Annotated in this window: 47 protein-coding genes and 1 pseudogene (2 of these 48 only partly in view); 23 read left to right on the plus strand and 25 right to left on the minus strand. The window is 61.5% G+C overall.

The features are described 5' to 3' along the window. A protein-coding gene (locus BMZ70_RS24600; RefSeq protein ID WP_092280499.1) for a S41 family peptidase crosses the window boundary here: on the minus strand, positions 1 to 597 show its 5' portion. 477 nt of this gene lie to the left of the window's left edge; 597 of the gene's 1,074 nt are visible here — the first part of the coding sequence; it begins with the start codon at positions 595 to 597; the stop codon falls past the left edge of the window. A gap of 118 nt (positions 598 to 715) precedes the next feature. Next, positions 716 to 1,363 carry a chemotaxis protein CheB gene (locus BMZ70_RS24605; protein ID WP_229205578.1) on the minus strand — a complete coding sequence of 216 codons (648 nt, stop codon included), beginning with the start codon at positions 1,361 to 1,363 and terminating at the stop codon, positions 716 to 718. A 175-nt stretch (positions 1,364 to 1,538) separates the two neighbouring features. Between BMZ70_RS24605 and BMZ70_RS24610 the strand changes: the two genes are divergently transcribed. Together BMZ70_RS24610 and BMZ70_RS28175 are read left to right on the plus strand one after the other, a co-directional pair. After that, the gene (locus BMZ70_RS24610; protein WP_092280501.1) at positions 1,539 to 1,916 is read left to right on the plus strand and encodes a Gfo/Idh/MocA family oxidoreductase; all 378 of its coding nucleotides are present in this window, start codon (positions 1,539 to 1,541) and stop codon (positions 1,914 to 1,916) included. A gap of 28 nt (positions 1,917 to 1,944) precedes the next feature. Continuing rightward, entirely contained in the window at positions 1,945 to 2,316 is a 372-nt protein-coding gene (locus tag BMZ70_RS28175) for a hypothetical protein (RefSeq protein WP_130301022.1), read from the plus strand. Positions 2,317 to 2,416: 100 nt separating this feature from the next. Here BMZ70_RS28175 and BMZ70_RS24615 read toward each other — a convergent pair whose 3' ends face one another. From BMZ70_RS24615 to BMZ70_RS24635, 5 genes are all read right to left on the minus strand, one after another. Continuing rightward, positions 2,417 to 5,107 (minus strand): TonB-dependent receptor, encoded by a 2,691-nt coding sequence (locus BMZ70_RS24615; RefSeq protein ID WP_229205579.1) that lies wholly within the window; start codon positions 5,105 to 5,107, stop codon positions 2,417 to 2,419. A gap of 48 nt (positions 5,108 to 5,155) precedes the next feature. Then, complete coding sequence (locus BMZ70_RS24620; protein ID WP_229205580.1) at positions 5,156 to 6,487, minus strand: glycoside hydrolase family 5 protein; 1,332 nt, start codon at positions 6,485 to 6,487, stop codon at positions 5,156 to 5,158. Positions 6,488 to 6,587: 100 nt separating this feature from the next. Then, positions 6,588 to 8,045 carry a glycoside hydrolase family 30 protein gene (locus BMZ70_RS24625; protein ID WP_092280507.1) on the minus strand — a complete coding sequence of 486 codons (1,458 nt, stop codon included), beginning with the start codon at positions 8,043 to 8,045 and terminating at the stop codon, positions 6,588 to 6,590. 480 nt (positions 8,046 to 8,525) lie between these two features. After that, a complete protein-coding gene (locus BMZ70_RS24630; protein ID WP_229205581.1) occupies positions 8,526 to 10,409 on the minus strand; it encodes a glycoside hydrolase family 28 protein in 1,884 nt (627 codons plus the stop codon). Positions 10,410 to 10,417: 8 nt separating this feature from the next. Beyond that, a complete protein-coding gene (locus tag BMZ70_RS24635) occupies positions 10,418 to 12,520 on the minus strand; it encodes a hypothetical protein (RefSeq protein ID WP_229205582.1) in 2,103 nt (700 codons plus the stop codon). Between the two features lie 216 nt (positions 12,521 to 12,736). Between BMZ70_RS24635 and BMZ70_RS24640 the strand changes: the two genes are divergently transcribed. Together BMZ70_RS24640 and BMZ70_RS24645 are read left to right on the plus strand one after the other, a co-directional pair. After that, positions 12,737 to 15,805 carry a TonB-dependent receptor domain-containing protein gene (locus tag BMZ70_RS24640; protein WP_092280511.1) on the plus strand — a complete coding sequence of 1,023 codons (3,069 nt, stop codon included), beginning with the start codon at positions 12,737 to 12,739 and terminating at the stop codon, positions 15,803 to 15,805. Next, positions 15,802 to 17,295: a glycoside hydrolase family 28 protein gene (locus tag BMZ70_RS24645; RefSeq protein WP_092280513.1), complete on the plus strand. Its 1,494-nt coding sequence runs from the start codon at positions 15,802 to 15,804 to the stop codon at positions 17,293 to 17,295. Before BMZ70_RS24640 ends, BMZ70_RS24645 begins: the two co-directional genes overlap by 4 nt. A 1-nt stretch (position 17,296) precedes the next feature. On the opposite strand, the gene BMZ70_RS24650 is transcribed toward BMZ70_RS24645, so the two are convergent. Then, positions 17,297 to 18,847 carry a glycoside hydrolase family 43 protein gene (locus BMZ70_RS24650; protein WP_092280515.1) on the minus strand — a complete coding sequence of 517 codons (1,551 nt, stop codon included), beginning with the start codon at positions 18,845 to 18,847 and terminating at the stop codon, positions 17,297 to 17,299. 288 nt (positions 18,848 to 19,135) lie between these two features. Here BMZ70_RS24650 and BMZ70_RS24655 point away from each other — a divergent pair, with 288 nt between their 5' ends. After that, a complete protein-coding gene (locus tag BMZ70_RS24655; RefSeq protein WP_092280517.1) occupies positions 19,136 to 19,690 on the plus strand; it encodes a c-type cytochrome in 555 nt (184 codons plus the stop codon). 43 nt (positions 19,691 to 19,733) lie between these two features. Here BMZ70_RS24655 and BMZ70_RS24660 read toward each other — a convergent pair whose 3' ends face one another. The 6 genes from BMZ70_RS24660 to BMZ70_RS24685 all read right to left on the minus strand — a co-directional run bounded on the left by BMZ70_RS24660 (position 19,734) and on the right by BMZ70_RS24685 (position 29,510). Then, positions 19,734 to 20,291 carry a hypothetical protein gene (locus tag BMZ70_RS24660; protein WP_092280519.1) on the minus strand — a complete coding sequence of 186 codons (558 nt, stop codon included), beginning with the start codon at positions 20,289 to 20,291 and terminating at the stop codon, positions 19,734 to 19,736. A 45-nt stretch (positions 20,292 to 20,336) separates the two neighbouring features. Next, a complete protein-coding gene (locus BMZ70_RS24665) occupies positions 20,337 to 22,373 on the minus strand; it encodes a M13 family metallopeptidase (protein ID WP_175500825.1) in 2,037 nt (678 codons plus the stop codon). Between the two features lie 66 nt (positions 22,374 to 22,439). After that, positions 22,440 to 24,434: a M13 family metallopeptidase gene (locus tag BMZ70_RS24670; RefSeq protein ID WP_175500826.1), complete on the minus strand. Its 1,995-nt coding sequence runs from the start codon at positions 24,432 to 24,434 to the stop codon at positions 22,440 to 22,442. A gap of 91 nt (positions 24,435 to 24,525) precedes the next feature. Further along, positions 24,526 to 26,517 (minus strand): M13 family metallopeptidase, encoded by a 1,992-nt coding sequence (locus tag BMZ70_RS24675; protein WP_175500827.1) that lies wholly within the window; start codon positions 26,515 to 26,517, stop codon positions 24,526 to 24,528. A 54-nt stretch (positions 26,518 to 26,571) separates the two neighbouring features. Beyond that, complete coding sequence (locus BMZ70_RS24680) at positions 26,572 to 28,809, minus strand: TonB-dependent receptor plug domain-containing protein (RefSeq protein WP_092280527.1); 2,238 nt, start codon at positions 28,807 to 28,809, stop codon at positions 26,572 to 26,574. 107 nt (positions 28,810 to 28,916) lie between these two features. After that, positions 28,917 to 29,510, minus strand: a complete 594-nt coding sequence (locus BMZ70_RS24685) for a hypothetical protein (protein ID WP_092280529.1) — start codon at positions 29,508 to 29,510, stop codon at positions 28,917 to 28,919. Between the two features lie 344 nt (positions 29,511 to 29,854). Between BMZ70_RS24685 and BMZ70_RS24690 the strand changes: the two genes are divergently transcribed. Continuing rightward, positions 29,855 to 31,300, plus strand: coding sequence for a S41 family peptidase (locus tag BMZ70_RS24690; RefSeq protein WP_092280531.1), 1,446 nt, complete (start codon positions 29,855 to 29,857; stop codon positions 31,298 to 31,300). 126 nt (positions 31,301 to 31,426) lie between these two features. After that, positions 31,427 to 32,548, plus strand: coding sequence for a beta-ketoacyl-ACP synthase III (locus tag BMZ70_RS24695; RefSeq protein WP_092280533.1), 1,122 nt, complete (start codon positions 31,427 to 31,429; stop codon positions 32,546 to 32,548). Here BMZ70_RS24695 and BMZ70_RS24700 read toward each other — a convergent pair. Together BMZ70_RS24700 and BMZ70_RS24705 are read right to left on the minus strand one after the other, a co-directional pair. Further along, on the minus strand, positions 32,545 to 33,066 hold the full coding sequence (locus BMZ70_RS24700; protein ID WP_092280535.1) for an FMN-dependent NADH-azoreductase: 522 nt from the start codon (positions 33,064 to 33,066) through the stop codon (positions 32,545 to 32,547). The two genes, BMZ70_RS24695 and BMZ70_RS24700, sit on opposite strands and share 4 nt — an antisense overlap. Further along, positions 33,063 to 33,482 (minus strand): GNAT family N-acetyltransferase, encoded by a 420-nt coding sequence (locus BMZ70_RS24705; RefSeq protein WP_092280537.1) that lies wholly within the window; start codon positions 33,480 to 33,482, stop codon positions 33,063 to 33,065. The genes BMZ70_RS24700 and BMZ70_RS24705 overlap by 4 nt, the downstream gene beginning before the upstream one ends. Positions 33,483 to 33,561: 79 nt before the next feature. Between BMZ70_RS24705 and BMZ70_RS24710 the strand changes: the two genes are divergently transcribed. The 10 genes from BMZ70_RS24710 to BMZ70_RS24745 all read left to right on the plus strand — a co-directional run bounded on the left by BMZ70_RS24710 (position 33,562) and on the right by BMZ70_RS24745 (position 42,276). Next, positions 33,562 to 34,965, plus strand: coding sequence for a MocR-like pyridoxine biosynthesis transcription factor PdxR (locus BMZ70_RS24710; RefSeq protein WP_092280539.1), 1,404 nt, complete (start codon positions 33,562 to 33,564; stop codon positions 34,963 to 34,965). Positions 34,966 to 35,051: 86 nt separating this feature from the next. Continuing rightward, complete coding sequence (locus BMZ70_RS24715) at positions 35,052 to 35,498, plus strand: carboxymuconolactone decarboxylase family protein (protein WP_092280541.1); 447 nt, start codon at positions 35,052 to 35,054, stop codon at positions 35,496 to 35,498. A 53-nt stretch (positions 35,499 to 35,551) separates the two neighbouring features. Continuing rightward, a complete protein-coding gene (gene ybaL / locus BMZ70_RS24720; RefSeq protein WP_092280543.1) occupies positions 35,552 to 37,279 on the plus strand; it encodes a cation:proton antiporter domain-containing protein in 1,728 nt (575 codons plus the stop codon). Next, positions 37,279 to 38,049, plus strand: a complete 771-nt coding sequence (locus BMZ70_RS24725) for a substrate-binding periplasmic protein (RefSeq protein ID WP_092280545.1) — start codon at positions 37,279 to 37,281, stop codon at positions 38,047 to 38,049. The genes ybaL and BMZ70_RS24725 overlap by 1 nt, the downstream gene beginning before the upstream one ends. Before the next feature lie 151 nt (positions 38,050 to 38,200). Continuing rightward, entirely contained in the window at positions 38,201 to 38,458 is a 258-nt protein-coding gene (locus tag BMZ70_RS29360; RefSeq protein ID WP_373922566.1) for a DUF6966 domain-containing protein, read from the plus strand. 74 nt (positions 38,459 to 38,532) lie between these two features. Continuing rightward, a complete protein-coding gene (locus tag BMZ70_RS28180) occupies positions 38,533 to 38,901 on the plus strand; it encodes a hypothetical protein (RefSeq protein ID WP_130301020.1) in 369 nt (122 codons plus the stop codon). A gap of 67 nt (positions 38,902 to 38,968) precedes the next feature. Beyond that, positions 38,969 to 39,421 (plus strand): hypothetical protein, encoded by a 453-nt coding sequence (locus tag BMZ70_RS24730; RefSeq protein ID WP_130301018.1) that lies wholly within the window; start codon positions 38,969 to 38,971, stop codon positions 39,419 to 39,421. Between the two features lie 70 nt (positions 39,422 to 39,491). Beyond that, positions 39,492 to 39,761 (plus strand): hypothetical protein, encoded by a 270-nt coding sequence (locus BMZ70_RS24735; protein ID WP_130301016.1) that lies wholly within the window; start codon positions 39,492 to 39,494, stop codon positions 39,759 to 39,761. Between the two features lie 104 nt (positions 39,762 to 39,865). After that, positions 39,866 to 40,288 carry an Imm63 family immunity protein gene (locus BMZ70_RS29365; protein WP_092280551.1) on the plus strand — a complete coding sequence of 141 codons (423 nt, stop codon included), beginning with the start codon at positions 39,866 to 39,868 and terminating at the stop codon, positions 40,286 to 40,288. A gap of 557 nt (positions 40,289 to 40,845) precedes the next feature. Further along, on the plus strand, positions 40,846 to 42,276 hold the full coding sequence (locus tag BMZ70_RS24745; protein ID WP_165403577.1) for a caspase family protein: 1,431 nt from the start codon (positions 40,846 to 40,848) through the stop codon (positions 42,274 to 42,276). 81 nt (positions 42,277 to 42,357) lie between these two features. On the opposite strand, the pseudogene BMZ70_RS24750 reads toward BMZ70_RS24745, so the two are convergent. Together BMZ70_RS24750 and BMZ70_RS24755 are read right to left on the minus strand one after the other, a co-directional pair. Further along, positions 42,358 to 43,619 (minus strand): annotated as a pseudogene (locus tag BMZ70_RS24750) (IS110 family transposase). 390 nt (positions 43,620 to 44,009) lie between these two features. Next, entirely contained in the window at positions 44,010 to 46,055 is a 2,046-nt protein-coding gene (locus BMZ70_RS24755; protein ID WP_092280555.1) for an NADPH-dependent 2,4-dienoyl-CoA reductase, read from the minus strand. A 96-nt stretch (positions 46,056 to 46,151) separates the two neighbouring features. Here BMZ70_RS24755 and BMZ70_RS24760 point away from each other — a divergent pair, with 96 nt between their 5' ends. After that, complete coding sequence (locus tag BMZ70_RS24760; protein ID WP_373922556.1) at positions 46,152 to 46,751, plus strand: SRPBCC family protein; 600 nt, start codon at positions 46,152 to 46,154, stop codon at positions 46,749 to 46,751. A gap of 32 nt (positions 46,752 to 46,783) precedes the next feature. On the opposite strand, the gene BMZ70_RS24765 is transcribed toward BMZ70_RS24760, so the two are convergent. The 6 genes from BMZ70_RS24765 to BMZ70_RS24790 all read right to left on the minus strand — a co-directional run bounded on the left by BMZ70_RS24765 (position 46,784) and on the right by BMZ70_RS24790 (position 51,948). Further along, complete coding sequence (locus tag BMZ70_RS24765) at positions 46,784 to 47,236, minus strand: hypothetical protein (protein ID WP_092280557.1); 453 nt, start codon at positions 47,234 to 47,236, stop codon at positions 46,784 to 46,786. Positions 47,237 to 47,257: 21 nt separating this feature from the next. Then, a complete protein-coding gene (locus tag BMZ70_RS24770) occupies positions 47,258 to 47,698 on the minus strand; it encodes a DUF2721 domain-containing protein (protein ID WP_092281149.1) in 441 nt (146 codons plus the stop codon). 45 nt (positions 47,699 to 47,743) lie between these two features. Beyond that, the gene (gene pip / locus BMZ70_RS24775; RefSeq protein ID WP_092280559.1) at positions 47,744 to 48,703 is read right to left on the minus strand and encodes a prolyl aminopeptidase; all 960 of its coding nucleotides are present in this window, start codon (positions 48,701 to 48,703) and stop codon (positions 47,744 to 47,746) included. A gap of 91 nt (positions 48,704 to 48,794) precedes the next feature. Continuing rightward, positions 48,795 to 49,535, minus strand: coding sequence for an acetoacetyl-CoA reductase (phbB, locus tag BMZ70_RS24780; protein ID WP_092280561.1), 741 nt, complete (start codon positions 49,533 to 49,535; stop codon positions 48,795 to 48,797). Between the two features lie 75 nt (positions 49,536 to 49,610). Then, positions 49,611 to 50,789 (minus strand): acetyl-CoA C-acetyltransferase, encoded by a 1,179-nt coding sequence (locus tag BMZ70_RS24785; protein WP_092280563.1) that lies wholly within the window; start codon positions 50,787 to 50,789, stop codon positions 49,611 to 49,613. A gap of 250 nt (positions 50,790 to 51,039) precedes the next feature. Beyond that, on the minus strand, positions 51,040 to 51,948 hold the full coding sequence (locus BMZ70_RS24790; RefSeq protein WP_092280565.1) for a LysR family transcriptional regulator: 909 nt from the start codon (positions 51,946 to 51,948) through the stop codon (positions 51,040 to 51,042). Positions 51,949 to 52,054: 106 nt separating this feature from the next. Here BMZ70_RS24790 and metE point away from each other — a divergent pair, with 106 nt between their 5' ends. The 4 genes from metE (at position 52,055) to minE (ending at position 56,452) form a co-directional block, all read left to right on the plus strand. Continuing rightward, positions 52,055 to 54,427 carry a 5-methyltetrahydropteroyltriglutamate--homocysteine S-methyltransferase gene (gene metE, locus BMZ70_RS24795; protein ID WP_092280567.1) on the plus strand — a complete coding sequence of 791 codons (2,373 nt, stop codon included), beginning with the start codon at positions 52,055 to 52,057 and terminating at the stop codon, positions 54,425 to 54,427. A 155-nt stretch (positions 54,428 to 54,582) separates the two neighbouring features. Further along, on the plus strand, positions 54,583 to 55,356 hold the full coding sequence (minC, locus tag BMZ70_RS24800) for a septum site-determining protein MinC (RefSeq protein WP_092280569.1): 774 nt from the start codon (positions 54,583 to 54,585) through the stop codon (positions 55,354 to 55,356). Positions 55,357 to 55,382: 26 nt separating this feature from the next. Further along, positions 55,383 to 56,198, plus strand: coding sequence for a septum site-determining protein MinD (gene minD, locus BMZ70_RS24805; RefSeq protein ID WP_092280571.1), 816 nt, complete (start codon positions 55,383 to 55,385; stop codon positions 56,196 to 56,198). A gap of 2 nt (positions 56,199 to 56,200) precedes the next feature. Continuing rightward, positions 56,201 to 56,452, plus strand: coding sequence for a cell division topological specificity factor MinE (gene minE / locus BMZ70_RS24810; protein WP_072782712.1), 252 nt, complete (start codon positions 56,201 to 56,203; stop codon positions 56,450 to 56,452). A 3-nt stretch (positions 56,453 to 56,455) separates the two neighbouring features. Here minE and BMZ70_RS24815 read toward each other — a convergent pair whose 3' ends face one another. Continuing rightward, on the minus strand, positions 56,456 to 56,968 hold the full coding sequence (locus BMZ70_RS24815) for a hypothetical protein (RefSeq protein WP_092280573.1): 513 nt from the start codon (positions 56,966 to 56,968) through the stop codon (positions 56,456 to 56,458). A 237-nt stretch (positions 56,969 to 57,205) separates the two neighbouring features. On the opposite strand from BMZ70_RS24815, the gene BMZ70_RS24820 reads away from it, so the two are divergent. Beyond that, positions 57,206 to 57,671, plus strand: partial view of a response regulator transcription factor gene (locus BMZ70_RS24820; RefSeq protein WP_092280575.1) — the 5' portion only. 224 nt of this gene lie beyond the right edge of the window; 466 of the gene's 690 nt are visible here — the first part of the coding sequence; it begins with the start codon at positions 57,206 to 57,208; its stop codon lies beyond the right edge, outside the window.

Here is a 57,671-nt window from a genome sequence, read left to right on the forward strand (position 1 = left end):
GTAACTGGCCAGATGCGCCACCATGCGCGGATCGCCGCCGTGGTTGTCGCGCAGATCGATAATCATCGCGCTGCCGTTGGCGGCCAGATTCATGGCGGCCGTCCCGGCTGCCCTGGCGATATCGGCTTCAAAGAAGCCGTCGAGCTTGAGGTACATGATATTCCCCTGCAGGCGCTCCACCTTTTCAAACGAGAAGTTCAAGTACTTGCCCACTTCGGTCATACGCTGCCGCATCTCGGCAGGCATGCCCTGGCTGGCAGAAGGACGAGGCCGGTCCGGCAGCGCGTTGGGAACATGGCGGATGCTCAGGTGTTTGTCGGGGTGGGCGGCCTGGATATGCGCCGTCAACAAGTCTGCGAATTCTGCGTCCGTCGCCACCTTCTCGTAGTCGCCCTTGCGCAGATGGTCGCGGACAGCGGCAGCCATCTTGTTGCCTTCGTCAGCGTAAATGTATTTGCCGGACAGGCGTTGTGCCAACAGCTCGACGGCGGCGGCCTTGTCGGCTGCGCTTAACGGCCGCGCCGGTTCTTGCGCACGTGCGGTGGTGAAGGTGATCGCACTGAGGATCATGACTGCAACGGGAAGGAATTTACGCATGAGACCTGGACTCCATAAAAGTGATCGTGCTGGTAGCTTAGCCGTTGACTTGTTTGTCAGTTAGCCAATGCGACGAGCACGCCTTTTCGCGGCGTAAAACCCGTTTGGGCGAGACAGATCACGCCGGCGGCAGCATCAGCAGCAGGGCGTGGATGTCGGCCAGGGAGAGGATGAGGTCGGGGGCGCGGCGGGCGATCGCTTCAAGCGGCATGGCGGACTGCTCGGCTTCGTCCGGCTCCTGCACCACTGTCAGGCCGCCGGCTGCGCCAATCGCGGCCAGGCCGGTGGCGCCGTCGCGGTTGGCGCCGGTCAGGACGATCCCCAGCAGGGCCGGCCCGTAAGCGGCCGCTGCTGATAACATCAGGGAGTCAATCGAGGGCCGGGAAAAATGTACCGGGGCAGCACTGCTCAGGGAAAAATGACGGTCGCTGTCGACCAGGAGATGATGTCCCGAACCGGCAAAATACAATGTCCCGGACAGCACCTGCTCCTTGTCGCAGGCTTCGCGCACCGGAAATTGCATGCGGCGCTGGAAGACATCGGCCAACTGGCTCTTGCGGCCTGCCGGGATGTGCATCACCACCACGATGGCGTGCTGGTAATCCGCCGGCAAACCGGTCAGCACGTGCAACAGCGCAGCCACGCCGCCAGCCGAGGCGCCAATGACGACGACGTCGATCGCGCGGCCAGCCAGCGCCGCTATCATGCGGGCAGTCACCACGCCCACCACTGCGGGCGGCTTGCAGCTGGTCTCGCTTTTTTGCATGTCCAGCTCCATTTCGCTTAGGTGGAGATGCAGTGTAACGCGCCCCCGCCGAAACCGGGGCCGGTTTCAATCGCGCGCGGCGTGGTTCGAAGTGCGGAGCCGGGGTGAGAATTTGTGAGTTTTGCAGGTGGGCAAGCTGCTATCCTGAACCCACCCAAAGCTAACGAGGACGAAAATGGAAAATCAAAAAATCGCCGTTATCGGGCTGGGCCGCATAGGCTCGGCATTCCTGCGCAATATCCTGAAACGTCGCGAGCACGGCGTCACCCTGGTCGCCGTCGCGGAATCCGGCGACACACCGGGCCGGCAACTGGCCATCGATGCCGGCTTGCGGCTGTCGTCCCTCGACGAAATCGTGGCAATGGGCGACGGCGTGGACGTGCTGTTCGACCTGACCGGCATCCCCGCCGTGCGCCGTGAACTGCGCGAAAAGCTGCTGGCCAGGGAAAACCATCACACCGTGATCGCCTCCGAGACCATCGCGCGCCTGATCTGGGCCCTCACCACCGATGATGAATTGCCCGTGATTGCGGGCCGCAGCACCGGTTACTGACGGCATTTATTCGGTGAGGAGGCACGTTGTGAAACTACTCTTTCTGGGAATGTTGACGTTTTCTACAGCGGCCATTTCTGCCGAAAACGCGCGCGATCCATTGAGCGATGCCGTCACATCCGAAGTTCAATTGAAGCCGATGCTGGGGCATGTCGATGCATCGATAAGTAAAGCAGTCGCTGAGACGTTAAAAAACGAAACTCCATCGCTGCCATACTATCAAAGCGCCACCGCATTCAGTTCAGCCCATAAGGATATTATGACTGCGGCTTTTATTGAAGCGAAGGTGCCAGACTGTCTCCATTCAGAAGGACTAAAGCGCCAGCCTACGTTTCTCCTCACAGGATATCTGGCGCTGCCGTTCATCGCTGTCGCCAAAGTGCGAGGAAAGTGCATTTGACGTTTTTGCGCGCAACTACTTGGAATGGCGTAGAGCATGCCCGTAGTTCATAGGCTAAGGTCAAGAGCTGATTTAACCAGCCCTTGACCTCCTTCCCTCCTTACAGCTTGTAGTTCAAGCCCAGCAGCAGCTGGCGGCCATAGGTGGTGTAGCGTTCAGGCGCGTACGAGCCGCCGGAGAACGGGTCGCCCTGGCGCGTCTGGTACGGCGAGTTGTTCAGGTTGTTCACCTGGAACAGGAACGACAGGCCCTTGTACTTGCCCTCCTCGATCGCGTAGCCCAGCTGCAGGTCGATCTGGCGCTCGGCCAGGATCTCGCTGAAGGCGCGCTGCGCGAACAGGCCGGTCACCTCGCCGCGATACGCCGAACGGTAGCGGCGGCTGGCGCGTGCCGAGTAGCCGTCCTTCTCGTAGTACACGGTGAAGTTGGACACCACGCCGGACAGGCCCGGCAATTTCTCCTTGGTGCCCGGACCGTTCGGATGGATCGAGCTTTCGGTGCCGGACATGCTGCCCGTCACGCCAAAGCCTTCCAGCGGCGCCCACAGCAAGCCCGCATCCAGCGCGCCCGACAGTTCCACGCCTTTGACCATGCCGCCGGTGCCGTTGGCTGGACGGTTCAGCGTGCCAATCGAGTCAATCGCTTGCACGCCGGATGGGTTAGGGAAGCCGGTGAAATCAAACGCGGTCTGCTGGTTGTAGATATAGCTTTGCAGCTTTTTGTACCACAGCGCACCAGCGATGTAGCTGCGCTTGCCGATGTACTTTTCCATCGACAGGTCATACGAATTGGCGCGCCACGGTTCCAGGTTCGGATTGCCGCCGCTGCCGTTCCAGCGCAGGCTGGTCGTATCGATGCCGCCGGTGGCGCCGGCACGCATGTCCGACATTTGCGGACGCGCCACAGTCTTGGCCGCGCCGAAGCGCAGGTTGGTGGTCGACAGGTATTTGTCGAGATCGAAGTTCAGGTTCAGGCTCGGCAGGATGTCGGTGTAGTTGGAGCCGCCGCCGATGGTGCCCAGCTTGCCGCCAACCACGGTGGCTCCGCGCGATTTCTGGTCGACGTTCACCGCTTGCAGGCCCAGCGCACCGCGCACCGGAATCGGGCCGAGATCAGTATCGATGCCCAGCTTGGTGTAGGCGGTGACGATCTTCTCGGTCACGCCCCAATCCTGCAGCGCCTGGTCGTCAGGACGGTCCGGCTGTTTGTCGTAATACTTGTTGAGCACGCCCAGCACGTCGTAGCTCATCACCGCTGGAATGCCGGCAAACGACAGCGAGGTCGATGGCTGCAGCAGATCCGACGACACGGTGGCCGGCGCGCGGCCGTTTTTCAGGAACCAGTAGTTGTTGGTGTCGGCGTGGGTCTTCTCGCGCCGGCTGAAGTTGGCGCCGCCTTCAACAAAGCGGAAGAAGCCCTCCAGCTCTTTCTTGACCGAGAACTTGGCCGAGCTCAGTTCGTCTTCCACGATAGGGTGATGCATGTCCGCATCCTTGCCCCAGCCGCCGACGTCGGTCAGCTTGATAATCTTCGGATCGGTGTAGTTGAAGCTCGGCGTGAAGGTCGGCAAACCGCTGCCGGTCGGGATGCGGAACGCGAAGTTGTTGTCAGTGATGTGCGAACCGGCCGGGCCCAGGCCGGCGTAGGTTTCCAGCACTTCCTCACGGCGCTTGGCGGTCGAGTATGACAGGTCGCCGACCAGGGTCCAGCCGTCTTTCTTGAAGGTGTTGTTCCAGCCCAGCGCGCCCAGCTTGTCCTTGCGCTGGTTGTAGTCGTTGCGCACGATCGGCTCAAGGTTGACCAGCTTGCCGCCTACCAGCAGGCGCGTGCCGCCGATGGTTTCCACCACCGGATCCTTGTAGGTGACGTCGCTCCACTGGTGCGAGTTCCACATCATGCCGCGCATGGTGGTGTTCTGCTTGAACTCGGAGTAGTACATGTCCAGCGTGGTGCGGAATTCCTTCGATGGACGGTATTCGATCACGCCCATCAGGCCGTCGCGCTTTTGCTCGCGCGACGAGGCGGTGACTTCCGCGCCCTTCAGCGCCACCACGTCTTCCATGCCGGCCGGCAGCTTGTTGTCGCGGCCCCACCACCACGATTTGTATTCCTTTTGCTGGCCCGGCGAATCGAGGTGCGCGTAGCCGACTGCAATGCCCAGCGTGTTGTTGAGGAACTGATCCACGTACGAGGCACTCAGGCGGTTACCGTTGGCCGAGGTGTTGGAGTTGAGCTTGCCGTTGGAATTGTGCTCGCCGCGCACATTCAGCACGACGGTGCGCTGGCGGATGTCCAGCGGACGCACGGTCTGCAAATCGACCGTGCCCGACAGGCCGCCCGACACCAGCGAGGCATCCGGCGTCTTGTACACGGTGACGCCGTTGATCAGCTCGGACGGATACTGGTCGTATTCCGCGCCACGGTTGTTGCTGGTCGAGACTTGCTCGCGGCCGTTCAGCAGCGTGGTGGAAAAGTCCGGCGCCAGGCCGCGGATCGAAATCACCTGGGCGCGGCCTTCGACCCGCTGCGCGGTCAGGCCGGCCAGGCGGGCGATCGATTCGGCGATCGACACGTCCGGCAGCTTGCCGATGTCTTCGGCGGTGACGGCTTCCACGATGGCGTCGGCGTCGCGCTTGATCGCCATCGAGGTTTCGATGCTGCGGCGGATACCGGTCACCACCACCTCTTGCACCGTGCCGTCTTCGGCCTTGGGTGCGGCGGCCTGCTGGGCGTGGGCCGGGCTGCTGGCGCCAAACGCCAGGGCGGCGCAGGCGGCAGCGATAGGAGTCATCCTGATTGCATAGCTTTGCTTAGTCATAGTCATCTCACTCTTATAGTTTTAACGGAAAGGCTGTGGTGCGGTGCTGCTGGTCATCCAGTCCTGCAACGGCTGGTGGACTTCGTACTGCTGGCTGCCGAAGGACTTGAAAAGGGTTTCGATATCGCCCAGTGAGGCGGTGGTGAAATCGGTCTTGGGCACCGGCGCGCTGGCGGCGTTGGTGACCATGCCCCAGGTGCCGTTGCCCTGGCCGCCGCTATTGGTCACCACCTTCCAGCTCCACGCGGTGGCGGCCCAGCCGTACTTGGCGTAGGTATCGAAGGAAGCGCGGGCGATCTGCGCGCCGAGGTCCAGGCCCTGCCCGGTCCACGGCTGCATCTCGCCAATGAAGAAAGCGGTGTCGACGTTGCGGATGCGGGCGTCCCACTCGCACACGCCGCTGTTGCTGCCGGTGGCGCAGGTCAGCCAATCCTTGTGCACTTGCAGGCCGATCTGGCCCCAGCCGAACAGGCCGGGATAGAAGTGCATCTCGAAGGCGACGTTCGTCATCCCCTGCTCGGACGGCTTGCCGTAGGCGTTGATGCCGCTGTTGTGGCCGGGCAGGATCACCACGTGGTTCGGGTCGACCGCGCGGATGGCGGTGTACAGCGTCTTCACCACGGCGGCGAGGTTGGCGGCGTCGGTGCCCCACGGTTCGTTGAGCACGCTGTAGCCGGCCACGCTGACGCGATCCTTGTAGCGTGCGGCGACCTGCTGCCACAGCCACACGGTGCGCAGCTGGTACTCGGGCGTGCTCCAGTACAGGTTCTTGCCGGCGCAGCCGCTGTGCTGCTCCCAGCCTTGCGCGCCGACCGCGCCGTGCAGATCGAGGATGACGTAGATGCCGCGCTTCTCGGCCTGGGCGATGGCGTCGTCCAGATAGCGCCAGGCGTCGGCGCGCAGCGTGCGCGGATTCTTCTCGTCCTCCACCACGCTGTGGATGAACGGCAGGCGCACCACGTTGAGGCCGAACTTCTGCATCTGGTCCCAGTCGCGGGTAGTGATCCAGTTGTCGCGGAACAGCTGCATCAGGCGCTGGCGCTCGGCATAGCCGAAGCGTTCGTCGAGCTTGGCTTCGAGCTTGCACTGATCGTCGATGCCGGCGCTGCCCTGCCCCATCATCCAGAACTCGTTGATCAGCCAGTTGCCGAGGTTGACGCCTTTCAGCGTGATCTGGTTGCCGTCGGCCTTGAGCCACCTGGTGCTTTGCGTGTGCAGCATGGTCAGCGGCAGCATCGGCACCGGCGTGACCGGGGTCGGCTTGATGACCTCCGCCACCGGCGGAGTGACAACCGGCGGCGGCGCGGACGCGGTGCCACCACCACCGCCGCCACAGGCAACCAATGCCAACAAGCTCAGGCTACAAATCTTGCGAAAAACCATCCTCAACCTCCCTTGTATGGAAGCGCTTCCAGATCAATGCAAAGAAAAGCTGCCTGCGGCAGCACCGGGTTTATTTCCAGGTAAAAGTAGCGACGCTCGCCGCCGGTAAGGTGTAATCGAAACTGCGCTGGCCGACGCGTACCGCGAAGCTGCGCGGTTCTTTGGCCGAGTTCACCACCAGCAGCGCCGTCGAACCATCGTCGGCGTTGCGGAAGGCGACCGTATCCAACTGGTCGTAGCCACTGGTGGACGCGATGCGGCGCGCGCCCTGGCGCACGAAGCGGCTGGCGTGGGCCAGCGCGTAGTACTCCTCGTTGCGTGTGACCTTGCCATCGCGCGAGTCGATGGTGACCACGCCGCGACAATCGTTGCAGCCGCCGAGATGCGGGCCATCGTTTTCATCGAGCGCCAGGTTCCACAGCAGCACGCCCTTGGCCCAGCCGCGCGTGGTGCCGATCACCAGCACTTTGGCGAAGTGCTGCAGATTGTCCGACCACTTCGGCGCCCACTTGCCGCCCGAGCATTCGGTGAAGAAGGTTTCCTTGTCCGGCCAGCGGTCGTGCAGCGCGGCTTGCACGCGCACATCGCCGCCATAGCAGTGCCAGGCCACGCCGGCCACGTACTTGTTGGCGACCGGGTCTTTCAGCACATCGGCCGGCGAGCCGGGCTCGTCCCAGTTGTGGTCCCAGTCGAGGATTTTGGTGTGTGGATGCTCTTTCGCCAGCACCGGGCCGAGATGGCCGCCGATAAAGGCGGCACGCTTGGCGGGATCGACGCGCATGCCGGGATAATCCTTGGGCTCGAAGTGAGGTTCGTTCTGCAAGGTCAGTGCATAGATCGGCACGCCTTCCTTTTCATACGCGCTGACATAGCGCGACAGGTAGTTGGCGAACGGCGCAAAGGCTTCCGGTTTCAGCGTGCCCTGGATCAGGCTGTCGGTCGACTTCATCCAGCCCGGTGCGCTCCACGGCGAGGCCATTACGCGCAGCTTGGGATTGATGGCCAGCGCGGCCTTGGTAATCGGCAGCACATCGGCGCGGTTGGCGTCGATGGAAAAATGCTTGAGCTCCGGATCGGTCTGGCCCGGCGGCATATCGTCAAAGCTGTAGTGATGGCGCGAGAAATCGGAGGCGCCGATGGTCAGGCGCGTAAAGCTGAAGCCGGCGCCGGGCGCCTTGCCGAACAGGTCGTTGAGCAGTGCGCTGCGCTGTTGCTCGTTCAGCTTGTTCTGCATCAGCCAAGCGGAAGCGTCGGTGATAGCGGCGCCAAAGCCGACCATTTCCTGAAAGCGCTGCTTCGGGTCGACCTCGATAATGGTGGCGGCTTTGGCGCCGGATTTGAAGTGGGCGTCGGGATTGCGCGCCAGCAGTTGCGACTGGTCGCCGGTGGTGATCCACGCCTGCACCGTTTGCGCCTGCGCCGTGCCGGCGAGCGTCACCATCGCGGCCGCAAGCAGTGGAAAGAGTGATTTGAAAGACGACGGGCGCAACGCTCCATCGCCCGGCAATGCAGGGCTGGCTGTCAACATGCTGTCTCCTCGTGCAGGCGGATCGTGGTCCGCCCGTCTGACGTTTATTCACTTCTGAATTAAATGGAAGCGTTTCCATTCATTGAAAGAACTATAGCACCGGCAAATATTTGATGTCAACGAATGCGCTAGCGGTGTGGGTTTTTTGTCGGCAGCCACGCCAGAAATGACAAAGCCGCCTTACGGCGGCCTGTCGCTCCAAGAGCATCGCGGCTAGACCGGACGGTCAAAGAGTGGGCTGTAAAGTCATGGTAGGACGCGGCGACGCTTACGTCAACCGAACCTCCAATCGTGTGCACCTTACGCCGAGCAATTCAGGGTCAGCTCTGTCATTTGGACACGCATGACGCACCTTTGATCATTCTCAAGACGCTCCATTTTTTATCTTCAAACGATAATTCCTACCACTCGCAACCTGGCGTAGTTTGATGTATCTCAAAAGTGCCTTCTGAGTGTCCAAATGACAGAGCTGACCCTGAATTACGTCGCTGACAGTTCGAGGTTGTAGCGCTTGCCGGTGATGAGGACGTTCGTCAGCTTCAGGCCCTGGATGTTGTGGATGTACCAGGGCTGGTGGCCGTTGAACGGATCGCCGAAGTCGCTGTCGCTGATGGTGACGTTGGTGATCGGCGATATTCCTGGCTTGCCGGGGCCGTTGTAGCTACTGGCCAGCGGACCCAGCAGCACAAAGGCCTGGTAGCACGAATGCAGTGTGCTGCCCACTTGCACGTTGCCGGCGCGGATGCCGCTGATGTGCACGTCCGACACTTGCGGCGGCCGGCCGCGCATTACGTCGTCCTGCGGCGCGTAGTCGCAATCGAAGACGATGACGGCGCCGCCACCCGATGAGGCCACGTCCGGCGCGATCTCCGCATCCGGCAGGCGCTTGCTGAACATGGGCTGCGTCTTCACGCCGTTTGGCAAATTCAAATTGCGCGCGTGGAAGTGGCGCAGGTAGCCGCCGCGATTCATATTGGTTTTCAAACGGATCGCGGTCCACAAGGGGTTGCTGGCCCAGTGAACGTTGCGGAATTCGATGTTCTGCACGTAGACGTTTTCTATCCCGGCCGCCATTTCGCTGCCCAGCGTAACGCCGCCGTGGCCGCTGTTCATCACACAGTCCTGGATCACGATGTTGCGGCTCGCGCCGAATTGGGTGTCGCGGTTTTTGCCGGACTTGATGGCAATGCAGTCGTCGCCGGTGTTGAAGGTGCAGCCTTCGATCAGCACGTGGTCGCAGCCGTCGGGATCGAAGCCGTCGCTGTTGGGGCCGAGGCTGTTCATTTGCACGTTGCGGATGTGAACGTTGCGGCAGTTGACCGGATGATGCAGCCAGAATGGCGCGCCCTGCACTTGGTAGCCTTCCAGCCGCACGTTGTTGCAGCCGATGAATTGCACCATGCACGGCCGTAGGAAATGGCCGATGCCGAACACGCGCTGCGTCACCGGCACGCCTGCTTCCGACAGCGCAGGCAGGAAGTAGTGATCCGAGCGCCAGGTATCGCGGCCGCCTTCGATTTGCCTTCGCAGTGAAGGGGACAGCGATGGCGCCAGCTTGTCCAGCGTGGCCGGATTGCGTGGATTGATCACGCCTTGGTGATCGCCGGCCGGTGCGCCTTCTGGTTTGATGCCGGTCCAGCCCCACCAGCAGTCTTTGCTGTTTTTGAACGGCACGCCGCCCATGCCGTCCAGCACGCTGCCTTCTTCGCCGGTCAGCGCGATGTTGTCCTGGCCATTGGCGTAGATCATCGGCGAGTAGTTGAGGCAGTCGTTGCTTTGCCAGCGCGAGATGACCAGCTTGCCGTTGGGGCCGCAGTCGATGTCGCCGTCGCGTGCGTAATCGAGCGGGTTGTTGTTGAAGTAGAGGTGCGCACCGGCGGAAAGATGCACGTGGACGTTGGAGCGCAGCACCATCGGGCCGCAGCACAGCCAGTTGCCTGATGGGATGACGACGCGCCCGCCGCCCGCTGCATGGCAAGCGGTGATGGCGGCCTTGATGGCTGCGTAGCAGTCAGGCGAGCCGGCCGCAGGTGCGCTGAGCTGGCCGGGCTTTTGGTAGGCGATAAAACCGTCTACCAATGTGACCTCGCATGGCTGGGCGCCGTAGACGGTGATCACGAAGTCGCGCGGCGGGAGGGCGATCGGGCGCGAGCAGCGCGCGATGATGGCGGCGGCAGCGGCCCAGGGATCGGCGCGCTCGCCGCCAGCAGACGCAGCATCCGCCCCGGCGGCCTGCGCGGCCAATGCCGCAGCGGCGTCCTGCGCCCCAGCAGCTGCCACGGTCGGCGGACCCAAGCGGGTCATGATGACCACTCCGGCGCGCAGCAGGTTGCGGCGGTGGCGGTTGGGGACTGGTTCACGCATTGGGCTCCTCATGGCAGCGGTTGGAATCCCTCGGCCCGCACGACCCAGCCGCTGTCTTGCGGGAAGCCGGGCGCTGGACGCGATGGCGCGCCGTCCCAGCCGCCCGCCATCATGGCGACCGCCGCCAGCAAGGCACTGTTGCCGGGCAGGTAGACCGGCAGGTCGGTATTCGGATTATGCCCCGCCGCCGTGTAGCCGTTGTTCGGTCCATCGGTCTTGAGCAGCACATCCACCGCCAGCTGCGGCGCATCCAGCCGCGCGGCGGTCATGGCGATCATCGGATAGTCCCAGCCCCAGATCTTGGCCTTGAAGTCCCAATCCGCCAGCACCGCATCCAGCGTGCGCCGCATCACCGCGCGGTCCACGCCCGCCCCCGGCAGCTGCCCCAGCGACATCAGGAACGATGGATGGTCATGCCGGCTGGCCGGGTTGTCCCACGTATCCGGCATGGATTCCAGCGCCACGTATTTGCCATCCTTCTGCGGCAAGGCCGAGATCTGCAAACGCTTCTTTTCCCAGTCCGCATCCGGCGTCAAGCCCAGCCGTGCACGCCATTGCTGCGCGATAGCCAGCCCGGTGGCCCAATAGCTCAACTCGTAGCCGGGATTCATGCTGCCGGCCGGATCGTAGATTTCCTGCGCAATCCACAGCGGCGGCCCCAGCACATAACGCGATCCATCCCAGTGCAGCATGGAGGCCATCGCCTCCGCCGTCGCAAACACCAGCTCGCGGTAGCGCTCCAGCGTTTGCGGCGTCGGCGCGCTGCGGTACAAGATCTCAGCCAGATGGATCACATGCGGCTGGTTCCATACGATGAGCGGATTGCCGCCGGGGCTTTCGCGTCCCTGCGGACTGGTCATCTTGGGCCAGCGCGCGCCTTGCAAGCCGCGCGACACTGCAATCTCGCGCGCCACCGGCAACGTCTTCTGATACCAGCGCAGCGCGTTTTCCAGATACTGCGGCCGCCCCCACAGCGCGAAGTGCGCCGTGTGCCACCACAGCATTTCGGTGTGGTTCTTGCCGTACCACGTGGTGGTGGTGAGGCCGCTTTCCTGCGGCGGCATGTCGCCGCCAAACTGGATCGCGGTCAGGTACTGCGACAGCACCACGCGCCTTTCCAGCTCGGCCGCGCGCGGATCGGTGCTGCCGCTGAAATCAATCGCCGCGCCGCTGCGCCAGAACGCCTGCCAATGCGCGGCGCTTTGCGCCAGCACCGCCGCCACATCGGCGGTCTTGCCGATGCGTCCCGGCGCGTAGCTCAAGGTGAAATCCAGGGTCGGCCCGCGCGCCGGCGCGATGTGGAAAGCGTGCGGCTCCGGCGTGGTCACCGCGATGCCGTTCGCGCTGTACAGCACGACACTGTAGCGCGCCGCATCGCGCGTGTGTTCCAGCGCCAGCGTGCGCAGGTTCTGTACCGTCACCCGCGTGGTGTGCGACGCCGGCTGGCTCCAGTCCAGCGGCGGATTGTATTTGACCGCCATGTTGTAGCCGCGCGGCAGCGCCAGCCGCACCAGCAGTTTGCCGTTCGCCAGCAGCGGTGAGCTGACGCGCACGGCCAGCGTATCCTGTCCCGGGCTGACCGCCGTCACCACGCTCACCGGCTGGCCGTCGATGGTGTAGCGGCTGGTCAGCACGCCTTTCCACATATCCAGCTGTTGATCGATGTTGCGGATGTCTTCCAGCGCCAGCGCCGAACCGTCGCCGCGCCGCAAGCCGAGCTGGCCCAGCGGCCACACGTGCGGATTGGTGCGCAGCCACTGCGCCGCCGGCGTATCCATGATGGTCGGGTAGCCCACCGTCTTGCCGTGCGCCGTGTAGTCGCGGTTGGCGTCGGCCAACTGGTAGCCGTTGGGATTCGGATCCTCATGCCACGACCAGCGCGCTTGCGTCTCCAAAGCAATGCCCTTGCTGCCGTAATGGTCAGGGAAAGTCTGCAGCCCTGTCACATCGGCGGTGAAGCAGAACTGTCCGTTGCCGACGCTGAGCGGCGCCCAGACATCCACCGCCTTCAAATGCGGATTGTGTCGCCCGACCAACGCCCGCCGGTCGATGGGGGCGGCCACGGCCATGCTGCTGGCAACCACACATACTAGCGCTATGGTGCGCTTCATCTCAGTCTCCATTTGCTCACCAATCGCATCAAACGCTCAAGGAACGGCGATCATACCCACCAAATGCAACAGTTTTTAGGGCCAAACAATCAACTTGATGACTATAGCTGAATTAGTCAAATCGTTGACCGAATTCGGATTGACGCTCTCACCCCGACCTCCATACCATCGGTTCAACCGTCTGACGGTGACAAACCAAAAAGAGGAGACAACATAATGAGAACGAAACAAACCGCGATAACGAACGCCGTTCTTCTGCTTGTAGCCGGCATCACCGGTGCTGCCAGCGCGCAGGAAGAAGCGGCCGCACCAGCCAAGCCGGAAGAGAACCAGGTCGTCATCACCGGCTCGCGCCTGGCCAACCGAGGCTTCCTGGCGCCGACGCCAGTCACCGTGGTGGACGCCACCGAGTTGAAAGTGTCGGGCACGCAGAATCTGGAAAACCTGCTCAACGACACGCCGCAATTCACCGCCAACCAGCTCAACAGCCCGACCGCCAACACCGTGCAGGCCGGCCAGCCATCCGGCACCTCGACCCTGAACCTGCGCAACCTTGGCCCGACGCGCAACCTGGTGCTGGTCAACGGCCGCCGCTACGCCATCACCGGCCCGGACTTCACCACCGACATCAACACCATCCCGACCGCGCTGGTGAAGCGGATTGAAACCGTGACCGGCGGCTCGTCCGCCGTGTACGGTTCGGACGCCATCTCCGGCGTGGTCAACTTCATCCTGCGCGACAATTTTGAAGGCGCGGAAATCAATGTGCAGGGCAACTGGGACCAGCCGACCCGCACGCCAACCAAGAGCATCGACCTGACCGTCGGCGGCAACTTCGATAACAAGAAGGGCAACGCCGTGCTGTCGGTCAACTTCCAGGACCGCCAGGGCATGACGCGCGGCGATCTGGGCGGCTACGCCACGCCGTCGCTGGGCGATGGCTGCGTGACTTCCGCCTCGTGGTCGGCCACCCGTCCCGGCACGCCGCTGAGCGTGCCTTCCGGCCAGACCTGCCTGTCGGCCGGCGGCCGTCCGGGGCTGGTGTACAGCGGATCGTCCACCGTGCCGACCGGCCGCATCGGCAACCTGCCGCTGTACGGCTCGTCCGGCTCCAACGCCGCGCTGGATGCGGCAATGGCCGCCGCCGGCCTGCAAGGCATGAGCACGCTGGGTGCGGTGTTCGATTCGACCGGCAAGGTGGTTCGCCCTTACACCACGGCCGACGCCTACGACCTCGGCCCGCTGTCCTACGTGGTCACGCCGCAGAAGCGCTGGGTGGCGAATGCCTTCGCCCACTACAATTTCAACGAGTACGCCACCGGCTACACCGAGATCCACTTCAGCAACAACACCGCCAACGTGCAGATCGCGCCGGCCGGTGCGGGCGCCAACTTCCTGGTCAACACCAACAATCCATACCTGAGCCCGCAGATGCAGGAAGTGCTGCGCCAGTTGGACCTGAAGGAATCCGGCACCACCCGCGTGACCAACGGTTCACAGACCCTGACCACCACGCCGGGCGACGGCCTGGCCGTGCTCAACCTGAACCGCCGCCTGACCGATATCGGCACCCGCTTCGCCGCCACCGACCACTCGACCTTCCGCATCGCGCTGGGCCTGAAGGGTAAGCTGAACGACGTGTCGGAGCACTACCTTACCGACCTCAAGTACGACATGTACTACACCAACAGCCGCACCACGGAATCGCAATTCCAGAGCGGCTCGATTTCGCTGAGCCGCTACCAGAACGCCATCCTGGCGCAGGGCGGCGCGGCGCCGGTGCTGAATCCGTTCGGCCAGAACATCACGCCGGCGGCGGCCAGCGCGGTGTCGATTGCGTCCAACTCGGCCATCACGGCCGAACAGCAAGGCCTGGCGGCCAACCTGACCGGCAAGCTGCTGGAACTGCCGGCCGGCCCGGTCGACTTCTCCGCTGGCGCCGAGCACCGCCATGCGTACAGCCGCTATTCGCCGGATGCATACTTGTCCTCGGGCGACGTGTCGGGCTGGAATGCGGCGCGCGCCACGCAGGGTGAATCGACTGTGAAAGAGGTGTTCGGCGAAGCGCGCGTGCCGCTGCTGTCGGACAAGCCGTTCGCCAAGAACCTGAGCCTGAGCGGCGCCTTCCGCCGTTCCGCCTACGACATCGAATCGGTCGGCACCGTATGGACCAACTCGGTCGGCACCGAGTGGACGCCTGTCGATAGCCTGACCTTCCGCGCGCAGAAACAAAAATCGATCCGCGCACCGAACGTGGGCGAACTGTTCGGCGGCCAGGGCACCAATGGCCCGACCGCGACCGACCCATGCTCGAGCCGCCAACCGGCCGCGCAGCAGACTGCCGCCGTCAAGGCGCTGTGCGTGGCGACCGGCGTGCCGGCCAACCTGGTGTTCGATCCATCGGTGCAGCCGACCAACTTCCTGACGCAAATCGTCGGCGGCAATCCGAACCTGAAGGCCGAGACCTCGCACACCACCACCTTCGGCGCGGTGTTTGCACCGAAGATGGTGCCGGGCCTGCAAATGAGCGTGGACTACTACAAGATCACGCTGGACGATGCGATTTCGACGCTGGGCGGTGGCGGCATCCAGTCGGTGCTGAACCTGTGCTACAACACCATCCAGAACGCCAACAGCGTGTACTGCAAGGCCATCAACCGCGATCCAGTCACCGGCCAGATCGCCGCGCCGACCTATGTGATGACCACGGCGGCCAATATCGGTGGCATCAAGACCGAGGGCTATGACCTGGCCGGCCACTACGGCTTCCGCAGCAGCTGGGGCCTGATGGGCGCCGATACGCGCTGGAATATCGACACCAACTGGACTTATGTAAAGGAGCTGACTTTCACGCCGATCCAGGATCTGCCAAGCATCACCAACCAGTGCGTGGGCAGCTTCGGCCAGACTTGCGGCCAGCCGGTGCCGAAGTGGAAAGGCACGGCGCGCCTGACCATGAATACGGGCAAGCTGATGCTGTCGGCACGGGCGCGCTACATCGGCCCAGTGACGGTGGATACCTATGTGCTGCCGTCCACCTCGGGCGGTTCGGCGCCAGCGCTGGATTCGCTGACCAATCCGAAGATCAAGGGCTACACCTACCTCGATCTGACGGCCGGTTACGACTTCACCAAGTCGGTCAGCCTGACGGCGGGCATCCGCAACGTGCTGGACAAGGATCCTCCAGTGCTGGGCTCGTCGCAGCTGCCGGCGAATAACACCATCGCCGCGACCTACGACCCGCTGGGCCGCAACCTGTTCTTCAGCCTGAACGTCAAGCTGTGAGCGGCCACAACCTGCAACGCCGGCGCGTGACGCTGGCACTGGGCGGCGGCCTCGCCACCGGTCTGCTGGGGCCGTGGCTGGCCCCGGCGGCAGCGGCCTGCACGGCTGATGCCGGTTGGGCCGGTCCGCTGCGGCGCGAGCTGGATGCGATGGCGGCGCAGCTGGTGCGCACGCTGAAGCCGTGGCCGGCCCCGGCGCGCGTGGTCACGCCGGAGCAGCATGGTCTGGCGGCTGGCGGTGGCCTCGCCACCGCCGCCATCCAGCGCGCCGTCGACGCCTGCGCAGCGGCGGGCGGCGGCACGGTGCGGCTGTCGCAAGGCGACTACCTGAGCGGCACCATCGTGCTGCGCTCCGGCGTGATGCTGGAAGTGGTCGCCGGCGCCCGCCTGCTGGCCAGCACCAATCTGCAAGACTATCCCGAGCATCGCGCCCAACGCCCCACGGTCCAGGACAGCAACATGGGCATGAACCAGTCGCTGATCTTCGCCGAAGGCTGCGAGCGCATCGGCATCTGCGGCAAGGGCCTGATCGACGGACGCGGCACCAAGGACAACTTCCCCGGCGAAGAAACCACCGGCTCCACGCCCGGCCGCCCATTCCTCATCCGCATCATCGATTGCAAGCACGTGGTTATCCGCGACGTCCACATGAAAGACTCGCCGTGCTGGATGCAGAACTACCTCAACTGTGAAGATCTGCTGATTGACGGCATCCACGTCGAAAACCAGGCCAACCACAACAACGACGGCATCGACATCGACAGCTGCCGCCGCGTCATCGTGCGCAACAGTTTCGTCAACGCGCAGGACGACGGCATGTGCTTCAAAGGCGCAGGGCAACGCACCGCCGAACACATCCTGATCGAGAACTGCCAGTTCTACAGCACTTGCAACGCGCTCAAGTTCGGCACCGATTCACAGGGTGACTTCCGCAACGTACTGGTGCGCAACGTGACGCTGGGCGGACCGGCGCAAAACATGCGCGCCATCAACCGCCGCAAGGCCGACGGCGGCATCTCGTGGGAAATTGTCGACGGTGGCACGCTGGAACGGGTGCTGGTGCACGACGCCCGCATCGTGCGTGCCGAAAGTCCGCTGTTCCTGCGATTGGGCGACCGTGGACGTGTGCGGCCGGAGCAAAAGCGGCCGGGACCTGGCGTGCTGCGCTACATCGTCTACGACCACATCAGCGGCGACGACAACGGCATGCGCGGCTCCTTCTTCACCGGCGTGCCCAACGCGCAGATCGAACACGTGCTGCTGCGTGATGTCGACCTGACCATGACGGCGGCAACCGGCCCAGCCGCCATCCCGGCCGAGATTCCGGAAGCACCGGCGGAGTATCCCGATCCGCACATGTTCTCCACCGTGATGCCAGCCTATGGCTTGTGGGCGCGACACATCAGGCACCTCAGCTTGCAGCGGGTTCGCTTCCGCGTGGTGGGCAACGATGCGCGGCCGGAAGTGCTGGCCGACGCTTGCCGTCAATGAGTTAGTGAGCGACGCGGAACCAGTCGACGTCGATATAGCCGCCCGTGCCCTGCTTCGCGTAAGTGAACACGGCCGGGCGGCTGCCTTTCCACCATGAGAACTTCGCCAGCGGCGTGACCGGGCCGGCCTGCATGTACGGCCCCTTTTCATCCATCGCGTAGGAGAACTGCACGGTCTGGTCTTCCTTCACCATCGCGCGCAGGATGACCGCACCAGCGTCAATCTTTGCAATGCGCGTTTCCTCGCCGGCATTGGAATAGGTGAGATAGTTCACGCCCTCTTCCCGCACCACGCCGACCCACGGCACCTTCACACCGAACAGGCTCAGGCCGGCGCGCTGGGTGTCGGTCATGCCCTTCAACTCCATGCGCGTGGTGATATCCGATTGCGGGCCTTGCAAAATCTGCGTCAGCGTATTGCGCGCGCCGACCAGATAGGTGGACTGGCTGGCCTCGATGCGCATGAAGCCCGGCCGCTTGCTCAAGCTCCAGCGCGTGTTGTCCGGGTTGTGATTCCACGACCACTGCAAGCCCAGCTTGGTAGACGAGAACTCGTCGCTGTCCTGCAGCTGGTAGCCGGGCGACTTTTCCGCCGTGTCCGGTGCGGCATGCTTGAGTACCGGCGTGCCTTCATCGCCCATCACCGGCCAATCATCCTTCCACACCACCGGCTGTAGATGCGCGATGCGGCCGAACGCGCCGGTGCTGTTGAAGTGGATGAACCAGCCCTGCCCCGACGGCGTTTCAACATAGCCGCCCTGATGCGGCCCCTTCAAGCCATTGCCCGGCTTGAGCGCGAGATGCGTTTCATACGGCCCCTCGATGCTGCGTGAACGCAGCACCGCTTGCGGCCCGGTCTCCACGCCGCCGATCGGCGCAAAGATGTAGTAGTAGCCGTTGCGCTTGTAGACCTTGGGGCCTTCAAAGATGGGCAAGTTGACCTTGTCCTCGATGATGGTCTTGCCGGCGTCGTACAGCGTCTTGCCGTCCGGGCTCATGGCGTGCAGGATGCCGGGACCGGCGCCGACCCTGGAATGGACGAGGTAAGCCTTGCCATCGTCATCCCAGAACGGACATGGATCCTCGTAGCCGGGACCGGCCAGTACCATCACCGGCTCCGACCACGCGCCGGCCGGATCGGTGGCCGAGCTCATAAAGATGCCTTCGTTCGGCGTGGCCCAGTAGACGTAGAAGCGGCCGTCGTGAAAACGTATCGATGGCGCCCATACGCCGCCTGCATAGCGCAGGCCATCGCCAACAGGCTTGGACACGGCGTCGGTCAGCGGGAACGGCGGCGCCATGTCGTAGGATGGATGGAAATTCAGCCTGGGCAACACATGGCCGACTATCTTCCAGTGCACCAGATCCTTCGACGACAAAATCGGAATCCCCGGCGAAAAATGGAAGCTCGACGCAACGAGGTAATAGTCGCTGCCGACACGGATCATATCCGGATCCGAATAATCAGCATAAATCACCGGATTGGCGTACTCCGCCGCCCCGCCCGCCCCACACACCAGCGCCAACCCCACCACCAGATTCCGCAATTTCACAAGCCATCTCCACGGTTCAGATAGCTTGGCAGTAAAGCACGGCCACCAGCGTAACGGCAATCAACATTGTGATTTTCAAATGCGCTGTTTATTCGGCAATTTTTGATTTAAGTCAAAATTGTTGCAAATAATTCCCAAACGCTTCGAGGTTGCGTTGCAGCATCTTAAGTTTGCGTTTCCTTCGAGGCATTCTTATGTCTATAATCAGCCGTTTGGTGAATGTTTTACAAGGTAGCAGCTGCTGATCCACTCTTTGCGCCACCCGGCTTGAAATTAGTTAAGGAAATCATGAGCGACGCACATAACGAACACGAATCCGCCATCAAGACGCCTAAACAGCTGGTTGCAGCGGTTATCGGCTTCTTCGCAGTAACCATTTTTGGCATCATCCTGCTGGTCCAGTATGTCACGACTGACAAGCTCGCCGGAGCCGGCTCCAACAGCCAGGCACCGGAAGAAGTCGCCAGCCGGATCGCACCGGTGGCCGACGCCGGCTACACCCTCAAAGACGCCAACGCACCGAAAGTGCTGCAAACCGGCGAAGCCATCTACACCTCGACCTGCGCGGCCTGCCACGGCGCCGGCGTCGCGGGCGCACCGAAGTTCGGCGATGCCGGCTCATGGAGCGCGCGCATCGCCCAAGGCTACGACACCGTCGTCAAGCACGCCGTCGACGGCCTGCGCGCCATGCCAGCCAAAGGCGGCAATCCGGACCTGGACGATGTGGAAGTCGCGCGCGCCGTGGTCTACATGGCCAACAGCTCGGGCGGCAAATTCAAGGAACCAGCCGCACCGGCGCCAGCTGCAGCACCTGCGGCGCCAGCCGCCGAACCGCAAAAATAAACTGCGGCTCAAATGACAAAACCGGCCTGCGCGGCCGGTTTTTTTATTTGCACAGACCGAATGCTTTGCGGTCGTCGAAGTAGCGGTAGGTGAAAGTGCGCATCGGATACTTGGTGAGCGCGATTTCAAACGCCGGCGGCGTGATATCGAAACGCGCCGGCAGCTTTTCCGTCACGCGCAAGCGCACGCGCCAGATGGTTTCATCGCCAGTGGCGCCGGCGATCAGCATATCCGGCACCTTGGGAATCTCTTCGACAATCTCGGGACGCGAGGTGGTGGTGCGCTGATAGAAGCTCACCAGCTGCGCCTTGGCCAGCACCGGTCCTTTCGGCGCGGTGACGTTGTAGTCACGACTGAGGAACAAAGCGCGCTGGCCGCGCGGCACAATGTAGACAAAGGTGAATTCGGCGCCGCCATCCGGCAGCGTCACCGGCGGCGTGGTCGACACGCTGATCCCGCGCGGCAGCTCGAAGCGCGAGCCATCCTGCCAACTGGCACACTCCGGCGTGGCCGCCATGTACACATCAACCGGCGTATAAGACTCGCCGCAAGCACTGAGCAGCAGCGGCAGGATGAGGGGAACGGTATAACGCAAGCGCATAATAAAAACGGGCTTCTTGAAATCAGAAGCCCGTAGTTTACTGCATTACCACATGATCACGCGGTCTTTTGGCGCCAGGTACATCTTGTCGCCTGGCTTGACGCCGAAGGCGTCGTAGAAGCCTGGCTGGTTGCGCATGGTGCCGTTGGCGCGGAACTGGCCCGGCGAGTGCGGGTCGGTCTTCACTTGCTGGATCTGCGCCGCTTCACGCATCTTCATGCGCCACACTTGCGCGAAGCCCATGTAGAAGCGCTGGTCGCCGGTCAGGCCGTCGATCACCGGCGCTTTCTTGCCCTTCAGCGACAGCTTGTAGGCTTTGTAGGCGATCGCCACGCCGCTGTTGTCGGCGATGTTCTCGCCCAGGGTCAGCTCGCCGTTGACGTGGTAGCCGGGCAGCGGGCTGAACTGGTTGTACTGCTCCACCAGCATCTTGGTCTTGGCCGCGAAGTTTTTGTGATCCGCAGCGGTCCACCAGTCGCGCAGGTTGCCGTCGCCGTCGTACTGGGCGCCCTGGTCGTCGAAGCCGTGGCTGATTTCGTGGCCGATCACGCCGCCGATGGCGCCGTAGTTGACCGCGTCATCCGCATCCGCGTTGAAGAACGGCGCCTGCAGGATCGAGGCCGGGAACACGATCTCGTTCATCTCCGGGTTGTAGTAGGCGTTGACGGTTTGCGGCGTCATGCCCCACTCGTCGCGGTCGATCGGTTTGCCCAGCTTGTTCAGTTCCTTGTTGTAATCGAACTGGCGCGAACGCATCACGTTGCCGACCAGGTCATCCTTGGTGACCACCAGCGCCGAGTAGTCGCGCCATTTGTTCGGGTAGCCGATCTTGGTGGTGAACTTGGCCAGCTTGGCTTGCGCCTGCTTCTTGGTGACCGGGCTCATCCAGTCCAGCTTGTCGATGCTTTGCTTGTAGGCGACCAGCAGGTTTTTCACCAGCGCTTCCATGCGTGCCTTGCGCTCGGCCGGGAAGTATTCCGCCACGTACAGCTTGCCGACGGCTTCGCCCAGCGCGCCTTCGGTCACGCTCACACCGCGCTTCCAGCGTGGACGCTGTTCGGTCACGCCGCTCAGCACGGTGCCGTAGAAGGCGAAGTTTTCATCGACGAAGGCTTTGCTCAGGTAGGCCGCGTTGGCGCGCACCAGTTGCCATTGGAAGTAGGCCTTCAGCGTGTCCAGCGGGGTGCTGTCCAGCAGCGCCGCAACACCTTTCAGGTAGCTCGGCTGGCTGACGATGACATAGCTGACTTTGCCTGCCACGCCGGCGTCGGCCAGGTAGGCATTCCAGTCATGGCCTGGCGCCAGTTCGCCCAGCTTGGCGATGTCGACCTTGTTGTAGGCCTTGACCGGGTCGCGCAGTTCGACCTTGGTCCACTGCAGCTTGGCCAGTTCGGTTTCGAAGGCAACAATGGCGTGCGCGGTGGCGGCAGCATTGGCGTTGCCAGCCAGCGTCAGCATCTTGGTGATGTGCTGCTCGTACTTGGCCAGCGTGTCGGCCAGCTTGGCGTCGTCGGCTTTCAGGTAGTAGTCGCGGTCCGGCAGGCCCAGGCCGTCCTGGTACAGGTCGGCCACGTACTTGGTCGAGTCCTTGTTGTCCTGGTGGACGCCGTAGGCGTATGGTGCTGTCACGCCGATCTGGTTGAAGTGCGAGATCAGGGCTGGCAGTTGTTTCTTGTCGCTCAGCGCGGCGATCTTGGCCAGTTCCGCGTTCAGCGGCGACAGGCCCAGTTGTTCCAGCTTGGCTTCATCCATGAAGCTGGCGTAGAAGTCGCCGATGCGCTGGGCTTCCGGACCGCCGGCCTTGTTGCCGGCGGCGCCTTCGATGATCGCGCGCAGTTGCGGCTGGATGTCATCGCGCAGCTTGGCGAAGGTGCCCCAGCTGGCTTTGTCGGCCGGGATCTCGGTCGTGGCCAGCCACTTGCCGTTCATGTGAGTGAACAGGTCGTCCTGCACGCGCACGGCCGGATCGATGTATTCGACGGCGATGCCGGAGGTCGGCTTGCTTGCTACTTTGGCGCTGGCAGGAGCGACGCTTTTGGCGCTGTCCGCAGCACCGGCCAGGCCTGCGATCAGGCTCAGCATTAATGCACTTACGAGGTGACGTTTCACGAGTTTTCCTTCGAGGTTTTTTAAGTACGATTTACTACGTTACCACATGATGACGCGGTCTTTGGGCGCCAGATACATCTTGTCGCCCGGCTTGACGCCGAAAGCTTCATAGAAGCCCGGCTGGTTGCGCACCGTGCCATTGGCGCGGAACTGATCCGGCGAGTGCGGATCGGTTTTCAGGTAGACGATTTGCTGCGCGTCGCGGATCTTGGCGCGCCACACCTGGCCGAAGCCCATGTAGAAGCGCTGCTCACCGGTCAGGCCGTCAATGACGGGCGCCGGCTTGCCGCCCAGCGACAGCAGGTAAGCCTTGTAGGCGATGGCCGCGCCGCTGTTGTCGGCGATGTTCTCGCCCAAGGTCAGCTCGCCGTTGACGTAATAGCCCTTGACCGGGCTGTAGGCGTTGTACTGCTTGACCAGCATCCTGGTCTTGGCCGCAAAGTTTTTATGGTCGGCCTTGGTCCACCAGTCGCGCAGGTTACCGTCGCCGTCGTACTGCGCGCCCTGGTCGTCGAAGCCGTGGCTGATTTCGTGGCCGATCACCGCGCCAATGGCGCCGTAGTTGACCGCGTCATCGGCCGCCGCATCGAAGAACGGCGGCTGCAGGATGACGGCCGGGAACACGATCTCGTTGAGCTCCGGGTTGTAGTAGGCGTTGACGGTTTGCGGCGTCATGCCCCATTCATCACGGTCGATCGGCTTGCCCAGCTTGTTGACTTCCTTGGCGTACTCAAACGCGCGCGAGCGCTGCACGTTGCCGGCCAAATCATCCTTGGCCACCACCAGCGCCGAATAGTCGCGCCACTTGTTCGGATAGCCGATCTTGGTGGTGAACTTGGCCAGCTTGGCATGCGCCTCTTTCCTGGTGTCCGGCCCCATCCAGTCCAGCGTATCGATGCTCTGGCCGAAGGCGGTCAGCAGGTTCTTCACCAGCTGCTCCATGCGCTCCTTGCGCTCGGCCGGGAAGTGCTGCTCGACATACAGCTTGCCCAGCGCCTCGCCCAGCGCGGTATCGGTGGCGTTGACAGCGCGCTTCCAGCGCGGCTCCTGCTCGTTCACGCCGCTCAGCACCTTGCCGTAGAACGCGAAGTTCTCCTGCGCGAACGCCTTGGCCAGGTAAGGCGCGTTGGCGTGCAGCGCGTGCCACTGGAAGTAAGCCTTCCAGGTCGCCAGCGGCGTCTTCGCCAGCAGCTTGTTGAAGCCGGTGATGTAGCTCGGCTGGCTGACGATCACGTAATCGACCTTGCCGGCGATGCCGGTGTCGTTCAGCCACGTACCCCAGTCATAGCCGGGCGCCAGCTTGGACAGCTTGTCCAGCGGCACCTTGTTGTAAGCCTTGACCGGATCGCGCAGCTCGACCTTGGTCCACTGCAGCCTGGCCAGATCGGTTTCCAGCGCCACGATGGCTTTGGCGTCGGCCGCGCTGTTGGCGTTGCCGGCCAGCGCCAGCATTTTCGCCACGTGCTGCTCGTACTTCGCCAGCGCATCGGCCAGTTTCTTGTCCGATTTTTTCAGGTAGTAGTCGCGGTCCGGCAAGCCCAGGCCATCCTGATACAGGTCGGCCACATACTTGGTCGAATCCTTGTTGTCCTGGTGGATAGCGACGCCGTACGGCACGCTGTAGCCGTAGCGGTTGAAGTGGGCGATCAGGGCCGGGATCTGCTGCTTGTTGGTCAGCGCGGCGACACGGTCGAAGTCCGCCTTCAGCGGCGCCAGGCCGACCTGCTCCAGCCGTGCTTCATCCATGTAGCTGGCGAAGAAATCGCCAATGCGCTGCGCTTCCGGGCTGCCGGCCGGATTGGCCGCCGCCGCTTCGATGATGGCGCGCAGCTGCGGCTTGGTGTCGTCGTCCAGCTTTTCGAACGAACCCCAGCTGGCCTTGTCGGAAGGGATTTCCGTATTGGCCAGCCATTTGCCGTTCAGGTTGAGGAAGAAATTGTCCTGCGGACGGACGGCGCCATCGATGTTGCCGATGTCGACGCCCGAGGTTTTCGGTTCAGCATGCACGCCGGCCGAAGCCAGCAGCGCCAGCATCAGCGCGCTTACGAGGTGGTTTTTCAAGTCTATATCTCCAAATGTATAGGCAAGCCTCGGAACAATAGCAAAAAAACCACCCCCGGTCACGTCACCAGATGGTCACGCGCTGTTCCGGCGCAACATACAGCTTGTCGCCCGGCTTGACACCGAAGGCTTCGTAGAAGCCCGGCTGGTTGACCACAGGGCCGTTCACGCGGAACTGGCCCGGCGAGTGCGGGTCGGTCTTCACCTGCAGGATCTGCTGGTCTTCGCGCATCTTCACGCGCCACAGCTGGCCCCAGCCCATGAAGAAGCGCTGGTCGCCGGTGAAGCCGTCGATCACCGGCGCGGTCTTGCCGGCCAGCGACAGCTTGTAGGCCTTGTAGGCAATCGCGGTGCCGCTGTTGTCGCCGATGTTCTCGCCCAGGGTCAGCGCGCCGTTGACGTGGTAGCCCGGCAGCGGGCTGTAGCCGTCGTACTGCTTGACCAGCGCGTCGGCCTTGGCCTTGAAGTTGGCACGGTCTTCCTTGGTCCACCAGTCGCGCAGGTTGCCGTCGCCGTCGGACTGGCTGCCGCCGTCGTCAAAACCGTGGCCGATTTCGTGGCCGATCACCGAGCCGATGGCGCCGTAGTTCACCGCATCGTCGGCGCGCACGTCAAAGAACGGCGGCTGCAGGATGGCGGCCGGGAACACGATCTCGTTCATGGTCGAGTTGTAGTAGGCATTGATGGTCTGTGGCGTCATGCTCCACTCTTCGCGGTCGATCGGCTTGCCCAGCTTGCCGATCATGCGCTGGTGCTGGAAGTACTCGGCGCGCAGCACGTTGCCCATCAAGTCGTTCTTGACGATGGACAGCGCGCTGTAGTCGCGCCATTTGTTCGGGTAGCCGATCTTCGGCGTGAACTTGGCCAGCTTGGCTTGCGCTTCCAGCTTGGTGGCCGGGCTCATCCAGTCGAGGCCGTCGATGCTTTGCTTGTAGGCGACCAGCAGGTTCTTCACCAGCGCGTCCATGCGCTCCTTGCGCTCAGGCGGGAAGTATTCCGCCACGTACTGCTTGCCCAGCGCTTCGCCGAGGTTGGCTTCCACCAGCGCCACCGCGCGTTTCCAGCGCGGCGGCTGCACGGCCACGCCGGTCAGCACGGTGCTATAGAAATCAAAATGGGCGTCGGCGAATTCTTTCGACAGGTAAGGCGAGGCTTCGCGCAGCAGCTGCCATTCGAAGTAGGTTTTCCAGGTCGCCAGGTCGATCTTTTCCAGCAGCGCGTTGAAGCCGGCCAGATAGCTCGGCTGCTGCACGATCACGTAGTTGACCTTGTTGGCCACGCCGCTGGCGGCCAGTGCATGGCCCCAGTCGAAGCCCGGCGCCAGCTCGGTCAGCTGCTTGATGTCCATCTTGTTGTAGCGCTTGACCGGATCGCGGTTTTGCACCTTGGTCCACTGCACTTCCGCCAGCGCGGTTTCCAGCGCGACGATTTTCTTGGCGTTGGCGTAGCCGTTGCGGTCGCCCGACAGGGTCAGGATTTTGCCGACGTGCAGCTCATACTTGGCCAGCGCGTTGGCCATCTTGGCGTCGTCTTTTTTCAGGTAGTAGTCGCGGTCCGGCAAGCCCAGGCCGCTCTGCGTGATGTAGACCGCGTACTTGGTCGACTCGCGCGCATCCGGGCGCACGTACATGCCGTACGGCGTGGCCACGCCGATCTGGGTCAGGTGGGCGAACAGCAGCGGCAAGCCCTTCTTGTCCTTGAGCGCGCGGATGCGGTTCAGCTCACCGGTCAGCGGGCGGATGCCTTGCTGGTTCAGCTTATCCTCATCCATGAAGCTGGCGTACAGGTCGCCGATTTTTTGCGCCTCGGTGCCGGTCTTGGCTTTTTCGGCGGCGGTCTTCTCGATCAGGCCGCGCAGCTGCGACAGGGTATCGTCGCGCAGCTTGGCGAAGGTGCCCCAGCTCGATTTGTCGCCCGGGATTTCGGTGGTCTTGATCCAGCTGCCGTTGAGGTAGGTGAAGAAGTCATCCTGCGGACGCACACTGGTGTCCATGTTGGGAATTTCGATGCCGGAGATCGGCGCCGCCGGTTCGGCGGCGGTGGCAAAAGCGGTCATCAGGCTCAGGGCCAGTGCGGTCAGCAGGCGTGGTTTCACAGCGTATCCTCTTTTTTAGAATTTCATTTCGTATTTGACGCTCCAGACCGTGTAAGTCTGGTTAATCGTATTGGCCACCTGGGCCAGGCCATTGGTGGTGACCGTGTTGACGCCGATAGCGTCCTCCGCCGCCAGATTGCTGGCGGAGATGCGCACCTGGTTGCGCGAATTGAACTTCCACAGCGCGTAGGCGTCGAACGAACGCTTGCGGCTAGTGTAGACCAGCTGCGACAGGCTGCTCTGGATCAGCGTTTCCGGCGTCCAGTTCAGGCTGCCGCCGAGCGTCAGCGGCACGTCCTTCATGCGGTAGTCCAGGCCGAGGTTGGCGGTCTGTTTCGGTTGCGCGTCGAGGCGGTTGTTGGGACCGGGAATGTCATCCACGCTGGACCAGAAGCGGCTGTAATTGGTGCGGAAATCGATGGCCGGCGCGTCGGCGTATAACTCCTGCAGCTGGAACTTGGCTTCCAGTTCGATGCCCTTGGTGCGCGCGTGGACGATGTTGCGCGGCGTGGAGACCCAGCGCGGACCGGTGCTGGTGTCTTGCAGCGTGATGTCGCGGCGGATCAAGTCGTCGATATCGCGGATGAAGCCGCTGGCGCTCAAGATGCCGGCGCGGCCCAGATAGTGTTCGTAGGCGACGTCCAGCCCGGTGGCCAGTTCCGGCTTCAGGTTGGGATTGCCGGTGCGGTCGGGCCGGGTGGCGCTGTTCAGGCGCGACAGCGACGGCAAGGCGATCAGGTCCTGGATGTTGGCCGCCTTGTAGCTCTTGGTCAGGCTGGCGCGGATCTGGTCCTTCTCGTGGCCGGGAATGCGGTAGACCGCATGCAGCAGCGGGCTCAGCACGCTGCTGGTGTTGCTGATCTCGCCGCCGCCCCCACTGCGACGGCTGCTGGTGCGTATGCCTTCCCAGCGCACGCCGGCATAGCCCGACCATTGCGCGGAGATATCCCACTCGTCCTGCGCGAACACGGCCAGGCGGCGGGTGTCGGCGGTGAGGTTGTCGCCCGAATCGGCGAACTGGGCGTTGCCGTCCTTGTCGACCGAGGTCTTGGTTTCCTCGCGGTGGCCGAGCTCGATATCCCAGCCGGCCGCCAGCCCATGTTCCTTGCCGATCGGCGTGCTGTACTTGCCGCCGGTGCTGGCGCTGCGGTCGCGCACGCTGGCGGTGTCGGTGAAGCGGTCCAGCAGCGTGCCGGCGTTGTCGTACTGGTAGCGCAGCGAATCGCTGTCGCTGTGGCCGCTGCCGAAGCCGAATTTCACATCCAGCTTGGCCGCGCCTTCCAGCTTGTGCACCCAGTTGCCGAAGCCGCGCAGGAAGGTGGCTTCGCTGTGGGCGTGGGTCTGTGCGAGATTGTATTCGGGCGGCTGCAGCAGGCTGGCCGGCACTGCGCCGGGCGTTTGCGTCAGGTCGCTGCGCGCATCGCTGTCGCTGCGGTTGACCATCACGAAGGGCTGGAAGTTCAGCGTGTCGCCGCTGGCGAACTTGTAGGACAGGCGCGGCGTCAGGTGCAGGCTGCGGGTTTCGCGCTGGGTCTGGTCGACGACGTTCTCGTTCTTGGTCTCCACGCCGTCGCTGCGGGTGTCGACGTTGTGGGTGTCGGTGTGGTCGTGCTGGTGGTTCTCGGCGATGGTGCCGGTCAGCAGCCACGTCAGGCTACCGGTCTTGCCCGGTACGGTCAGCGAAATATTCGGCGCGTGGCGGCCCTGCTCGACGGTGTCGGTCAGCTTGAGCTGGTTGTCGCGCTGCTGGTAACCGTCGCGCAGGATGATGTTGATGGTGCCGGCAATTGCCCGCGTGCTGTGCTCGGCCACCGGGCCGCGCATGATTTCAATCCGTTCCACCTGGTCCGGCGACAGCGATTCCATCGAAAAGCCGGCCGGCGGCCGTTCGCCGTTCAACAGGATTTGCGTGTAGCCGCTGCCCATGCCGCGCATGCGCACATCGCCGCCGCGACCGGGACGGCCGCCCAGCGTGACGCCGGGCAGGCGCTTGAGCACGTCGCCGAGGTTGCTGTCGCCGTTGCGGTCCAGTTCCTCGCGACCGTAAATCTGCTTGCCGGCCACCGAATTGCGGCGCTCGGCCATGTCGTCGGCGCGGCCGCCGCTGATGGTGACTTGCTGGATCTGCTTATCCGCCGCCGCCTTGACGGCGGGCTGCTGCGGCGCGACGGGCTGGGGATCGGTTTGCGCGCCAGCCTCGGCAGCGCCCAGCAGGACCAGGCACAGGCCGGCCTGCGGAAGTAATTTGTTCATGATGGTCGTGGATGGAATTCTTGCGGAAGAATTCTACCGTCATGACCCGCCGCCAAGCCGCTTGGCGCCTGCTTTTTACTTTTCGATACACGGCATAGGTGGAACCCTTAGCCGCCCGGCAGGGTGACGTTGAGGCCGCCCGGACCGCCGCTCATGCCGCCGCCCATACTGCCACCGCCGCGTCCGCCCTTGCCGCCGCGATGCTCGCCGCCCTCTTCCTTGCGTTCCGGACGGCTGCCACCGCCATTGTCTTGCACGCGCTGCAACTGTTCTGCCACCAGTTGCACCACCGACTGGCGCTGGCCTTCGGTCAGGGCGTCGTTGACGGTCAGCCACCATTCGCGCAGCTGCTTTTCCTCGGCCGCGCTGAGATTGGTTTCCTCGTCCATCGCCTTGCCCAGATCGCGCAGTTCTGCGTTAGCGCCCTGCGCGCCGGCCAGTGCGGCGGCCTGCAGGCGCTCACGGCGCGCCTTGCGCTCGGCCAGCAGCTTGCGGGTGCGCGATTCGGTCTGGGCCCACAGGGTCTGCTGGTTGGCGTTCAGATTCAGCGATTTTTTCAACTCGGCCGCCATCGGGATATAGTCCTCGGCGCGCATCTCGGCGACCGGCGTGGCAAACGCCGAAGTCAACATTGCCGACAATGCCAGCGCAGCGCTGATGCGGCTCAACGCGGCCGGGACGGGGAAAGACAACAATCGCATGGAGACTCCGTAGGTAAAAAAAAGCCAGCGCTTGGGGCGCTGGCGAAAAACCACTTCAGGGTAGAGAGAAATACGAGCTCAGTGTAGGCCGCAGATCCCGCCGTGACAGGGCTTCTTACAATTATTTACTGTCGTGAACGTCAGGGATACAGTCCGTACAAAACAGCAAACTTGGCGTTTCACCAAGCGGGCATTGGTGTACTTTAAAAGTCAACGCGCAGCGTTGTAAAACCTCGTAAAGGTGTAAATCATTTCGTGACGGCTACTACGTTTGCCAGAAATCAGGTTTATACTGAATTCATGCAAGCTGCACCTCGCAGCTGGCTAGCTTAGACAGGTGAAACATGGGCAAGAAATTAAAGAATTCCGGTCTGGTCGGACTGGGCGTGGTTGCTGGCGTCGCCATCTCCCTGCAATTCTCGGCGATGGCGCAAAAGCCGATGGACCCGCCGCTGCCGCTGGAAGAGCTGCGCCAGCTGGCCGATGTGTTCGGCCTGATCAAATCCGACTACGTCGAGCCTGTCGAAGACAAGAAGCTGCTGACCGAGGCCATCTCGGGCATGGTGGCCTCGCTCGATCCGCACTCGGCCTACCTCGACAAGAAAGCCTATGCCGAACTGCGCGAAGGTTCGCAGGGCAAGTTCGTCGGCCTCGGCATCGAGATCGGCCAGAGCGAGGATGGCTATATCAAGATCGTCGCGCCGATCGAGGACTCGCCAGCGTGGCGCGCCGGCATCAAGCCGGGCGACCTGATCAGTCGTCTCGACAACACCCCGGTCAAGGGCATGACGCTGGACGACTCGATCAAAAAAATGCGCGGCGAGCCGAACAGCAAGGTCAGCCTGACCGTGCTGCGCAAAGGCGAGGCCGAACCGCTGGTGTTCAATATCACGCGCGAGGAAATCCACCAGAAGAGCGTCAAGGGCAAGCTGGTCGAGCCCGGCTATGCGTGGGTGCGCATCTCGCAATTCCAGGAACCGACCGTGGATGACATGGCGGCCAAGATTATCGAGCTGTACAAGCAAGACCCGAACATCAAAGGCCTGGTGCTGGACCTGCGCAACGATCCGGGCGGCGTGCTGCAGGGCGCCATCGGCGTGGCGGCGGCCTTCCTGCCGAAAGATTCGCCGATCGTCTCGACCAACGGCCAGCTGCCGGACCAGAAGCAGATTTTCTACGGCCGTCCCGAATACTACGCACTGCGCAACGACAGCGACGCGCTGGCCAAGCTGCCGGCCGCCATCAAGCGGGTGCCAATGGTGGTGCTGGTGAATACCGGTTCGGCCTCGGCCTCGGAAATCGTCGCCGGCGCGCTGCAGGATTACAAGCGGGCCGAGATCATCGGTACGCAGACCTTCGGCAAGGGCTCGGTGCAAACCATCCGCCAATTGACGGCAGACACCGCCGTCAAGCTGACCACGGCGCGCTACTACACGCCGAACGGCCGTTCGATCCAGGCCAAGGGCATCACACCCGACGTGCCGGTGGATGAATACGCCGACGGCGACGGCCTGAACGCCCTGCGCACTCGCGAAGCCGATCTCGACAAGCATCTGGTCAACGACCGCGAGCAGGAAGGTGAGAAAACCAAGCGCGACGAGCTGGAAGAACAGCTGCGCATCGTGGCGCTGGAGAAAAAACGCAAGCCGCTGGATTACGGCAGCGGCGACGACTTCCAGCTGCAACAGGCGCTGAACCACCTGAAAGGCCTGCCGGTGCAGACCGCCAAGCCGGCCACCACCGTGGTGTCGGTGGAAGCCGGACTCAAGAAAGACCTGGCCAAGAAATAAAGTGTTTTCGGTAGCGAACTCAGCGGCGCCACAGGGCGCCGCTTTTATTTTCGCCTAACATGCAGTCATTGTGTAGAATTTGGCTCATTATTGGCCTCGGCCATTGCCTAATTTGAAAGTTTAAACATGAAACAAGCCGTCATCAGCGGTACCGGCCTCTACACGCCAGCGCAGTCGATCAGCAACGAAGAGCTGGTCGAGTGCTTCAATGCCTACGTTGAACAGTTCAACGCCGACAACGCCGCCGCCATTGCGGACGGCACAATGACGGCGCTGGAACCGTCCAGCGTGGCCTTCATCGAAAAAGCCTCGGGCATCAAATCGCGCTACGTGATGGAAAAAGCCGGCATCCTCGATCCGAAACGCATGGTGTCGCACATCCCTGAGCGCGCCGATGAAGAACTGTCGCTGCAAGCCGAGATCTGCGTCGCCGCCGCCCAGCAGGCGATGGACCGCGCCGGCAAAACCGCCGCCGATATCGACATGGTGCTGGTGGCCTGCTCCAACATGCAGCGCGGCTACCCGGCAATGGCGGTGGAAGTGCAGGACGCGCTGGGCATCAACGGCTACGGCTTCGACATGAACGTGGCCTGCTCCTCGGCCACCTTCGGCATCCAGCAAGCGGTGGCGGCGGTCCAAAGCGGCCAGGCGCGCGCGGTGCTGGTGCTGAATCCGGAAATCACCTCGGGCCACCTGAACTGGCGCGACCGCGACAGCCACTTCATCTTCGGCGACGCCTGCACCGCCATCATCGTCGAAGCGGCCGAGACCGCCAAAGGCGCGCACCGCTGGGCCATCCTGGACACCAAGCTGAAAACCAGCTTCTCCAACAACATCCGCAACAACTTCGGCTTCCTGAACCGCTTCGACGAAAACGGCGTCGGCCAGGCCGACAAGCTGTTCCGCCAGCAGGGTCGTAAAGTGTTCAAGGACGTGTGCCCGATGGCCGCCGAAATGATCAAGGACACCGTGACCAACGCCGGCCTGGAAGTGCCGCAGGTGAAGCGCTTCTGGCTGCACCAGGCCAACCTGAACATGAACCTGCTGATCAGCCGCATGGTGCTGGGCCGCGACGCCGAGCCGGGCGAAGCACCGGTGATCCTGGACGAATACGCCAACACCTCGTCGGCCGGTTCCGTCATCGCCTTCCACAAACACTCGGACGACATGGCCGCAGGCGAACTGGGCGTGATCTGCTCCTTCGGCGCCGGCTACTCGATCGGCTGCGTGGTGGTGAAGCGCATCTAATCGAGGAAGCGCAGGTCCTTCAAGCCTATCGTCGGCAGGATGGCGCGCAGGTAGGGCTCGAGGAAATCGGGCTGGCGGTCGCGGGCGCCGCCTCGGCTGATGGCGATGTAGACCGGGCGGTCGGCCAGTGTGCCGATCTTGCCCAGCGTCGTGGCGTTGAAGGTGACGCCGATTCGCACCACGTGATCCAGCCACGCCTTCAGCGACGACGGCACGGTGAAGTTGTGCATCGGCGTGGCGATCACCACGGCATCCGCCGCTTTCAGTTCTTCGATCAGCAAATCCGACCACGCCAGCGATGAGCGGCCTTGCGCATGGGCGCTGCCGCCCTCTTTGCGCGCCAGCGTGTTGGAGTACAGGCTGTCCACATGCGGCAGCGGTTCTGCGCACAGGTCGCGCAACACTACCCGCGCATCCGGATGCTGTTCGCGCAGCTGCGCAATCGCCTGTTGCGACAGGTGGTAGCTGGCCGATTCCTCTCCGCGCGCACTGGCTGTGATGTGCAATATCTTCTTCATGCAAGCGTCTTTCCAAAACGAAGTGCGCCGGGCAGCAGGCCTTCACGGAAGTAGAAGCGCTGCGCCAGCACGTTGGTCAATCCCGTATCCAGCACCAGCCGCGCGCATTGCGCTTCCTGCGCAAACACGGTCAGCTTAGCCAGCAATAGCGCGCCCCAGCGGCGGCTGCGATGCGCTTCCGCCGCGATCAGGTCGTCCACGTACAGGAAGCGGCCGTACACGGTGTTCTCCTGATAGCGATAGCCGGCCAACGCCACTACCTCGTCATCATCCCACACCGCGAGGATGCGGTACTGTTGCTCATACTGGCGCATGATCTGCGCCACAAACGCATCTTCCGATTCCAGGTGCGGACGCAGTTCCTTCATCACCGGGTAGCACGCGCGCAGCTCCTGTTCTGTCTCTACGATCTTCATGGCTTATCCTTTCAAAACGCTATCGTAGGCCGACGATGGCATAATCCCCAGAGCCATGAAATGACATTGGGAGTGGTCCATGAAATTCCTCGACCTGGACACCAGCGCCGCCGCACCGCTGTACCGCCAGATCTACACCCGCTTCCGCGACGCCATCGCGGAAGGCTTGCTGCAGCCCGGCGACCGTATTCCCGCCGCGCGCGCACTGGCGCTGGAACTGGGTCTCGCACGCGGCACGGTGGAATCGGCCTACGCGCTGCTGACGGCGGAAGGCTATGTGGAAGCGCGCGGCCAGGCAGGCACGGTAGTGACGCCTGCGCTGGCCCGCCACGCGCCGGTGGCGCCGACGCCGCGCCCTGCGCCCGCCCACGACAACCTCGGCGACGCCGCCTCCTCCACCAAGCCATTCCAGATGGGCATACCGGCGCTGGACGCCTTTCCGCGCAAGGTGTGGGCGCGGCTGGCGGCACGCGCGGTGCGCGCCACGCAGCCGGAGGACATGATCTACCCGCCGTGGGCCGGCCTGCCCGAGCTGCGCATCGCGATCGCCGCCTACCTGCAGCTGTCGCGCGGGATCGACTGCACGCCGTCGCAGGTATTCATCACCAATGGCTACCGCAACAGCATGGAACTGATGACGCGCGCGCTGCTGCAGCCGGGCGATGGCGTGTGGGTGGAAGATCCTGGATATCCGCCCACCAGCGATTTGCTGCGCGAAACAGGCATGCTGCCGGTTCCCGTGTCGGTGGATGGCGAAGGCTTGATGGTGTCGCACGGCGTAGCGACTGCACCGAAAGCGCGCGCCGCCATCGTCACGCCCGCGCATCAAAGCCCGCTGTGCGTGTCACTATCGCTGCCGCGCCGCCTGGCGCTGCTGGATTGGGCCGCACAGTCGAAGGCATGGATCGTGGAGGACGACTACGACGGCGAGTACCGCTACGTCAGCCGCCCGCTGCCCGCGCTGCAAAGCCTGGACCGCGACGGCCGCGTGCTGTACTCCGGCACCTTCAGCAAGGTGCTGTTCCCGGCGATACGGCTGGCCTACCTGGTGGTGCCGCCTGCGCTGGTGCCGCGCTTCGAGGACATCACCCGCACGCTGGCCGCCAGCGGGCCGACGCTGATGCAAAAAATCGTCGCCGACTTCATGAACGAAGGCCACTTCGCCCGCCACATCCAGCGCATGCGCCGCCTGTACGCGGAGCGCCGCGAGATCGCCGCCGACGGCCTGTCGTCGGTGCTGGGCAAGCGTATGCAGGTCGACCCGCAGCCGGGCGGCATGCACCTGGTGCTGCGCATGAAGGGCTATCACACCGACCGCGCGCTGGTGGCGCGCATGCGCGAACACGGCATGTCGGCGCTGGCCCTCTCCGAGCGCGGCGTGCTGCCGCATGGGGCATCGGCACTGCTGCTGGCCTTCACCAATGTCGACACGCCGGCCAGGGCGCGTGAACTGGGCAAGCGCATACTCAAGATCATGGCCTAGTCCGAATCGCTATTCATGGCTCTTCTTTGCTAGACCATAGAAGCGCACAATGATTCCATCGTAACTAACCACTGAAGGAAATCATCATGAGCAAGCGTCTGGAAGTATTCAAATTCGTACCGGAAGCGTACAAAGGCTTTGGCGCGGTCCACGAGTATGTGAAATCGGCCCTGCCGGCCGAACTGCTGGAACTGGTCTACCTGCGCGTCTCGCTGATCAACGGCTGCGCCTACTGCATCGACATGCACACCCGCGACCTGCTGAAGCAAGGTGTCAAATCGGACAAGATTGCGCTGGTGCCGGTATGGGACGAAGCGGCCGCGCTGTTCAGCGAAAAAGAACAGGCCGCGCTGGCGTGGGCCGAAACCGTCACCCGCGTCGAGCAAACCAAAGTGCCGGATGCGGACTACCAGAAAGCATTGTCCGTGCTGGGCGAGCAAGGACTGGCCGACGTCACCGTCGCCGTCACCCTGATGAACGCCTACAACCGCTTCGGCGTCAGCATGCGGATGCAACCTGCCGCACTGGCGTGAGTATGCTAAGGTGAGGGTTTCCCGTAGATTTTTTGCCAAGGAGCCCCTCACGCATGCCCCACAATATCAGCCTGATTACCACCATCGCCGCCGCACTGGGAGCCGGTCTCCTGTTCGGTTATCTTGCAACGCGCCTGAAGCTGCCGGCGCTGGTGGGTTATCTCGCTGCGGGCATCATCATCGGCCCGGCCACGCCGGGCTTTGTCGCGGATACCGCGCTGGCTGGCCAACTGGCCGAAATCGGCGTGATGCTGATGATGTTCGGCGTCGGCCTGCACTTCTCTCTCGATGACCTGTGGGCCGTGCGCAAAGTGGCGCTGCCCGGCGCGGTGCTGCAAATCGCCGTCGCCACGGCGCTCGGCATGGGGCTTGCCCACTACTGGGGCTGGAGCATCGGCGGCGGTTTGGTATTCGGCCTCGCGCTGTCGGTGGCCAGCACGGTGGTCCTGCTGCGCGCACTTGAGGAGCGCGGCATACTCGATAGCTTCAACGGCCGCATCGCGGTCGGCTGGCTGGTGGTGGAAGATTTGGTCACCGTGCTGGTGCTGGTGCTGCTGCCGGCATTGGCAGGCTCGCTCGGCGGCGAAGCGGCCGATGCCCACGGCGCACATGGCACCGGCGGCGGCGATTTGTGGACCACGCTGGCCATCACGCTCGGCCAGGTCACCGCCTTCATCGTGCTGATGCTGGTGGTCGGCCGCAAACTGTTCCCGTGGATCCTGTGGCAAGTGGCTCGCACCAATTCGCGCGAGCTGTTCACGCTGTGCGTGATCGCGGCGGCGGTCGGCATCGCGTATGCGTCAACCCACTACTTCGGCGTGTCGTTCGCGCTGGGCTCCTTCTTCGCCGGCATGGTGCTGCGCGAATCGGCGCTGGCGCATCGCGCCGCCGAAGAATCGCTGCCGCTGCGTGATGCGTTCGCGGTGCTGTTCTTCGTTTCGGTGGGCATGCTGTTCGAGCCGTCCATCCTGATTGAGCAACCGCTTAAGCTGCTGGCGGTAGTCCTGATTATCGTGGTCGGCAAATCGGTGGCGGCCTTCCTGCTGGTGATTATCCTGCGCTACCCGGCCAAGACCGCGCTGATGGTGTCGGCCAGCCTGGCACAGATCGGCGAATTCTCCTTCATCCTCGCCGCCCTCGGCCTGTCACTCAAGCTGATGCCGGTGGAAGGACAAAGCCTGATCCTTGCCGGCGCCATCATCTCCATCGCCCTCAACCCGGTGGTATTCCGCGTGACCAAACCGCTGGAGCGCTGGCTCAGTAACGACGCCGCGCTGGCCGCCAAATTCGACCGCCCGGCCGACCCGCTGGCCGAACTGCCGATGTCGGTCCCGCATGAGCACCTGCGCGGGCAAGTGGTGTTGGTCGGCTACGGCCGCGTGGGCCGCCGCATCGCCGCCGCGTTGAAAGAGCAAGGCATCGCCTTCGTGGTGGCGGAGCAGAATCGGGAAGTGGTGGACCAGCTGCGCAAGGAAGGCGTGCACGCCGTGGCCGGCAACGCAGGCGAGCCGGCGGTGCTGATCCAGGCGCACATCGCGCATGCATCGATGCTGGTGATCGCCACGCCGGACACCTTCCATGTGCGCACCATGATCGAAACAGCGCGCGCGCTCAATCCCAACATCAAAACCGTGGTCCGCACCCACAGCGACGAGGAAGCCGACCTGCTGCGCAACGAGCGCGCCGGCGAAATCTTCATGGGTGAACAAGAACTCGCCAAAGGGATGACGGCATACGTATTGGATAGCCTCAGCAAATCAAACAAAGGTCACACACACTGATGATGAAACGCGTCCTTGCGCCTTGCGCGCTTGCTGTTCTGCTGCACGCAGCACCTGTTCACGCAATCGACAAAACTGCCGAAATCCCGGTACTCATCGCTGAATCGATAGACCCGCGCGGTAATCCGCTACCGACGCCGCCCATCATCTCCGCCGTGGTCAACCTGCTGGCGGAGGAAACGGGCCTCAACCTGGTGATCCGCGCCTACCCGTGGCGGCGTGCGCAAGTGATGGCGGAGCAAGGCGAAGGCTTGCTATACGGCGCCGCCAGCACACCGGAACGGCTGCGCGTGTTCACATTCAGCAAGCCGGTGTACGATGCCAATCAATGGCTGGTGTCGTCGGCGCAGGCGCCGCTGATCTTCCATCGCTGGGATGACCTGAAAGATAAAGTGATCTCGATTGGTGTCGGCGGCAAGTATGGCCCGGAATTCGAGGCGCGGCGCGAGAAACTGTTCAAGATCGAGCAGGATGCCGCCTCAACCGAGAACCGCCTGAAGATGCTCACGACCCACCGCGTGGATGCGGTGCTGCTCGACAGCTTCCGCAATCCGGCGCAGCTGAGCGCCAGCCTGAATTGCCGCTTCCCCGGCGACCATTGGGTGGTGTCGGAGAAATCGGTCGGCTTCGAGCCACTGCTGATCGCCGTGCCGAAAAGCGCTCAGCTCAAAAAGCTGCTGCCGACGCTGAACAACGCCATCACGCGCCTGCACATGAACGGCAACATGCAAAAAGCCGTCGACAGCGTCGCCAACGTCACCGGCTGCTGACCAACGCCTTTCGTCTGGCGTGACAATTCATGAGCTTTACAGAAGAGCAAGCTGCTATCCTGAAGGTCATCGGCCGAGTTCGGCCACAAGCAGCCCTTCAACTTTCGTCCAAAAGCTTATGCAAGAAAATGTTCAAACTGTGCTGCTCGAAATGGCGTCGCTCTTGCGGGCCTATTATGATACGGACTGGGGAAAGGCATATGAAAAGCTCGCCAACTACATCGTAGTTTCTCCTGACGAGACCGCACGCCGGATACTGGCCAGTTATGGCGGAATGGGGTCTATCAATGACGTTGTTCTTACGTCGGCTGGACGCCCTCTGATTGAAGAGAACAACAGATTTGATTTGCTACGCTCCCAACTCAAGAGGCTATGCTTAAATAGTCTGAATGGACCAAGTATTAGCTAGGCCGATTCCGGCCAGTAGCTGCCGGTCGCTCAAGACAACCCAAGTGCCACGCATTGCAATCAAGAATTAGTCGAATGGATTTTATGGGCAACACTACAGAGAATCGAGCACTTACCTCAGAAGAGCTGCACTTGGCCCGCTGGATGCTTGAGCACGGTACAGAGGAAGCTTCAGCGTTTCTGGCGCAGCTTGACCGTGCGGAAGTCACTTCGTGGAAATGTCCATGTGGCTGTGCGAGCATCAATTTTCAAATACGAGGGCAATCTTTACCTCCGCCAGGCGTTAATATTTTAGGAGATTATGTCGTTAGTGAAGGCGATGATGTAAGTGGCGTATTTATATTTGAGAGCGATGGCCTGCTGAGCGGAATAGAGTTTTACAGCCTAGGCGGCGATGCGCTTCAGACTTTGCCAAAGGCTGAAGAACTACGTCCGTTTGGATGATTCTGTTATCGGCCATTAGCCGACATTGATTTTGATAAGAACCGATACTTTTAAGGTGATGTTCACGATGGAAACTTCCGCAACGACTCCTACGGTAGCGGGCACAGATTCTCAGGGTGGCGATGCTCGCGTTTCCGTATATTCTGCGGGAGGACTGGGATGGGGAGGTTTTTTCGGTGGCCCGCTAGCTATGGCATATCTGATTTATCGTGATCTGACTTTGCTTGGCCGAGCTGACCTTTTCTCAAAGGTTGCAATGTGGTTTGTCCCGTTCATTGCTTTTTGGCTATATTGTCTATTTAGCTTTCCTCCAGATCTAATCTCGCAGTGGACTCTTTACCTGCCGCAAACCATTCTTTGGTGGATCGTTGCGCGTCATCTCCTTGTAGAAGTTCAGCGCACGCACTCGGTCAGTGGTGGCTTGTTTAACTCCAAGTGGAAAGCTATTCGTTTTGGCTTCCTAGTATTCCTGATTCTAAAGCTTACCTTTTCCGTCGCCGGAGAGCTGAAAGCGCTATGATCGAAAGTAGTTCTGAAAACGGCCAATAGCTGCCGCTGAGTTGTCATTGGAGTTGTTTAAAGGAGGGGGCGTGAGTAATTCAAAAGTATACGCTGTAGTCCTATTCGAGGCTGCTGCCGAAGAGCTTGGAAGTCTCGTTGCGCTATGGCTCAAGCGCAATGATATGGGGAGCTATCTTTACGCGAAAAAGATAGACCCCAATGGGCCGTATTTTCATATGGTTCTCGAAAACACGACCCCAGATGGTACTGCTCTTGAGATGGAGTTCCAAATTCCTCACGGATTCATTAAAGCAATTTTCCATGCGGCTGATAGAAAATCTCTCGGGTTTTTACCGTAAATTCCTCTCTATACCATTGTAGTTCTGGGCTGATATCGGCCAGAAGCGGACCGCCACGGAAGTAGCACGTACCGGCCGGGACCGAAAAACTTACATAAGGCATCATGACGGAAGAATTTAGTCACTTGCAGAAACGGTATGTCAATTATTGCCGGTTATTGGCCCCGTATCGGCCTAGATATCCCAATCAGAATAAAATCCAGACTCGACGTCAAGACGATGGCTCGCCGCACGTTGAGATAGTAGATGGTCGCTACCACTATGTAGTCACTGAGCGCGGCTCGGAATATGAGAGACGAATTGCCGAAGATGAGGACGAACTTCTGTACTGGCTGATGAGCGATGTAATAACCGGAATCGCTTTGGAGATCGAAGTGAATAATAGAATAATTGGACAAGATTCGAGACGTCAATGGTTCTCCAAAAGCATTGAGCTTCTAGATCGTCTCAGTTCGGTATGGGCAGGCCGAAAAGAGTCTGAGTATGAGAAGGTGCTTACTAGGCATCCTTTCCGCGACGACCATTAATATCTGCCTGCACCTACCGCGTACGGCCAAAAGCAGACCTCGCCAATATTGTCCATTCCGAATGAATCCATTCACGCACAATTCTAAGCTTGTATCGCACTGGTTATTGCCGCAATCGGTTCCTCACGCAGTGCTCCCGCTTGTAGAGGCTCTTCGTAAAAAAGGCATTAATGTCTGCCGCATTGGACTGGAGAATCCGAAAGCGCCTACACACTATGTCTTCGTGGACCAGCCGTTTGATGCTCAAGCATTACTGTCCAATCTGCCCGACACCAACGGTCTGAGCATCGATCCTAGTGGATCAGGAATTAATTCCATCGAATATGTATGGGTGGGGTTCGAGCCCAATGTTTGTGGGCCGGAATCCGGAGCAAGCAAGACTATACTGCAAGTAGTAAACAATAAGTCTTGGTGGAAATTTTGGGGCTAGACTACCAAGTCGGTAATTGGCCAATGGCGGTTCGTCGCTGCACTATCTAGTTAATAAAGTACAAGAATCATATTGGGTATGGAAAACTAAATATCGTATATAGGGAAGATAAATTCGACGATTCGCTTTGTTTCTTAGTAGTGAGAAATATCAGCAGTATGATGAAACTCCATATTGCCACGCGGACGCGGCGAAGCTCTGTGAAACACTATTGGAAAATTGTGATTATTTAATTGAGAATACGCTCTCCTTAGCCTTAGAGCCAGGCGACGGCAAAGGTGCGGCTGAGATAATCGAGAAGGTGACTGATTTATTTGAAAGATCAGAAGATGGTGATTCAATTCTCTTCTTCTTTGCAGGGCACGGAGCAGCTATCGACAACGAAACCTATCTAATTCTGCCTGACACCTCGCGAAGTAACGTTCCGGGAACATCATTGAAGTTGTCAGATATCGAATATCTTCTCAGTAAAAATAAACGATTAAATATCAGGATATTTGACTGCTGTCACTCTGGAGAGGGAAGTCGAGACGCAGTGCCGCGCACAGAGGCTGATTCATTTATGAGAGCAATTCTCTCTGGTGGGACTGACTGTAGTATGACCTTCGCCAGTTGCGCAGTTCATGAGAAATCATACAGCGACGAGTCCATTGGGCATGGAATTTTCACATCATCATTAATAGCAGCAATTAAAGACCAGAAAGCCGATTCGCACGTCTATGCGGAGACGGTGAAAATCGCAGTCTGCGACGCAGTTCAACAATGGTGTCAAAGTCGCGGTAAGTCGCAAACGCCGACCCTTCGAGTGCAAGTTACAGGCAACATGCCTTTTGCAAAGCGCAAAGCATTGCAAGTCCAAGGTAGTATCCCTGTTACGACAACTCTACCGCTTTCGAAGAGGCTCGAGAATGCTCGAAAGATTGAAGTTGTCGATGAGCGTTTCTATCCCGATTTAAAAGCCTCGTTAAGTCTTTTAGAAACAAAATTAAATAATCTTTTCGCCGCTGAAGATCTATATGGCATATTGCTGAAGAAAACGCCAACGAAAAAAGTTGAAGACATCCCGGCATTTTTGAAAGAAAGAATACTTGTGAGGATGAAGTCCCATAGGACTATGCACACAATGGAAGCAGTTCGGGTTGAGCGACCGCAGTTGAAGAGCGCCTTCAGTTCGATATTTGAAAGCAAACCAGTCTTCGATACTAATTATTATATAAATCAAAAAGATGAGATGCCGGATTGTTTTTTAACTTTTGAAAGCGTGACTGACGGCTATATTCCTTCTACAACGTTCTTTGTCTACATTTGCCCTCTTCAGGCGTCAGTTGCAATCTTGGTAGGTTATTACTTTGATCGAGCATTCTATGATGCAGAGTCAGACTATCATATCCAGAAACTTTCTCATAAAATCTACTCGGTTGGCGATTTCCGAGAGAAAAAATATCTTGACGATCTTTCCTCTTTAGTACAGACATTTCAATTCGACTTAGGCATTCAAATCAACGAACGGTTAACCTATCTTGAAAAAGAACTGGATACAGTTGAGAAAGGAAAGTAGCAACGGTTGGGCGAAATGCCGCTCGCTTTCACTCTTTCTCAACTCTGGTTCAATGTCCGAGTCACGCCCTGAGGTGCTCCGTCAAGCCGCAGGCGCAGTTGAATTGCCGAGGGCTGAGCCTTTCTGCCGTAGTTTTGCCATGTACCGTGCTTCGTCGTATGGCACACGGCTCTGCCAGCAACGGAAAAGTATGCGTAGCCATTTGAAGGCTAAAGCTCGTACAGCCGCTTGGTAGGAACTTCCCTTGGCACGCTGTTGTCGATAGTAGCTACCGGCCCAGTCCGACTTGTTGATGGTTTGGCCTGCCCACTCGACAAATGTCTGGCGAACGAAGGTCGGGCACTGCCATCGCCAGTGCACCCAGCGTTTCTTACCGCTTCGCTCAGTCACGGGGGCCACACCTGAGTATTGCTGCAACTCCTTCGCGGAAGCGAACCGTTCGCGTTGTTCGCCAAACGCCACCAGAAGTCGCGGCGCCAGTGTAGGACCAGCTCCCGGCAAGGCCGCGAATAATTCAAAATCCGGTAGGGTCGGGGCCAGACGGGCAATGGCGTCGTCGAAGCGCTCAATGGCCTTTAACGCGACTTTGATTTGTTCAATCAGTACCAGCGTTTCCAGCAGGTGCGGAGCAATGATCGCACGTCCTGCGTCAATGGCCTCGCGGCTTTGATTGCCGCCATCCTCGCATCAATTACCGACGCACGTCTGGCGTTGTGTTCCTTGAAGAACCTGTCGAGAGTTGCTAGGCGCGCGCCCTGAGCTTTCTCCAGGGTTGGCCAACGCGTGATGAAATCACAGAACAAAATGGTGTCGTGGTGGTCGAACCATTCCAGAACATGGGGGTAATACTGCTTAAGCGTATTGGTGAGACGATTGGTAAATCGTGTCTTGACCCCAATGAGTTCGCGACGCCGCTCCACAAAACTCAACAGTGCCCTCATTGCCGGACTCTGCGGTTCGATAGGCTTAAAGCGCTCTGGATGACGTAGCAACAAATCTAAGGCTAGCTCGGCATCCGTGGGGTCGTCTTTTGCGCGGCTCGGCTTAAACGCCTGACGGTACTTGGCCAATGTTGCAGGGTTAATCGGAAACAGTACGAGAAAATCGTACTTCTGCAGTGCGTACACCAATGGGCCTTTCGTCAATTCCAGACCGATGGCGATTTTACCGCCATAGCGGCGGTGCAGGTTACCAACCCACTCGTCAATATGTGCAGCCTGGCTTGAAAAGACTCCGAACTCTCGTTGTGTTCCGCCAGCCACCTGCAAGCAGAAATCATGCTTTGCATCGGCCCAATCAATGCCTACGTAGACGGTAAAGCATGCCTCGTCAAAATGGTCCATCAGACACCTCCCTAAGTGCTAGGATGATCAATGGGATCATGCATGCTTGTGCTCTTCGAAGGCAATATAGCGAGCCGGTCGGACGGCAAACCCTGAGTATTCGTTTTCGAACACAAGCACACCTGCGGAGCCGAAACTAACTCGGTGAACATCGGATGTTTGGGGCGGAATATTCGTGATCCGCAGGTGCATGTCCCGCCTTCCCATCACAACACCAACGGCGTTCCGGATATTGAGGAAAACGAGACGGACTAACTATATTGGGGCGACAGCCGCCTGTCGACTAGCTTGCTTGGTAAAAATAGAGTCAACCTCCCGCTGCCTGCAAACGCGGGAATACATACTCTGCATGGACTCCCGCTGGCGCGGGAGCGATGAGTGAGTTGACCGTCAGAGGCGCGATGCCAGTTCCGCGCCTTCCTTGATGGCGCGCTTGGCATCCAGTTCCGCCGCCAGCGCGGCGCCGCCGATTTTGTGGAAGCGCGGCCAGCCTGCGTTGGCTTTGATTTCTTCCTCGCTCGGCAGCAGCTCCGTCAGGCTGTCCTGACCCGCGCAGATCACCACGTTATCGACCGACAGCAAGCGCTGCTCGCCGCCCACGGTGATGTGCAGTCCATGATCGTCGATGCGGTCGTACTGCACGCCGCCGATCATCACCACGCCATTCCGCGCCAGTACCGCACGGTGCACCCAGCCCGAGGTCTTGCCCAGGCCCGCACCGAGGCGCGAGGTCTTGCGCTGCAGGAGGTACAGCTGGCGCACCGGTTCCGGATTCTGCGCCGGCACCAGTCCACCTGGCGTGTCGCCCTTGAAGCTCACTCCCCATTCGCGCGCCCAGACATCCAGCGCCAGCGGCAACGGATGCCTGGTGTCGTGCAGCAGGAATTCGCCCATGTCGAAACCAATGCCGCCCGCGCCGATGATCGCCACGCGCTTGCCCACCGGCGCCTTGTCGCGCAGGACGTCGATGTACGACAGTACCTTCGGATGATCGATGCCTTCAATCGGCGGCTTGCGCACCTTGATGCCGGTGGCGACGATCACGTCGTCATAGCCTTCGGCCAGCAACTGCTCGCGCGTCACGCGCACGCCCAGTTTCAACTTCACACCGGTCAGTTCGATCTTGCGGCCGAAGTAGCGGATGGTCTCAGCAAATTCTTCCTTGCCCGGCACCTGCATGGCGATCTTGAATTGCCCGCCGATGCTGTCGGCCGAATCAAACAAGGTCACGTCGTGGCCGCATTCCGCCGCCACCGTGGATGCTGACAAGCCGGCCGGTCCCGCGCCCACCACCGCCACGCGGCGTTTCTTCGCGGCCGGTGCGTACACCAGCTCCGTCTCGTGGCAAGCGCGCGGATTCACCAGGCAGCTGGCGGTCTGGCGCGAGAAGGTGTGATCGAGGCAGGCCTGGTTGCAGCCGATGCAGGTGTTGATTTCATCGGCGCGGCCCTCGGCCGCTTTAATCACGAAATGCGAATCGGCCAGGAACGGACGCGCCATCGAGATCATGTCGGCCTCGCCGCGCTGCAGGATGCCTTCCGCTTCGGCCGGCATGTTGATGCGGTTGGACGCCACCACCGGGATCGTCACTTCCAGCCGCAGGCGACCCGCCAGCGAAGCGAACGCGCCGCGCGGCACCGAGGTGACGATGGTCGGTACACGCGCCTCGTGCCAGCCGTAGCCAGTGTTGAGGATCGAAACGCCAGCATGCTGCAAGGCCTTGGCGACAGTCACCACATCCTCCCACGTGTTGCCGCCTTCAACGAGGTCCAGCAGCGAGTGGCGATACATGATGATGAAGTCATTGCCCACTTCCGCGCGGATGCGCTTGACGATTTCCACCGCGAGGCGCATGCGGTTCTCGATGCTGCCGCCCCACTTGTCGGTGCGCAGGTTGGTGCGCGTGCACAGGAATTGATTCAGCAGATAACCTTCGCTGCCCATCACCTCCACGCCGTCGTAGCCGGCGTCGCGCGCCAGCCTGGCGCAGCGGGCGTAATCGCGGATGGTCGTCTCAATACCAGCCTCGGTCAGCGCGCGCGGCTTGAACGGCGAGATCGGCGATTTCTTCTCCGACGCCGACACCACGAAAGGCTGATAGCCATAACGGCCAGCGTGCAAAATTTGCATCAGGATCTTGCCGCCCTCTTCGTGCACCGCCCTGGTCACACGGCGATGATTAAGTACGTCGCCCTTGAAGTTGAGCGTACCTCCAAAGGGTAGCAGCCACCCCGACCTGTTAGGTGAAATGCCGCCGGTGACGATCAAACCTACGCCGCCGCGCGCGCGTTCACGATAGAATGCGGCCAGTTTGCCGTAGTTGTAGAAGCGGTCTTCCAGGCCGGTGTGCATCGATCCCATGATGACGCGATTGCGCAGCGTGGTGAATCCCAGGTCGAGTGGGGCCAGCAGGTGAGGGTAGTTTGTAGTTTTCATAATGCCCGCATTTAATCCCAATTCTCTAGATATGGGCTTCTAAAGTCCGTGCGTGCCGCGCTTGTATTCTGCCACCCTTTACCGTACGCTGGTCAAATGATGCGATTCCTTCTGTTTTTGTTGTTAGGTGCGGCCGCCCAGCTGGCATTGGCGCAAGCACCGAAGCTTGAATTGCCCAAGTTGGAGGTGTCAGTCAACCGCGCGGACCACGAAGGCCAGCATATGTACGAGGTGGATGCCACCGGCACGGTGGCGGCGCCGCTGCCCAAGGTGTGGCGCATCCTCACCGGCTACGAACGCATGGCCGAATTCGTGCCCGACATGGAGTCGTGCAAGGTCCTGTCCCGCAATGGGAATGAGGTGATCATTGAACAATTCGGCGTGGCCCGCTTCCTGTTCATGTCCAAGACCATCCACCTGATCGTGCGCGCCATCGAGCAGCCCATGTCGTCGATCGATATCTCGCTGATCTCGGGCGACATGAAGCACTATGAATCGCATTGGGAGTTGATCCCGGTGCCGGAAACCGGCGGCACCAAGATTGTCTACAAGGGTCGCCTGATGCCGAACTTCTACGTGCCCGGCATCCTCGGCTCGAAGATGATACGCGGCGATATCGAACGCATGATGAGCGCCGTGCTGGCGCGCCTTGATCGCAAGGACGCGCCGAGGGTCGAAGCTATTCCCCAGCCATGACGTCATTCCGGCGTAGGCCGGAATGACAGCGGTCAGGCTAGATACGCATCCTTGGAGCGCAGCTCGGCGAAGTTTTCCAGGTTGCCGATCTTGATCAGCACCGGATTCAAACTCAATTGCGCCTGCATGGCGCGCCATGCGAACTGCCACTCCTGTTCCTGCGCCTCGGCCACCGTCTTGGTGAAGGCCGCGCCCAGCGCCGCGCGGGTGCCGTATTCGATGGCGCCATCAATCCCCGCCCAGCTAGGCAAGGTGCGCTGCACCGCGCGGTGGACGCGCTCGCCGAATTCCTCGGTATTGTGGATGATCAGGCAAGCGTCGGCCGAGAACAGCTCGAACAGCTTGGGATCCCAGGCCTGGGAGAAGCTCAGGGTCAGGCAATTGGAGGCCGGACGCAGGATGAACTGGCCCTGGCTCAGCGCCAGTTCCAGGTCTTCGCGCACGCCGTAGCGGTACAGGGTGGGCGGGCGTTGGTAGTCGTGCATGATGTACTCACATAAAAAAGTTTAACGCTTGCGGCGGACGTGGCGCTGGGAACGCATCCACGCCGACGCAATGAAGATTTCGCGCAGCAGCGATACAAAGCTGCCGACCAGGCATAGCACCGACACCACAAAGGTGCCGGCAATGTATTTGTCGAGGCTCAGGTTCGTAATATCGCCGAGGAACAGCATCGCCACGATCACGCACACAAACAGCCCGCAGGCGGTCGACAGCGCAATCGACATGTTGATCAGATGCGAACGGCGATACAGCACATCCAGCTCATTCAGGTACGGGTCGCTGTAGGCGACGTCGAGCCGGTCTTCCAGCACGCGCGAGCGGTCGATGATGCGCGCCAGCCTGTTCGTCAGCACGATCAGGTTGGTGCACACGCCCGACAGCAGGAACACCGGCGCAATCGCCAGCTGGATGATGTGACCGATATCGCCGGTCTGGATGTTCATGATGGCCATGTTTTATTTTATTGTTATCGAGTAGTTCACAGTGTATCAGGCCGCGAAGCTCCGGCTGCGCTTGAACTGTTCGGTGGCCGCCACCAGCGCGCGCGAAATGCCTTTTTCCATCGCGCCGTGGCCGGCGTCCGGAATCATGTTCAGCACCGCGCCTGGCCATGCCTGATGCAAGCGCCATGCCGACACCGGCGGGCAGATCACGTCGTAGCGGCCCTGCACGATCACCGCCGGCAAATGAGCGATGCGGCTGACGTTGCGCACCAGCTGGTCGTCGCTGAAGAAGCCGAGATTGGCCATGTAGTGCGATTCCAGGCGGCCGACGCCGAGATCGAGCGTATCCGACGGCGGATCGTCCGGCTGCGGCAGCAGGAACACGCGACGGCCTTCGAACCGGCTCCAGGCGCGCACCGCCGGCATGTGCACGGCAGGGTCGTCGCTCATGATGCGCTGCACGTAGGCTTGCAGCAAATTGCCGCGTTCCGCTTCCGGAATCGGCGCGATGAATTCAGCGTGCACCTCGGGATGGAACCACTGCGCACCATCGAGGAACCAGTCGACTTCCGCTTTGGTGCACAGGAAGATCCCGCGCAGCACGAAACCGAGGCAGCGTTCCGGGTGCGCTTCGCCGTAGGCCAGCGCCAGCGTCGAGCCCCATGAACCGCCGAAGACCAGCCACTGCCCGATGCCAAACATTTCACGCAGGCGTTCGATGTCCTCGATCAGCAGCTGGGTGGTGTTGTTGCGGCACTCGCCCAGCGGGGTCGACTTGCCGGCGCCGCGCTGGTCGAACAGGATCACGCGGTACTGCTCCGGATCGAAGAAGCGGCGGTGCTGCGGCGACAGGCCGGCGCCAGGGCCGCCGTGCAAAAAGATCACCGGTATGCCGTTCGGGTTGCCGACTTCCTCCCAGTAAATGGTGTGCAAGTCGTCCACCGGCAGCATGCCGTGACGGCTGGGCGTAATCGGGGGAAACAAGGTGGAGGCGGGGTCGAACATGGCTATCCTTTGAGCATCGATAGCAGATTGTACGAAAAAAAAGCCGGGATCGCGAACGAACCCGGCTCTTGCAGCAACGGCAAGCCGTGGCTTAGGACATGTGCTGGCCGCCGTTGATGGCGATATTCGAGCCGGTGACAAACGCCGCCTCATCCGAGGACAGGTAAGCCACCAGGCCCGCCACTTCTTCCGGCTTGCCCAGGCGGCCCATCGGAATTTGCGGCACGATCTTGGTATCGAGCACTTCTTGCGGAATCTCCATCACCATCTTGGTGCCGATGTAGCCCGGCGAAATGGTGTTGACGGTCACGCCCTTCTTCGCCACTTCCAGCGCCAGCGCCTTGGTGAAGCCGTGCATGCCGGCCTTGGCCGCCGAGTAGTTGGTCTGGCCGAACGCGCCCTTCTGGCCGTTCACCGACGAGATGTTGATGATGCGGCCCCAGCCACGCTCCACCATGCCGTCGCACACCGGCTTGGTCAGGTTGAATACGGAATCCAGGTTGGTCTTGATGACCGCGTCCCAATTGACCTTGTCCATTTTCTTGAAGGTCATGTCGCGCGTGATGCCGGCGTTGTTGACCAGCACGTCCACCGGACCGATGTCTTTTTCGATCGCGGCGATGCAGGCCTGGGCCGAATCAAAGTCAGCCACATCGCACGGGTAGGCGCGGAAGTTGTAGCCCTGGTCACGGGTGGTGGCCAGCCATTGTTCAACTTTAGGATTGCCAGGGGAATACGTGGTGACGACGCAATAGCCTAGCGCTGACAGCTTGAAACAAATCGCTTCGCCCAGACCACCCATGCCACCGGTTACTAATGCAACTCTTGCCATTTTCGTCCCCTCTGTAATAAACACCAAAAATCGGAAAACACGGCCCGGCCTCCGCCGGGCCGCAATTACTGCTGATTAAGCGCGCTCGATTGCCAGCGCCACACCCATGCCGCCGCCGATGCACAGCGAGGCCAGGCCTTTCTTGGCGTCGCGACGGATCATTTCGTGGATCAGGGTCACCAGCACCCGGGCGCCGGAAGCGCCGATCGGGTGGCCGATGGCGATGGCGCCACCGTTGACGTTGATCTTGCTGGTGTCCCAGCCCATTTCCTTGTTGACGGCCACCGCTTGCGCCGCGAACGCTTCGTTAATTTCCAGCAGGTCCAGGTCGTCCGGGGTCCAGCCGGCCTTTTTCAGGCACAGCTTGGTGGCCGAGACCGGGCCCATGCCCATGAAGGCCGGGTCCAGGCCGGACGAGGCGTAGGCCTTGATTTTGGCCAGTACCGGCAGGCCCAGTTCCTTCGCCTTGCTGGCGGTGGTCATCATTACGGCGGCGGCGCCGTCGTTCAGGCCGGAGGCGTTGCCGGCGGTGACGGTGCCATCCTTGGCGAAGGCCGGGCGCAGGCCGGCCAAGCCTTCCAGGGTCGAGCCTGGCTTGATGTATTCGTCGCTGTCGAACACGATGCTGCCCTTCTTCTGGACGATTTCCAGCGGCAGGATTTCATCCTTGAACTTGCCGGCTTTTTGCGCGGCTTCGGCTTTCAGCTGCGATTGCAGCGCGAATTCGTCCTGCTCGGCGCGCGAGATGTCGTATTTCTTGGCCACGTTTTCGGCGGTGGTGCCCATGTGGTACTGGTTGTAGGCATCCCACAGGCCGTCCACGATCATGCTGTCCACGGCCTTGAAGTCGCCCATGCGGAAGCCGTCGCGCGAACCGTTGATGACGTGCGGCGAGGCGCTCATGTTTTCCTGGCCGCCGGCGATGATGATCTGGGCGTCGCCTGCCTTCAGGGCCTGGGCCGCGAGGTGGGTGGCTTTCAGGCCGGAGCCGCACACGTGGTTGATGGTGAAGGCGGGAATGGTGTTTGGCAGGCCGGACTTGATCACTGCCTGGCGGGCCGGGTTCTGGCCGACGCCGGCGGTCAGCACCTGGCCGAGGATGGCTTCGCTGACCAGGTTGGGATCGATGCCGGTTTTCGCCAGCAGGCCCTTGATCACATGCGCGCCCAGTTCGGAAGCGGGCACCTTGGCCAGGCTGCCGCCGAATTTGCCCACACCAGTACGGCCAGCGGCCACGATAACTACATCATCCATTTGATTCTCCAATGCGCCGGCCGGAACCGGCTAAGTTGAGCAACAACGCGAATTTTTATCATACGCCGACCACGCCCACGGCGTAGCAGGTTTCGATGGTGCGTCGCCGCGAGGAATCGCCAGGATTATCTAGCAGCATCCGTGCCCGGCGCACAAGCCCCAGAGTCACATCGTATGCGCAGGATTCTGCGCTTACCTTGATGCGCATCAAATCCTTTCATTTATATTTTGCAGAAACAATAACTATTTGTCACGATAATAATTTGATACCATCCAGCGAAGCGGCGCACTGCTCCCGTATCACGTTGACGAAGTCCAACACGTAAGCCCTGTGTTTCTGCGCCTCCGGGACCGATACGAACAAATCGCTCCACAGCCCCTGCTCGCCGACCGGGCGTGCAATCACGTAGTCGTAATCCACATAATTCTTGATCGCCCAGTTCGGCAAGGCGGCAATCCCGCGCCGGCTGGCCACCAATTGCAGCACCGCCACCGTCAATTCCGCCGTGCGGCGCTGGAACTGCACGCCGGCTGGCTTCAGCACTTCGCGAATCAGGTCGATGCGTTCTTCCGGCACCGGGTAGGTGATCAGAGTTTCGCCTTCAAAATCAGCCGCTTGCAGGCGGCGCTGGGCCGCCAGGCGGTGCTTTTGCGCCATCACCGTCAGGATTTCAAAGCGGAACAGCGGGAAGGTGGCGAACTCGGGGCCGTAGGGCGAGCCGATCACCAGGTCGGCCTCGCCGCTGCGCAGCAAATCGGCCGGCTCGCTGTGGAAGCCGGACACCAGGTCGATTTCCACTTCCGGCCAGCGTTTGCGGAATTCGTCCATCACCGGCATCAGCCAGTCGAAACAGGTATGGCACTCCAAAGCTACCCGTAACTGCCCGCTATCTCCCTGCATCAGGCGGGCAACTTCGCGCTCTGCGGTCTCGATCTCGGGCAGCAGCAGGTCGGCCAGCTTGAGCAGCCGGGCGCCGGTGGCGGTGAAGCCAATTGGCACTGATTTGCGCTCAAATAGCGGCCCGCCGTAGCGATCTTCCAGCAATTTGATTTGATGTGACAGGGCGGACTGCGTCAGGTTGAGCAGTTGGGCGGCACGCACGAGGCTGCCGGCGGAGCGCAGCGCGCTCAGGGTGCGGAGATGACGTATCTCTAGCATGGTCTATTAATTTTATTCATGTGAACGCGCAAAATCTTTCGTTTTGATTATAGACCGGTTTGCCGCACACTTTAAAGCACCAATATTAAATGCGGATGACAGCACCATGACCAACACGAATAAAGCGATTCACACCCACATTCCCGGCTTCCCGCGCATCGGCGCGCAGCGCGAATTGAAGTTTGCACTTGAAAAAAATTGGCGCGGCGAGTTGAGCGACACCGAGCTCGAAGCCGTCGGCCGCGACCTGCGCGCCCGCCATTGGGCCTTGCAGCGCGACGCCGGACTCGATTTCGTGACGGTCGGCGACTTCGCCTTCTACGACCAGGTGGCCAACCACATCCAGCTGCTGGGCTGCGAACCGGCACGCTACGGCTTCGGCGCCGAGCAGTCGCCATTGAGCCGCTACTTCACGATGGCGCGCGGCCGCAGCGGTGAAGTCGAGCCTGCCGCATGCGGTGCCGGCTGCAGCCACGATCATGCCCACCAAGACGCCCACGGCGACGCCGCCCTGCACGCGGCCGCCGCGCTGGAAATGACCAAGTGGTTCGACACCAACTACCACTACCTGGTGCCGGAATTTACGCCAGACACCGCCTTCTCGCTGGCCAGCGACCGCCTGTTCAACGAAGTGGCGGAAGCGCAGGCGCTGGGCCACGCGGTCAAGGCCACGCTGATCGGCCCGCTCACCTTCCTGTGGCTGGGCAAGGCCAAGAGCGGTGATTTTGACCGCCTTTCCCTGCTCGACCGACTGCTGCCGGTCTACAGCCAGCTGCTGGACCGCCTGAAAGCGCAAGGCGTGGAGTGGGTGCAGATCGACGAACCCATCCTCGGCCTCGACCTGCCCGCGCCGTGGCGCAACGCCTTTGAAAACACCTACTGGCAACTGAACCAGGTCGGCGTGCCGCTGCTGCTGGCCACCTACTTCTCGCCGCTGGAAGAAAACCTGAGCCTGGCCTGCCGCCTGCCGGTGGCCGGCCTGCACGTGGACGGCGTGCGCGCGCCGCAGGAACTGACCAGCATCGCCGACTGGCTGCCGGTGCACAAAGTGCTGTCGGTAGGCATCGTCGACGGCCGCAACATTTGGCGCACCGACCTCGACGCGGCGCTGGCCGTGCTGGCGCCGATCGCGGAAAAACGCGCCGGCAAGCTGTGGCTTTCCTCCTCCTGCTCGCTGCTGCACGTGCCGTTCACGCTGGCCGCCGAAACCGCGCTCGACGGCGAGATCCGCTCCTGGCTGGCCTTCGCCACCGAAAAACTGGACGAACTCTACGTGCTGAAACGCGCCCTGCAAGGTGAATACGACGCCGGCACCACCGAAGCGCTGGCCTTCTCGCGCGCCGCCATCGCCAGCCGCCGCGCCAGCCCGCGCGTGCATCAGGAAGCCGTGCGCAATCGACTGCAAGCGCTGCCGGCCGACGCCGACCAGCGCCGCTCGCCGTTCGCCCACCGCCAGCAAGCGCAGCGCGCCCGCTTCCAGCTGCCGGCCTACCCGACCACCACCATCGGCTCCTTCCCGCAAACGCCGGCCATCCGCGCCGCCCGCGCCGGCTTCAAGCGCGGCGAACTGAACGCCGCAGAGTATGAAGCCAAGATGCGCGAAGAAATCGCCTACGCCGTGCGCCGGCAGGAAGAACTGGGCCTCGACGTGCTGGTGCACGGCGAAGCCGAACGCAACGACATGGTCGAGTACTTCGGCGAACAGCTGGACGGCTTCGTCTTCACGCAACTGGGCTGGGTGCAATCCTACGGCTCGCGCTGCGTCAAGCCGCCGGTCATCTTCGGCGACGTCAGCCGCCCGAAAGCCATGACGGTGGACTGGACCGTGCACGCGCAAAGCCTGACCGGCAAGCCGATGAAAGGCATGCTGACCGGACCCATCACCATCCTGCAATGGTCGTTCGTGCGCGACGACCAGCCGCGCTCGCGCACCGCGCTGCAGATCGCGCTGGCCATCCGCGACGAGGTGGCCGACCTCGAGCAGGCCGGCATCGGCATCATCCAGATCGACGAACCGGCCGTGCGCGAAGGCTTGCCGCTGCGCCGCAGCCGCTGGGACGAGTATCTGAACTGGGCCACGCAGGCGTTCCGCGTCTCGGCCAGCGCGGTGGCGGACGGCACCCAGATCCACACCCATATGTGCTACGCCGAGTTCAACGACATCCTGCCGCAGATCGCCGCGATGGATGCCGACGTCATCACCATCGAGACCAGCCGTTCCGACATGGAGCTGCTGAACGGCTTTGGCCAGTTCCGCTACCCGAACGAAATCGGCCCCGGCGTGTACGACATCCACTCGCCGCGCGTGCCGGCCCAGCAGGAGATGGTGCGCCTGCTGCAGAAAGCCAGCGCGGTGATTCCGCCGGCCCACCTGTGGGTCAATCCGGACTGCGGCCTGAAGACGCGCGGCTGGGCGGAAACCGAAACCGCGCTGCGCAACATGGTGGCCGCTGCCAAACAATTGCGCGCAATCTATTGACGTCATTCCGGCGCAGGCCGGAATCCAATTGCGAACTGGAGGGCACGCGAAATATTGGGTTCCGGCCTGCGCCGGAACGACGATGGGCTGCTTTTTTACAGTAGAATGCTGGTGCCTGCGCATGCGCGCGAGGATAACCACTGATACTGTCGCCCATGTCCAAGAGCCTGTTTCAAAAGCCCATCGAAATCAAGATTTCCACCGTTGTCGCCGTCTCCGCCATTCTGGCGACGGCCGACAGCATCGCTCTCGACGCCGCCCTCGCTGAAATGACGGGCGGCACCGCCGACTTCTTCGAAGACGACCTGACCGTGATCGACGTCGCCGCGCTGGCGGCCGGCTGCGGCCAGATCGACTGGGGCGGCCTGATCGCCCTGCTGAAAAAATACCGCCTGAATCCGGTCGCCGTGCGCAACGCGCCAGCCGAGCTGGCCGAGGAAATCGCCGCCCACGGCCTGACCCTGGAACCAGCCAACGCCAAGCGCGACGAGGAACCGCCGAAACCGAAGCCGGCACCGGCGCCAGCCCCGGTGGCCGTGGCCGCCGCCCAGGCCCAGCCGCCGGCCGCCGCCAGCAACGGCACCGACGTCATGATCATCGACACCCCGGTGCGCGCCGGCCAGCGCATCTACGCGCGCGGCTGCGACCTGGTGGTGACCGCCGTGGTCAACAACGGCGCCGAAATCATCGCCGACGGCAGCATCCACGTGTACAACACGCTCAACGGCCGCGCCCTGGCCGGCGCCTCGGGCAACGCCCAGGCCCGCATCTTCGCGCTCAACATGGCGCCGGAACTGGTGTCCATCGCCGGCGTCTACAGCACCTTCGAGGACGGATTCCCAACGGAATATGCACGCTCGCCGACGCAAATTCGCTTGGTCGGCGACCGAATCGATATACTATCTGTCAATACTGCCAATCGAGCATAAGCACACCACTCTGAAAAGGATTACTTGTGGCAAGAATTATTGTTGTAACGTCCGGCAAGGGCGGTGTAGGTAAGACGACGTCCAGCGCCAGCTTCTCCACCGGCCTGGCCATGCGCGGTCACAAGACCGCCGTCATCGACTTCGACGTCGGCCTGCGTAACCTGGACCTGATCATGGGCTGCGAACGCCGCGTGGTCTACGACCTGATCAATGTGATCAACAAAGAAGCAACGCTGACCCAGGCCCTGATCAAGGACAAGCATTGCGACAACCTGTTCATCCTGCCGGCGTCGCAGACGCGCGACAAGGATGCACTGTCGGAAGACGGCGTGGAAGTGGTGCTGCACGAACTGATCAACATGGGTTTCGAGTTCATCATCTGCGATTCGCCGGCCGGCATCGAGCACGGCGCGCTGATGGCGCTGACCTTTGCCGACGAAGCCATCATCGTCACCAATCCGGAAGTCTCGTCGGTGCGCGACTCGGACCGCATCCTCGGCATCATCCAGGCCAAGTCGCGCCGCGCCCAGACCGGCGGCGAGCCGGTCAAGGAACACCTGCTGATCACCCGCTACTCGCCGAAGCGCGTGGAAGCGGACGAAATGCTGTCGTATGAAGACGTGCAGGAAATCCTGCGCATTCCTTTGATCGGCATCATTCCGGAATCGGAACAGGTGCTGCATGCTTCGAACCAAGGTAACCCGGCGATTCACTTCAAGGGCACCGATGTCGCGGAAGCCTACGAAGACGTAGTGTCACGCTTCCTCGGCCAGGAACTGCCGCTGCGCTTCACCACGTATGAAAAGCCGGGCCTGCTGCAGCGTATCTTCGGGAGCAAGTAATCATGGCACTGCTTTCTTTCCTGTTTCCGCCGAAGCCGAAAACCGCCACCGCGGCCAAGGAACGGCTGCAAATCATCATCGCGCGTGAGCGCAGCGGCCGCGCCGGCCCGGATTTCCTGCCGGCGCTGCACAAGGAACTGATCGAGGTGATCTCCAAGTACACCAAGGTCAACGCCGACGACATCAAGATTTCGCTGGACCGTCAGGGCAACCTGGAAGTCCTCGATGTGAACGTCGTGCTGCCGGACGCTTAATTTTCAGGCAGGCCGGTGCACGCCGGCCGTGACCAGCTCCTGCGCCACCCTGGCGCAGGCTTCCACATGCTGGTAGCCGATCTGGCGGAAGGCGAAAAAGCCGATCCCCGCCGAGGCCAACTGCCCGGCCAGCGGCACCAGCTTGCCCGCCTGACGCGCCGCCGCCTTGAAACCCGTCTTGCGCAACAGCTGCATCACCACTTCCCGCGTTACCAGTTTGCCGATCAGCATGCCGCCGACGCCGATGGCCGCCTCGTAGGCGATCAGGCGGAACTTCGGCTGCAGGCGCTCGATCTGCCGCTCGGACAGGCCGAATTCCTGGTTGATATCGTCGATCAGCAAGGTGAACAGGCGCAGGTCGCTCACCACGTCCAGCCCCGGAATCGGCACCGCCGCCATGCCGGCCGATACCATCGCACGGCGCCGCACCAGCTGGCGGCAGCGTTCGCGCACGGCCGCAATGTCGCCCGCCGACGCCGGCACCAAAGTCCAATTTGTGTCTTTTTTGCTGCGCATGCGTCCTCCTCGTCCACACTGGGCGTTCTTGCTATTCTTCAACTTCTTCATTGAATTCAGCGTTTTTCCAGTGTACCGTGTAACGACTGCGCGAGCGCGCACGGGGAAAATCAGCATTGCCAGAAAATTAATGATAGTATCTGAAGAAAAATAATTTGGCAGTTTTGCTAAGTAATTTTGTAAATCTCTGTTATATTTCCAGTGACTTCTCCTTAACATTTTCCGGTAGGCAGCAGTATGAGAATTGCCGTACTCGACAACGACCGCAGCCAGGCGGAACTGATCTGCCAAGTGCTGACTTCGGCCGGCCACATCTGCCATAGTTTCCAGACTGCCAAGGACGTGCTGGCGCAACTGCGCAAGGACAGCTACGACATGTTGATCCTCGACTGGCAGGTGGTCGACCTGGGCGGCGCCGAAGTGCTGCGTCGGGCCAAGGAAAAGCTGCCGGACAATGCGCCCGTGCTGTTCCTGACCACCAGCTCCGGCGAGGACGACATCGTGGCCGGGCTGGCGGCCGGCGCCGACGACTACATGATCAAGCCGCTGCGCCGCAGCGAGATGGTGGCCCGGGTGCAAGCCCTGCTGCGCCGCGCCTATCCGGCGCAAAACGGCGCCGAATCGCTGCAATTCGGCCAGTACGTGTTCGAAACGAGGCCGGGCCGGCTGCTGATGGACGGCATCGTGCTGGACGTCACGCACA

The sequence above is a fragment of the Duganella sp. CF402 genome, assembly GCF_900109645.1.
Lineage (GTDB): Bacteria > Pseudomonadota > Gammaproteobacteria > Burkholderiales > Burkholderiaceae_D > Rugamonas.

Bases quoted from the DNA above. Each gene is read 5' to 3' on its own strand.
- BMZ70_RS24685 (WP_092280529.1), bottom strand. From the start codon at position 29,510: ATGCGATTGTTGTCTTTCCCCGTCCCGGCCGCGTTGAGCCGCATCAGC.
- BMZ70_RS24670 (WP_175500826.1), bottom strand. From the start codon at position 24,434: ATGCTGGCGCTGCTGGCTTCGGCCGGCGTGCATGCTGAACCGAAAACC.
- BMZ70_RS24815 (WP_092280573.1), bottom strand. From the start codon at position 56,968: ATGCGCAGCAAAAAAGACACAAATTGGACTTTGGTGCCGGCGTCGGCG.
- phbB (WP_092280561.1), bottom strand. From the start codon at position 49,535: ATGGCAAGAGTTGCATTAGTAACCGGTGGCATGGGTGGTCTGGGCGAA.
- BMZ70_RS24765 (WP_092280557.1), bottom strand. From the start codon at position 47,236: ATGCACGACTACCAACGCCCGCCCACCCTGTACCGCTACGGCGTGCGC.
- BMZ70_RS24755 (WP_092280555.1), bottom strand. From the start codon at position 46,055: ATGAAAACTACAAACTACCCTCACCTGCTGGCCCCACTCGACCTGGGA.
- BMZ70_RS24655 (WP_092280517.1), top strand. From the start codon at position 19,136: ATGAGCGACGCACATAACGAACACGAATCCGCCATCAAGACGCCTAAA.
- BMZ70_RS24630 (WP_229205581.1), bottom strand. From the start codon at position 10,409: ATGCGTGAACCAGTCCCCAACCGCCACCGCCGCAACCTGCTGCGCGCC.
- BMZ70_RS24715 (WP_092280541.1), top strand. From the start codon at position 35,052: ATGAGCAAGCGTCTGGAAGTATTCAAATTCGTACCGGAAGCGTACAAA.
- BMZ70_RS24625 (WP_092280507.1), bottom strand. From the start codon at position 8,045: ATGTTGACAGCCAGCCCTGCATTGCCGGGCGATGGAGCGTTGCGCCCG.
- BMZ70_RS24770 (WP_092281149.1), bottom strand. From the start codon at position 47,698: ATGAACATCCAGACCGGCGATATCGGTCACATCATCCAGCTGGCGATT.
- BMZ70_RS24730 (WP_130301018.1), top strand. From the start codon at position 38,969: ATGGAAACTTCCGCAACGACTCCTACGGTAGCGGGCACAGATTCTCAG.
- BMZ70_RS29365 (WP_092280551.1), top strand. From the start codon at position 39,866: ATGACGGAAGAATTTAGTCACTTGCAGAAACGGTATGTCAATTATTGC.
- BMZ70_RS24700 (WP_092280535.1), bottom strand. From the start codon at position 33,066: ATGAAGAAGATATTGCACATCACAGCCAGTGCGCGCGGAGAGGAATCG.
- BMZ70_RS24680 (WP_092280527.1), bottom strand. From the start codon at position 28,809: ATGAACAAATTACTTCCGCAGGCCGGCCTGTGCCTGGTCCTGCTGGGC.
- BMZ70_RS24675 (WP_175500827.1), bottom strand. From the start codon at position 26,517: ATGACCGCTTTTGCCACCGCCGCCGAACCGGCGGCGCCGATCTCCGGC.
- minE (WP_072782712.1), top strand. From the start codon at position 56,201: ATGGCACTGCTTTCTTTCCTGTTTCCGCCGAAGCCGAAAACCGCCACC.
- BMZ70_RS24660 (WP_092280519.1), bottom strand. From the start codon at position 20,291: ATGCGCTTGCGTTATACCGTTCCCCTCATCCTGCCGCTGCTGCTCAGT.
- BMZ70_RS24640 (WP_092280511.1), top strand. From the start codon at position 12,737: ATGAGAACGAAACAAACCGCGATAACGAACGCCGTTCTTCTGCTTGTA.
- BMZ70_RS24725 (WP_092280545.1), top strand. From the start codon at position 37,279: ATGATGAAACGCGTCCTTGCGCCTTGCGCGCTTGCTGTTCTGCTGCAC.
- BMZ70_RS24610 (WP_092280501.1), top strand. From the start codon at position 1,539: ATGGAAAATCAAAAAATCGCCGTTATCGGGCTGGGCCGCATAGGCTCG.
- pip (WP_092280559.1), bottom strand. From the start codon at position 48,703: ATGTTCGACCCCGCCTCCACCTTGTTTCCCCCGATTACGCCCAGCCGT.
- BMZ70_RS29360 (WP_373922566.1), top strand. From the start codon at position 38,201: ATGGCGTCGCTCTTGCGGGCCTATTATGATACGGACTGGGGAAAGGCA.
- BMZ70_RS24790 (WP_092280565.1), bottom strand. From the start codon at position 51,948: ATGCTAGAGATACGTCATCTCCGCACCCTGAGCGCGCTGCGCTCCGCC.
- BMZ70_RS24695 (WP_092280533.1), top strand. From the start codon at position 31,427: ATGAAACAAGCCGTCATCAGCGGTACCGGCCTCTACACGCCAGCGCAG.
- BMZ70_RS24760 (WP_373922556.1), top strand. From the start codon at position 46,152: ATGATGCGATTCCTTCTGTTTTTGTTGTTAGGTGCGGCCGCCCAGCTG.
- BMZ70_RS24710 (WP_092280539.1), top strand. From the start codon at position 33,562: ATGAAATTCCTCGACCTGGACACCAGCGCCGCCGCACCGCTGTACCGC.
- metE (WP_092280567.1), top strand. From the start codon at position 52,055: ATGACCAACACGAATAAAGCGATTCACACCCACATTCCCGGCTTCCCG.
- ybaL (WP_092280543.1), top strand. From the start codon at position 35,552: ATGCCCCACAATATCAGCCTGATTACCACCATCGCCGCCGCACTGGGA.
- BMZ70_RS24785 (WP_092280563.1), bottom strand. From the start codon at position 50,789: ATGGATGATGTAGTTATCGTGGCCGCTGGCCGTACTGGTGTGGGCAAA.
- BMZ70_RS24635 (WP_229205582.1), bottom strand. From the start codon at position 12,520: ATGAAGCGCACCATAGCGCTAGTATGTGTGGTTGCCAGCAGCATGGCC.
- minC (WP_092280569.1), top strand. From the start codon at position 54,583: ATGTCCAAGAGCCTGTTTCAAAAGCCCATCGAAATCAAGATTTCCACC.
- BMZ70_RS24705 (WP_092280537.1), bottom strand. From the start codon at position 33,482: ATGAAGATCGTAGAGACAGAACAGGAGCTGCGCGCGTGCTACCCGGTG.
- BMZ70_RS24605 (WP_229205578.1), bottom strand. From the start codon at position 1,363: ATGCAAAAAAGCGAGACCAGCTGCAAGCCGCCCGCAGTGGTGGGCGTG.
- BMZ70_RS24615 (WP_229205579.1), bottom strand. From the start codon at position 5,107: ATGACTCCTATCGCTGCCGCCTGCGCCGCCCTGGCGTTTGGCGCCAGC.
- BMZ70_RS24690 (WP_092280531.1), top strand. From the start codon at position 29,855: ATGGGCAAGAAATTAAAGAATTCCGGTCTGGTCGGACTGGGCGTGGTT.
- BMZ70_RS24665 (WP_175500825.1), bottom strand. From the start codon at position 22,373: ATGCTGAGCCTGATCGCAGGCCTGGCCGGTGCTGCGGACAGCGCCAAA.
- BMZ70_RS28180 (WP_130301020.1), top strand. From the start codon at position 38,533: ATGGATTTTATGGGCAACACTACAGAGAATCGAGCACTTACCTCAGAA.